Origin of the sequence: Thiohalocapsa halophila, from assembly GCF_016583825.1 — a bacterium.
In the GTDB taxonomy this organism is placed as follows: domain Bacteria; phylum Pseudomonadota; class Gammaproteobacteria; order Chromatiales; family Chromatiaceae; genus Thiohalocapsa; species Thiohalocapsa halophila.
Genome location: NZ_NRRV01000012.1, coordinates 1 through 56,178, shown reverse-complemented (window position 1 = coordinate 56,178; position 56,178 = coordinate 1). Strand labels below are relative to the sequence as shown.

Annotated in this window: 52 protein-coding genes (1 of these 52 only partly in view); 16 read left to right on the top strand and 36 right to left on the bottom strand. The window is 68.9% G+C overall.

The window, feature by feature from the left end:
• The 4 genes from sufD to CKO31_RS07080 all read right to left on the bottom strand — a co-directional run.
• On the bottom strand, window positions 1-748 hold the 5' portion of the coding sequence (sufD, locus tag CKO31_RS07095; protein WP_200235377.1) for a Fe-S cluster assembly protein SufD. The gene continues 605 nt to the left of window position 1, outside the view; only the first 748 of its 1,353 coding nucleotides appear in the window; the start codon lies at window positions 746-748; the stop codon falls past the left edge of the window.
• Window positions 745-1,497, bottom strand: a complete 753-nt coding sequence (gene sufC / locus CKO31_RS07090) for a Fe-S cluster assembly ATPase SufC (RefSeq protein WP_200235375.1) — start codon at window positions 1,495-1,497, stop codon at window positions 745-747. Before sufC ends, sufD begins: the two co-directional genes overlap by 4 nt.
• A gap of 226 nt (window positions 1,498-1,723) precedes the next feature.
• The gene (gene sufB / locus CKO31_RS07085; protein WP_200235373.1) at window positions 1,724-3,232 is read right to left on the bottom strand and encodes a Fe-S cluster assembly protein SufB; all 1,509 of its coding nucleotides are present in this window, start codon (window positions 3,230-3,232) and stop codon (window positions 1,724-1,726) included.
• Window positions 3,233-3,957: 725 nt separating this feature from the next.
• Window positions 3,958-7,524, bottom strand: coding sequence for a PAS domain-containing protein (locus CKO31_RS07080; RefSeq protein WP_200235371.1), 3,567 nt, complete (start codon window positions 7,522-7,524; stop codon window positions 3,958-3,960).
• Window positions 7,525-8,080: 556 nt separating this feature from the next.
• On the opposite strand from CKO31_RS07080, the gene CKO31_RS07075 reads away from it, so the two are divergent.
• Complete coding sequence (locus CKO31_RS07075; RefSeq protein WP_200235369.1) at window positions 8,081-9,181, top strand: ABC transporter ATP-binding protein; 1,101 nt, start codon at window positions 8,081-8,083, stop codon at window positions 9,179-9,181.
• Between the two features lie 147 nt (window positions 9,182-9,328).
• Window positions 9,329-10,480, top strand: a complete 1,152-nt coding sequence (locus CKO31_RS07070) for a RuBisCO large subunit C-terminal-like domain-containing protein (protein WP_200235367.1) — start codon at window positions 9,329-9,331, stop codon at window positions 10,478-10,480.
• Between the two features lie 323 nt (window positions 10,481-10,803).
• On the opposite strand, the gene CKO31_RS07065 is transcribed toward CKO31_RS07070, so the two are convergent.
• The 6 genes from CKO31_RS07065 to CKO31_RS07040 all read right to left on the bottom strand — a co-directional run bounded on the left by CKO31_RS07065 (window position 10,804) and on the right by CKO31_RS07040 (window position 16,922).
• Window positions 10,804-12,099 (bottom strand): MFS transporter, encoded by a 1,296-nt coding sequence (locus tag CKO31_RS07065; RefSeq protein WP_200235365.1) that lies wholly within the window; start codon window positions 12,097-12,099, stop codon window positions 10,804-10,806.
• 55 nt (window positions 12,100-12,154) lie between these two features.
• Window positions 12,155-13,561, bottom strand: coding sequence for a tRNA lysidine(34) synthetase TilS (tilS, locus tag CKO31_RS07060; protein WP_200235363.1), 1,407 nt, complete (start codon window positions 13,559-13,561; stop codon window positions 12,155-12,157).
• Between the two features lie 59 nt (window positions 13,562-13,620).
• The gene (locus CKO31_RS07055; RefSeq protein WP_200235361.1) at window positions 13,621-14,577 is read right to left on the bottom strand and encodes an acetyl-CoA carboxylase carboxyltransferase subunit alpha; all 957 of its coding nucleotides are present in this window, start codon (window positions 14,575-14,577) and stop codon (window positions 13,621-13,623) included.
• Between the two features lie 218 nt (window positions 14,578-14,795).
• Window positions 14,796-14,954, bottom strand: a complete 159-nt coding sequence (locus CKO31_RS07050) for a hypothetical protein (RefSeq protein WP_200235359.1) — start codon at window positions 14,952-14,954, stop codon at window positions 14,796-14,798.
• 73 nt (window positions 14,955-15,027) lie between these two features.
• Window positions 15,028-16,260, bottom strand: a complete 1,233-nt coding sequence (gene dinB / locus CKO31_RS07045; RefSeq protein WP_242475214.1) for a DNA polymerase IV — start codon at window positions 16,258-16,260, stop codon at window positions 15,028-15,030.
• 32 nt (window positions 16,261-16,292) lie between these two features.
• Complete coding sequence (locus CKO31_RS07040) at window positions 16,293-16,922, bottom strand: L,D-transpeptidase (protein WP_242475213.1); 630 nt, start codon at window positions 16,920-16,922, stop codon at window positions 16,293-16,295.
• 127 nt (window positions 16,923-17,049) lie between these two features.
• Here CKO31_RS07040 and CKO31_RS07035 point away from each other — a divergent pair, with 127 nt between their 5' ends.
• Window positions 17,050-17,421, top strand: coding sequence for a nitrous oxide-stimulated promoter family protein (locus tag CKO31_RS07035; RefSeq protein ID WP_242475212.1), 372 nt, complete (start codon window positions 17,050-17,052; stop codon window positions 17,419-17,421).
• Window positions 17,422-17,510: 89 nt separating this feature from the next.
• Here CKO31_RS07035 and CKO31_RS07030 read toward each other — a convergent pair whose 3' ends face one another.
• From CKO31_RS07030 to CKO31_RS07015, 4 genes are all read right to left on the bottom strand, one after another.
• Window positions 17,511-18,086: an NnrU family protein gene (locus tag CKO31_RS07030; RefSeq protein ID WP_200235355.1), complete on the bottom strand. Its 576-nt coding sequence runs from the start codon at window positions 18,084-18,086 to the stop codon at window positions 17,511-17,513.
• 60 nt (window positions 18,087-18,146) lie between these two features.
• Complete coding sequence (locus CKO31_RS07025; protein ID WP_200235465.1) at window positions 18,147-19,259, bottom strand: AI-2E family transporter; 1,113 nt, start codon at window positions 19,257-19,259, stop codon at window positions 18,147-18,149.
• A gap of 180 nt (window positions 19,260-19,439) precedes the next feature.
• On the bottom strand, window positions 19,440-19,874 hold the full coding sequence (locus tag CKO31_RS07020; protein WP_242475211.1) for a hypothetical protein: 435 nt from the start codon (window positions 19,872-19,874) through the stop codon (window positions 19,440-19,442).
• A 12-nt stretch (window positions 19,875-19,886) separates the two neighbouring features.
• Entirely contained in the window at window positions 19,887-20,801 is a 915-nt protein-coding gene (locus tag CKO31_RS07015) for a LysR family transcriptional regulator (protein ID WP_200235353.1), read from the bottom strand.
• 508 nt (window positions 20,802-21,309) lie between these two features.
• Here CKO31_RS07015 and CKO31_RS07010 point away from each other — a divergent pair.
• Window positions 21,310-22,629 carry an OmpP1/FadL family transporter gene (locus CKO31_RS07010; RefSeq protein WP_200235351.1) on the top strand — a complete coding sequence of 440 codons (1,320 nt, stop codon included), beginning with the start codon at window positions 21,310-21,312 and terminating at the stop codon, window positions 22,627-22,629.
• Between the two features lie 112 nt (window positions 22,630-22,741).
• On the opposite strand, the gene dsrE2 is transcribed toward CKO31_RS07010, so the two are convergent.
• From dsrE2 to CKO31_RS06995, 3 genes are all read right to left on the bottom strand, one after another.
• Complete coding sequence (dsrE2, locus tag CKO31_RS07005; RefSeq protein WP_200235349.1) at window positions 22,742-23,221, bottom strand: sulfur carrier protein DsrE2; 480 nt, start codon at window positions 23,219-23,221, stop codon at window positions 22,742-22,744.
• Window positions 23,222-23,361: 140 nt separating this feature from the next.
• Window positions 23,362-23,592, bottom strand: a complete 231-nt coding sequence (locus tag CKO31_RS07000) for a sulfurtransferase TusA family protein (RefSeq protein ID WP_200235347.1) — start codon at window positions 23,590-23,592, stop codon at window positions 23,362-23,364.
• 151 nt (window positions 23,593-23,743) lie between these two features.
• A complete protein-coding gene (locus tag CKO31_RS06995) occupies window positions 23,744-24,070 on the bottom strand; it encodes a rhodanese-like domain-containing protein (protein WP_200235346.1) in 327 nt (108 codons plus the stop codon).
• Between the two features lie 306 nt (window positions 24,071-24,376).
• On the opposite strand from CKO31_RS06995, the gene cysG reads away from it, so the two are divergent.
• Together cysG and CKO31_RS06985 are read left to right on the top strand one after the other, a co-directional pair.
• On the top strand, window positions 24,377-25,810 hold the full coding sequence (cysG, locus tag CKO31_RS06990) for a siroheme synthase CysG (protein ID WP_200235344.1): 1,434 nt from the start codon (window positions 24,377-24,379) through the stop codon (window positions 25,808-25,810).
• Entirely contained in the window at window positions 25,807-26,634 is an 828-nt protein-coding gene (locus tag CKO31_RS06985) for a substrate-binding periplasmic protein (protein ID WP_200235342.1), read from the top strand. Before cysG ends, CKO31_RS06985 begins: the two co-directional genes overlap by 4 nt.
• 103 nt (window positions 26,635-26,737) lie before the next feature.
• Here CKO31_RS06985 and CKO31_RS06980 read toward each other — a convergent pair whose 3' ends face one another.
• Complete coding sequence (locus tag CKO31_RS06980) at window positions 26,738-27,394, bottom strand: rhodanese-like domain-containing protein (protein WP_242475210.1); 657 nt, start codon at window positions 27,392-27,394, stop codon at window positions 26,738-26,740.
• Between the two features lie 88 nt (window positions 27,395-27,482).
• On the opposite strand from CKO31_RS06980, the gene CKO31_RS06975 reads away from it, so the two are divergent.
• Complete coding sequence (locus CKO31_RS06975; RefSeq protein ID WP_200235338.1) at window positions 27,483-28,022, top strand: protein disulfide oxidoreductase; 540 nt, start codon at window positions 27,483-27,485, stop codon at window positions 28,020-28,022.
• 166 nt (window positions 28,023-28,188) lie between these two features.
• On the top strand, window positions 28,189-28,449 hold the full coding sequence (locus tag CKO31_RS06970) for an FmdB family zinc ribbon protein (protein ID WP_200235336.1): 261 nt from the start codon (window positions 28,189-28,191) through the stop codon (window positions 28,447-28,449).
• A 241-nt stretch (window positions 28,450-28,690) separates the two neighbouring features.
• Here the strand turns inward: CKO31_RS06970 and soeC are convergent, their stop codons facing one another.
• The 5 genes from soeC to CKO31_RS06945 form a co-directional block, all read right to left on the bottom strand.
• A complete protein-coding gene (gene soeC, locus CKO31_RS06965) occupies window positions 28,691-29,671 on the bottom strand; it encodes a sulfite dehydrogenase subunit SoeC (RefSeq protein WP_200235334.1) in 981 nt (326 codons plus the stop codon).
• A 127-nt stretch (window positions 29,672-29,798) separates the two neighbouring features.
• The gene (gene soeB, locus CKO31_RS06960) at window positions 29,799-30,521 is read right to left on the bottom strand and encodes a sulfite dehydrogenase subunit SoeB (protein WP_200235332.1); all 723 of its coding nucleotides are present in this window, start codon (window positions 30,519-30,521) and stop codon (window positions 29,799-29,801) included.
• Between the two features lie 161 nt (window positions 30,522-30,682).
• A complete protein-coding gene (locus CKO31_RS06955; protein ID WP_200235330.1) occupies window positions 30,683-31,066 on the bottom strand; it encodes a four helix bundle protein in 384 nt (127 codons plus the stop codon).
• Between the two features lie 53 nt (window positions 31,067-31,119).
• A complete protein-coding gene (soeA, locus tag CKO31_RS06950; protein WP_200235328.1) occupies window positions 31,120-34,026 on the bottom strand; it encodes a sulfite dehydrogenase subunit SoeA in 2,907 nt (968 codons plus the stop codon).
• Between the two features lie 342 nt (window positions 34,027-34,368).
• Window positions 34,369-34,746: a cupin domain-containing protein gene (locus CKO31_RS06945; RefSeq protein ID WP_200235326.1), complete on the bottom strand. Its 378-nt coding sequence runs from the start codon at window positions 34,744-34,746 to the stop codon at window positions 34,369-34,371.
• A 174-nt stretch (window positions 34,747-34,920) separates the two neighbouring features.
• On the opposite strand from CKO31_RS06945, the gene CKO31_RS06940 reads away from it, so the two are divergent.
• A complete protein-coding gene (locus CKO31_RS06940; RefSeq protein ID WP_200235325.1) occupies window positions 34,921-35,274 on the top strand; it encodes an HMA2 domain-containing protein in 354 nt (117 codons plus the stop codon).
• Between the two features lie 410 nt (window positions 35,275-35,684).
• Window positions 35,685-35,948 (top strand): hypothetical protein, encoded by a 264-nt coding sequence (locus CKO31_RS06935; RefSeq protein WP_200235323.1) that lies wholly within the window; start codon window positions 35,685-35,687, stop codon window positions 35,946-35,948.
• Window positions 35,949-36,028: 80 nt separating this feature from the next.
• Here the strand turns inward: CKO31_RS06935 and CKO31_RS06930 are convergent, their stop codons facing one another.
• Both CKO31_RS06930 and CKO31_RS06925 read right to left on the bottom strand, forming a co-directional pair.
• The gene (locus CKO31_RS06930; protein WP_200235321.1) at window positions 36,029-37,252 is read right to left on the bottom strand and encodes a DUF2325 domain-containing protein; all 1,224 of its coding nucleotides are present in this window, start codon (window positions 37,250-37,252) and stop codon (window positions 36,029-36,031) included.
• Window positions 37,253-37,339: 87 nt separating this feature from the next.
• The gene (locus tag CKO31_RS06925; RefSeq protein ID WP_200235319.1) at window positions 37,340-37,714 is read right to left on the bottom strand and encodes a hypothetical protein; all 375 of its coding nucleotides are present in this window, start codon (window positions 37,712-37,714) and stop codon (window positions 37,340-37,342) included.
• Between the two features lie 421 nt (window positions 37,715-38,135).
• Here CKO31_RS06925 and CKO31_RS06920 point away from each other — a divergent pair, with 421 nt between their 5' ends.
• From CKO31_RS06920 to CKO31_RS06910, 3 genes are all read left to right on the top strand, one after another.
• Window positions 38,136-40,580 carry a heavy metal translocating P-type ATPase gene (locus CKO31_RS06920; protein ID WP_200235317.1) on the top strand — a complete coding sequence of 815 codons (2,445 nt, stop codon included), beginning with the start codon at window positions 38,136-38,138 and terminating at the stop codon, window positions 40,578-40,580.
• Window positions 40,564-41,307: a ferrous iron transport protein A gene (locus CKO31_RS06915; protein ID WP_200235315.1), complete on the top strand. Its 744-nt coding sequence runs from the start codon at window positions 40,564-40,566 to the stop codon at window positions 41,305-41,307. Before CKO31_RS06920 ends, CKO31_RS06915 begins: the two co-directional genes overlap by 17 nt.
• Before the next feature lie 281 nt (window positions 41,308-41,588).
• Window positions 41,589-43,175 (top strand): alkaline phosphatase D family protein, encoded by a 1,587-nt coding sequence (locus tag CKO31_RS06910; protein WP_200235313.1) that lies wholly within the window; start codon window positions 41,589-41,591, stop codon window positions 43,173-43,175.
• Window positions 43,176-43,354: 179 nt separating this feature from the next.
• Here the strand turns inward: CKO31_RS06910 and CKO31_RS06905 are convergent, their stop codons facing one another.
• On the bottom strand, window positions 43,355-43,912 hold the full coding sequence (locus tag CKO31_RS06905; protein ID WP_200235311.1) for a flavodoxin: 558 nt from the start codon (window positions 43,910-43,912) through the stop codon (window positions 43,355-43,357).
• Window positions 43,913-44,295: 383 nt separating this feature from the next.
• Here CKO31_RS06905 and CKO31_RS06900 point away from each other — a divergent pair, with 383 nt between their 5' ends.
• Together CKO31_RS06900 and CKO31_RS06895 are read left to right on the top strand one after the other, a co-directional pair.
• Entirely contained in the window at window positions 44,296-44,454 is a 159-nt protein-coding gene (locus CKO31_RS06900) for a hypothetical protein (RefSeq protein WP_200235310.1), read from the top strand.
• 95 nt (window positions 44,455-44,549) lie between these two features.
• Window positions 44,550-44,702 carry a hypothetical protein gene (locus CKO31_RS06895; RefSeq protein WP_200235308.1) on the top strand — a complete coding sequence of 51 codons (153 nt, stop codon included), beginning with the start codon at window positions 44,550-44,552 and terminating at the stop codon, window positions 44,700-44,702.
• A gap of 53 nt (window positions 44,703-44,755) precedes the next feature.
• Here the strand turns inward: CKO31_RS06895 and CKO31_RS06890 are convergent, their stop codons facing one another.
• From CKO31_RS06890 to CKO31_RS06845, 10 genes are all read right to left on the bottom strand, one after another.
• A complete protein-coding gene (locus CKO31_RS06890; protein ID WP_200235306.1) occupies window positions 44,756-45,691 on the bottom strand; it encodes an SDR family oxidoreductase in 936 nt (311 codons plus the stop codon).
• 149 nt (window positions 45,692-45,840) lie between these two features.
• The gene (locus CKO31_RS06885; protein ID WP_200235304.1) at window positions 45,841-48,012 is read right to left on the bottom strand and encodes a TonB-dependent hemoglobin/transferrin/lactoferrin family receptor; all 2,172 of its coding nucleotides are present in this window, start codon (window positions 48,010-48,012) and stop codon (window positions 45,841-45,843) included.
• A gap of 329 nt (window positions 48,013-48,341) precedes the next feature.
• Window positions 48,342-49,829, bottom strand: a complete 1,488-nt coding sequence (gene hutW, locus CKO31_RS06880) for a heme anaerobic degradation radical SAM methyltransferase ChuW/HutW (protein ID WP_200235302.1) — start codon at window positions 49,827-49,829, stop codon at window positions 48,342-48,344.
• Window positions 49,830-50,067: 238 nt separating this feature from the next.
• Window positions 50,068-50,931 (bottom strand): heme ABC transporter ATP-binding protein, encoded by an 864-nt coding sequence (locus CKO31_RS06875; RefSeq protein ID WP_322789105.1) that lies wholly within the window; start codon window positions 50,929-50,931, stop codon window positions 50,068-50,070.
• Window positions 50,928-51,173, bottom strand: a complete 246-nt coding sequence (locus tag CKO31_RS06870) for an iron chelate uptake ABC transporter family permease subunit (RefSeq protein WP_438874002.1) — start codon at window positions 51,171-51,173, stop codon at window positions 50,928-50,930. Before CKO31_RS06870 ends, CKO31_RS06875 begins: the two co-directional genes overlap by 4 nt.
• Before the next feature lie 77 nt (window positions 51,174-51,250).
• Entirely contained in the window at window positions 51,251-52,270 is a 1,020-nt protein-coding gene (locus tag CKO31_RS06865; protein WP_200235300.1) for a FecCD family ABC transporter permease, read from the bottom strand.
• A 177-nt stretch (window positions 52,271-52,447) separates the two neighbouring features.
• Window positions 52,448-53,371 (bottom strand): heme/hemin ABC transporter substrate-binding protein, encoded by a 924-nt coding sequence (locus CKO31_RS06860; RefSeq protein WP_200235298.1) that lies wholly within the window; start codon window positions 53,369-53,371, stop codon window positions 52,448-52,450.
• Window positions 53,368-54,519, bottom strand: coding sequence for a hemin-degrading factor (locus tag CKO31_RS06855; RefSeq protein WP_200235296.1), 1,152 nt, complete (start codon window positions 54,517-54,519; stop codon window positions 53,368-53,370). Before CKO31_RS06855 ends, CKO31_RS06860 begins: the two co-directional genes overlap by 4 nt.
• Window positions 54,509-54,832: a heme-degrading protein HmuQ gene (gene hmuQ / locus CKO31_RS06850; RefSeq protein WP_200235294.1), complete on the bottom strand. Its 324-nt coding sequence runs from the start codon at window positions 54,830-54,832 to the stop codon at window positions 54,509-54,511. Before hmuQ ends, CKO31_RS06855 begins: the two co-directional genes overlap by 11 nt.
• Before the next feature lie 36 nt (window positions 54,833-54,868).
• The gene (locus CKO31_RS06845; RefSeq protein ID WP_200235292.1) at window positions 54,869-55,192 is read right to left on the bottom strand and encodes a ferrous iron transport protein A; all 324 of its coding nucleotides are present in this window, start codon (window positions 55,190-55,192) and stop codon (window positions 54,869-54,871) included.
• A 477-nt stretch (window positions 55,193-55,669) separates the two neighbouring features.
• Between CKO31_RS06845 and CKO31_RS06840 the strand changes: the two genes are divergently transcribed.
• Window positions 55,670-56,178 (top strand): hypothetical protein (locus CKO31_RS06840; RefSeq protein ID WP_200235290.1); only part of this gene is annotated, 509 nt, incomplete at its 3' end.

Below are 56,178 nucleotides of genomic sequence, written 5' to 3'. Positions count from 1 at the left end.
GGCTCTCCAGCTGCACGCGTCTGTGCTTGAGTGCCGCATCCCGGCCGAGGCGGATCTCCAGCAGGGCGTTGTTGCAGTACAAGGCATCGCCCAGGCTCGCGAAGCGCTCGATGAGCGTCACCTGCGCGCCGTCGTCGAGGCTGATCAAGTGCCGCGGCTGGGCCACGCGCGGCTCGTCCATGCCCACGGATAGATGCAGCAGCTCGACGGGCTTCTCCGCCAGCGTCCCGCGCTTGGCGTGCAGTACCATGCCGTCGTCCAGGCCGGCGGTGTTCAGCGATGCAAAGACATGCGCACCCTCGCCGGCGACGGCGTTGATGCTGTCGGCCAGGGCCGTCGGCGCCTCGGCGAGGCTGGCGCGCAGGCCGTTGATCGTGAGCCCGGACGGCAGGTCCGCCAGGTCGGACAGCTGCGGAGCGAAGCGGCCGTTGACCATGACCACGCGGTGGCTGTCCAGGCCCCGCACCAAGAGGTCGTCGATGTCCTCCGGCAGCAGTGCGCTCAGTGGCTCGTCCACCGGCGTGAAGCCCTGCTCCAGCAGGGCGCGCAGGCCGGTGTAGCGCCAGCCCTCGGACTTGCTGGTGGGCGCGCCCTGGGTGTGTACCCGCTCGGTGGCGTCGGCACGGGCGAGTGCAAGCCACTGCGGCTCATCGGCGCGCGCCACGCTCGGCAGCCAGCTGTCGAACGGCCCGGGCTCCGGTGTCTGCGGCGCCGCCGGGGTATCGGACTTGAGTGCCTGCGCGCTCATGCCGCGGCCTCGTCGACGATCCAGCCGTAGCCCTTCTCTTCCAGCTCCAGCGCCAGCTCTTTACCGCCGGAGCGGATGATGCGGCCCTTGGCCAGCACATGGACATAGTCGGGCTCGATGTAGTCCAGCAGGCGCTGATAGTGGGTCACTACGATCATGGAGCGCTCAGGGCCGCGCAGGGCATTCACACCGTTGGCGACCACCCGCAGCGCGTCGATGTCGAGCCCGGAGTCGGTCTCGTCCAGGATTGCGAGCTTGGGCTCCAGCAGGGCCATCTGGAAGATCTCGTTGCGCTTCTTCTCGCCGCCGGAGAAGCCGACGTTCACCGGGCGCTTCAGCAGCGAGTCGTCCAGATGCAGCACCTTCAGCCGCTCCTTCATCAGGCGCATGAAGGAGACCGCGTCCAGCTCTTCCTCGCCGTGGTACTTGCGCTTGGCGTTCAGCGCGGCCTTCAGGAAATAGGTGTTGTTCACCCCCGGCAGCTCCACCGGATACTGGAAGGCCAGGAACAGGCCCAGGCAGGCGCGCTCTTCGGGGTCCAGGTCCAAGAGGTCTTTGCCCTCGAAGCTGACGCTGCCGCCGGTGACCTCGTAGCCTTCCCGCCCGGACAGCACATGGGCGAGCGTGCTCTTGCCGGAGCCGTTCGGGCCCATGATGGCGTGCACCTCGCCGGCGCCCACATCCAGATCGAGCCCCTTGAGGATCTCTTTCTCGTCGACTTCGGCCTTCAGGCCTTTCACAGACAGCATGTTCGACTCCCAATCGGCTGACGGCATCCGTGCATGTGTCATCGGATGCGGCTTACTTGTCGGTTGACGCCGCGGCAGCACCCAGCGGTGGCGCGGCAGTATTTGCGCGTGGCGACTGGCCCCCGCGACGGGGTCGGCGGCGCTGCCGCCGAGCCGCAGCCGGCAGCGGTAATGGGCTCGTCGGGCGCCCCCGGACCTCGGCCGGTGCGGCGCCCGGTCGGCCCGCTCAGCCCACGGCGCCTTCGAGGCTGATGCTCAGCAGCTTCTGAGCCTCCACGGCGAACTCCATGGGCAGCTCGTTGAAGACCTCCTTGCAGAAGCCGTTGACGATCATGGACACGGCATCCTCTTCTGTCAGGCCGCGGGAGCGGCAGTAGAAGAGCTGATCGTCGCTGATCTTCGACGTGGTGGCCTCGTGCTCCATCTGCGCGCTCGGGTTCTTCACCTCGATGTACGGGAAGGTGTTGGCGGCGCACTTGTCACCGATCAGCAGCGAGTCGCACTGGGTGTGGTTGCGCGCCCCTTCGGCCTTGCCGGCGATGCGCACCAGCCCGCGGTAGGACTGGATGCCCTGCTGGGCCGAGATGCCCTTACTGACGATGGTGGAGCGGGTGTTCTTGCCCAGATGGATCATCTTGGTGCCGGTGTCCGCCTGCTGCTTGCCCTTGGTGACGGCCACCGAGTAGAACTCGCCCACGGAGTTGTCGCCGCGCAGGATGCAGCTCGGGTACTTCCAGGTGATGGCGGAGCCGGTCTCTACCTGGGTCCAGCTGATCTTGGAGTTGTCGCCGCGGCAGTCACCGCGCTTGGTGACGAAGTTGTAGATGCCGCCGCGGCCCTCTTCGTCGCCCGGATACCAGTTCTGCACCGTGGAATATTTGATCTCCGCGTTTTCCAGCGCGATCAGCTCCACCACGGCGGCGTGCAACTGGTTCTCGTCGCGCTGCGGCGCGGTGCAGCCCTCCAGGTAGCTGACGTAGCTGCCCTCGTCGGCGACGATGAGCGTGCGCTCGAACTGGCCGGTCTTGGCCTCGTTGATGCGGAAGTAGGTGCTGAGCTCCATCGGGCAGCGGGTGTTCTTGGGCACGTAGACGAAGGTGCCGTCGGTGAACACCGCGGAATTGAGCCCGGTGTAGTAGTTGTCCGTCGGGGGCACGACGGTACCGAGGTACTTCTGCACCAGCTCTGGGTATTCCTGTACGGCTTCAGAGATGGCGCAGAAGATGACGCCCGCCTCCGAGAGCTTCTCGCGGAAGGTGGTGGCCACCGAGACGCTGTCGAAGACCGCGTCCACCGCGACGCCGGCCAGCGCCTTTTGCTCTTCGATGGGGATGCCGAGCTTCTCGTAGGTCTCCAGCAGCGCCGGATCCACCTCATCCAGGCTCTCGAGCTCCTGCTTCTTCGGGGCCGAGAAGTAGGAGATGGACTGGTAGTCGATGGGCGGGTAGTGCACGGCGGCCCACTTGGGCGTCGGCATGTCGAGCCACTTGCGATAGGCCGCCAGGCGCCAGTCGAGCATCCATCGGGGCTCGCCCTTGCGCTGGGAGATAGTCGCGATGACGGACTCGTCCAGGCCCGGCGGCAGGGTGTCCGACTCGATGTCGGTGACGAACCCGTGCTCGTACTCGGACTTGACGAGATGGCCGTACTCCGCCTCGGCCTCTGCGGCCTTCGAGGAAGTCTGCGCTGCCGTGTTGGCCTCGCCGGTGAGGACATCGTCGGGTGTTGCACTCATGGCTCGCTCCGATTTCTGAGTAGAATACTTGGTTATTGTATTGTGCGTTTGCGCTTATTCAAGGCGCTCGTCGCAAGGAATTTGGCGCCCGAGGGCACGGGCTGGGGGAAGCTGGCGGCAGCCGCCATCGGCGCGAGCAAGGTCAATGCGAGGCGGGCGGGTTTCAAGGCCCCGGCAAGCATGGGCCGGCGCCGTGCCGCGCCAGCCCCCGGCGCGCGCCCAGGACAACGCCCGCTGCAATCGCGCCTATGGGCACGCCGACGCGCACGCGGCAAGGCCGCTCGGCCGCACCCGCCAGCGGTAGTCCCTCGGGAGTTGTTGCAAGCGACAATCATTGGCATGCTTTGACATTGGTGACGGCTTGGACTATTGCGGGCTTGCAGCCAATCGCTGGGGCACGCGCCCTGGGGCCGCGCAGGAGGCTCGCTCCCGGCGCCGCCTAGCACACACGCCAGCCGCCGCCGAGCACACACACCAGCCGGCGCCGAGCCCGCACGCCCACCCCTGGCGGCAGCCACGCGCCGCGCCCTTGCGCGCGTCATTATCGCAGCCGCCGGCGCTGGCGCCAGCATAACGCCCCTGGGATTGTGCCCGGCCTCACGCGTCGGAGCCCGCCTCTGCTGTTCCAACACCGCTGGCCCCGCCGCGGCTGGGAGGATATCGGAGTGTCCGGCGACGGGGCCGGCTTGGTCGGGACAACCAACGCCGGCCCGCGGGGGCCGTGCTCAGACCTCGCCGGTCGGACTCGGCGTCGGCGGCGTGCCCGGCTCGATGCGGCAAAGCGGCAGTTGTGCGCGGATGGTGGCAAGCAGCGCGTCCGCGCCCGCCGTTTTGTCGACGTAGGCAGCGGCTCCAGCGCTCAGCATGGCGGCGGCACGGTCGGCCTCTTGATACATCGACAGCCCGATGACGCACAGGTCGGGGTGTTGCGCCTTGAGGCGCCGGGTCGCCTCCAGTCCGTCCATTTGCGGCATGGAGTAATCCATCAGTACCAGACGGGGCCTCAGCTCATCCACCCGCTCCAGCGCCTGGATACCGTCGCAGGCCTCGCCCACGACCCTCAGGCTCGGCTCGTCGGTCAACAACGCCCGCAGGCCCTGACGGACCATGGCGTGATCGTCCACCAGCAGCACCTCGACCTGTGACTCGGTGCGGGCCTCGGCGAGCCCCTGCGCCCGGGCCGCCGCTGACTCGCCTGCACCCAGTGCTGCGCCCGCGCGCTCTGGGCCATCGGGCGGCGCTCGCAGCACCACCCGCGTGCCCGCGCCCGGGCTGCTTTCGATCTCGCAGCGCCCGCCGAGACAGCGCAGGCGCTCGCGCATGGAGAGGATGCCGAAGCCCGTGCCGTCGCTGTCCGCCGCCGTCAGCCGCGCCGTGTCGAAGCCGCTGCCGGCGTCGCGAACCTCGATGCAGAAGCGCCCGTCGCCGTCGCGATGCACGCAGACCTGTGCCCCCCGGCAGCCGGCGTGCTTGACGACATTGAACAGGGCCTCGCGCACGCATTCGAAGAGCACGCTGCGCACGTCTTCCGGCTGGGTCGGGATATCCGCATCCAGGGCCAGGGACACGCGAAGGCCATGATTGTCTTGCATGGTCCGCGCAAGCCACTCCAGGGCCGCGTCCAGCCCCACCTCGTGCAAGATGGGCGGCCCCAGGTCCGCCACCAGGGTGCGGGCGGACTCCAGCGCCTGGCGCAATAGGTCCTTCAGCGCTGCCAGGGCAGCATCCACCTCGCGGTCATTGCCGGCGGATACACCATCCAGCGCCACCTTTTGCAGCCGGCGCGCAAGGCGCTCCACGCCCATGGTCGCGCCCACCAGGAGCTGCTGGAGGTGATCGTGCAGGACCTTGGCCAAGCGCTCTCGCTCGCGCTGCTCGGCCAGGGTCAGTGCCGAGGTGAGCCGACCCAGCTGCTCGGCGTGGTGCGCCAGGGCACGGTTGGACTCGTGCAGCGCGTCTTCGGCGGCCTTGCGGTCGGTGATGTCCAGGGTCGTGCCCACCACACCGGCGAGCTGTCCGTCGGCACCGTAGAAGGGTCGCGCGAAGGTCTCCAGCCAGCGCCAGGCGCCGTCGGCGCGCCGGCCCCGGCATTGGCCGTGGAAGGACTCGCCCAGGCCGAGCTTGGCATAGAAGGTCTCGCAGTAAGCGTCAAGGTCGTCCGGGTGCAGGATGTCGAGCCACTGTCGGCCGAGGCAGGCATCTTCCGGCAAGCCCACGTATTCACGGTAGGTCTTGTTGACCATGGTGCAGTTCAGATCCGGGTCGTTCACCCAGATCAGCACCGGCAGCTCGTCCGCCATGATGCGAAAGCGACGCTCGCTCTCGCGCAGCGCCGCCTCGGCCTCGCGGCGCGCCTCGCTGCGCTTGCGCTCGGTGATGTCTTCAAAGACCACCAGCGCCCCGAGGTCCCCTACCGACAACGGCGCGGCGCTGACGTTGAGCCAACGCCGCTCGTCCCCCGGCCCCACCAGCACCATTTCCTGATCGCGGGTCGCGACACGCTCCCGGCAGGCCCTCACCGACGCATACTCGGCCGCCGGCAGCGGCGTGCCGTCCGGGCGCTGGATGGACCACTCCGGGCCGTCGATGTGCCGACCGGTCTGCTCCGCCACGCCGACGCCCAACATCTGCTCGGAAACCGGATTGGTCTCGACGATGGCGCCATCGCGATCGCAGACGGTGATGCCGAGGGGGAAATGCCGGAACAATGCCTGGTACTTATCCAGCGCCAAGTCCCGCGCCGCCTGCTCCGCCACCCGCCGTGCCTCCACGTCGATGAGCACCCCGAGCTCCCGTGCCGACTCCAGCTCCTCGTCCAGCCAGCGGCGCGCTTGTAGGCGCACGGTCTCGCACCATGCCGCGAAGGACTTGCGCGGGTTGATGCGGCCATCCGCGCCCGTGAGCACGGCTTCGTGCGGGCTGCCACCCCAAGTCGCCTCCCGCAGCAGCTCACCGCGGAAAAAGATCAGCTTGAGGCCCGTATCGACGGCCAAGGGCTGCATCAACAGGCCGGCGGCGGTGGCGGCGAGGTCTTCGGTGTCCGGCAGCTCCCGGCTCAGGCAGTCCGTGGCGAACACCTGCATGCCGGGGCTGCCCACGCGCTCGGCGAGGGTCGCGGCGATTTGCCCGCAGCGCTCGGGTGCCGGCGTCGCTCCGCCGGTGACGATGCGCTCGGCCGCCACCAAGGCGACACCGTCGGCAGCCACCGCGCCCAGTACATCGGGCAGCCGGGGCCCGCGAATCAGCTCCGCGAGCCCGGCGCCGGCGCGCATGCCGGTGACCACCCGCTCCCGGCAGGCTTTGAGGCGGGCGCGGCGGCGGGCGGCCGCCCGCGCCTCCACCAGGGCGATCTGCGTGGCAAGGTCCTGCGCCAGCCATCCCACCAGCTCGCGCAGCTTGCCGGGGAGCACGCGCGGGCTGTGGTGATGGCAGGCCACCAGCCCCCAGAGCCGATCCTCGACCATCAGGGAGCCTGTGAGCGTGGCTTGCACGCCCATGTTGTGCAGGTACTCCAGGTGCACCGGCGAGACGGCACGCAGGGTGCTGAGGGAGAGATCCAGCGGCTGGCCGTCCGCGGCATCGGGCGCCGTCAGCAGCGCGGCCGCAGGTGCCTCGACGTCGCTGATGACGCGCGTGGGACTGCGTTGATAGAGGGCGCGCGCCTGCGCGGGGATGTCCGATGCCGGATAGTGCAGGCTGAGATAGGGCTCGCAGTCGCCCGTGCGCGACTCGGCGACCACCTCGCCGTGCCAATCCACCGGGTCGAAGCGGTAGATCATGGCCCGATCATAGCCGGTGAGGGTGCGAAACAAGTCCGCGGCGGCGGCGAGCTTGCGCTCGAGGTCCGCCTCGGCGCGAGCTCGCTGCATGCGTGCCAGCGCCTGCGTGGCCCGGGCCTCCGTCTCCGCCGCCGACCACGCCGGCGGGTCCGGCTCGAGATCCAGTACCAGCCGCCCGCCGCTGCGGTGCAGGGCGCACCAGAACGCGGGCCCGCCGGCGGGGCCGGGCCGCCAGGGGAAAGCAACGGGCTGAGCGGAATGCAGCCCGGCGTCCACCGCCGTGCGCACGGCCGCCGCGAGCCCGCCGCCGACGGCCGCATCCAGCGGCCTACCCAGCAGGGCCCGCGGCGCTCGGCCAAGCACCTCACCGGTGTTGGCGGATGCCCGCTCCACCACCAGGGCTGCACCCGTCAGCGCCAGCAGGGCGCCGTGCGACTGGGCGGCCTCCGGAAATTCGACGGGCTCGCAATCACAAAGACTGAGGTCGGGCTCAGGGGTGGCTGCTGGTGTCACGGCTGGCATTGGCTCTTGTGTTTGGCGGGCTCGACCCGGCGCGCGGTCGGCCTGCGGGAATTGCCTGCAAGGGCGCATGATCCGCACTCTGTCCCAGTTGCCGGACGCACCGGCTGCGAGGGCGTTGCACGATTACAACAGCACGCCCGACCCACGCCCAGCTTCGAACGACGACTGAGCGTAAATCCCTGAGCAGGTGTCGGCAGCGCAGACCAGACCCGTTGCCGGACTTGCCGGACGGACCTCAAGTTGGGCTCAGCCCCAGTCCTCACCCCGACGCTTTGGGGCAGCTACTGGGCGGCAGCCATTGGGCGGCAGCCACTGGCATGTAAAGCAATCCCGACACGTCGAGGCCCGAAGCCCGGGCGGGCGGCTCCCGGGCGGCTGGGCGGCTGGGGCCTGTGATCGCTCGCGCGGATGGTCGATAATGTTGGGCTTACCTTGGCCTCGCCCGCCCCGAGGGCAGGCAGCCAAGATCCCATCGAGACTGCGCCGAGCCCGCGATCCGGAGCCCGCCGCGGCCCGTGCACACGCCTGTCTTCCCCGCGCGAGCCCTATGCCACCCGCCCAGGACGCCGCCGTCAACGTCGCCCCGGATACCAGTGCCGCCGCGAGCCAGCTCTCGGTGCTGGACGTGAGCGTCGCCTACGGCGACACCACCGTGGTTCAGGACGTCTCCTTCGTGCTGGCGGCCGGCAACATCGGCTGCCTGCTCGGCCCCTCCGGCTGCGGCAAGACGACGCTGCTGCGCGCCATCGCCGGTTTCGAGCCCCTGAGCCACGGCGAGATCCGCCTCCATGGCGAGCAGGTGTCCCGACCCGGCTTCACGCTAGCCCCGGAGCAGCGCCGCATCGGCATGGTCTTTCAGGACTTCGCTCTGTTTCCGCATCTGAGCGTCAGCGGCAACATCGCCTTCGGCCTGCGCGGCCAGCCCGCCGCCGCGCGGCGCCGGCGGGTGGGCGAGCTGCTGGAGCTGGTGGGCCTCACCGGCGCCGCCCGCCAATATCCGCACGAGCTCTCCGGCGGCATGCAGCAGCGGGTGGCCCTGGCGCGGGCCATGGCGCCGCGCCCGCAAATGCTGTTGCTGGACGAGCCCTTCTCCAGCATGGATGCGGACCTGCGCGAGCAGATCGCGCGCGAGGTGCGCGATGTCCTCAAGCGTGAAGGCGTCACCGCCATCCTGGTGACGCACGACCAGCTGGAAGCCTTTGCGATGGCAGACCTGATCGGCGTCATCGGCGGCGGCCGGGTACACCAATGGGGCTCCGGCTTCGGCCTCTACCACGAGCCCGCGGACCGGTTCGTTGCGGACTTCATCGGTCAGGGCGTGCTGCTGCCGGCCACGGTGCACGACGAGATCCGGGTCAAGACCGAGCTTGGGCGCGTCGCCGGGGAGCACCCGCACGGCCTCGCGCCGGGAGCCTCGGCGGAGGTGCTGATCCGCCCGGACGACATGATCTACGACGAATCCAGCCCCAGACGGGCCGTCATCGTCGAGCGCGCCTTCCGCGGCGCCGAGTTCATGTACACGCTCAGGCTCGCCAGCGGCACCGAGGTGCTCTGCCTCGTACCCAGCCACTACCGCCATGCCGTGGGCGAGGAGATCGGTGTGCGCCTGCAGGCGGATCACCTGGTGGTGTTTCCGGTGTGCGAATGAGGGCGGAGTACGGAGGGCGGAGTGCGGAGTGCGGAGTGCGGAGGGCGGAGTGCGGGGTGCGGGGTGCGGGGTGCGAGGTACTCGTTACTCGCTACTCGTTACTCGTTACTCGTTACTCGTTACTCGCTACTAGGTACGAGACCTGATATGTCCATTGATGATCCCGTGGCGCTCGCGCTGAGCGGTGCGCGCTTTGCCGGGCGCTATCGCATTCGCGCCGACGATGAGGCCGCGGCGCTTGCCCGTGCCCGCGAGATCTGCCTGGAGCAGACCGTGGAGTTTCCGGACGCGCTGATCCCCAACGCGGCGATCCGCGAGCAGATCGTCGGCGCCCCGGATGCGCCAGTGGCCGCCGACGGCGCCTGGGATGTGACCATCCGCTATCCAGTGGAGGCCGCCGGCGGCGAGCTGACCCAGCTCGTCAACGTGCTCTTCGGCAACGTCGCCCTGCAGCCGGGCGTGCGGCTGATGGACATCGACCTACCCGAATCCCTGGCGGCCCAGTTCGCAGGCCCTCGCTTCGGCATCGCCGGGCTGCGCCGGCTGCTGGGCGTGGCGGATCGCCCTTTGCTCTGCACCGCGCTCAAGCCCATGGGGCTGTCGTCCCGGGCTCTGGCACAGCTCGCCTACGAGCTGGCCTGCGGCGGCATCGACCTGATCAAGGACGACCACGGCCTCGCCGATCAGCCCTTCTCGCCCTTCGATGAGCGCGTACCCCGCTGCGCCGAGGCAGTAGCCCGCGCCAACCGCGAGACCGGCCGCCGTTGCCTCTACCTGCCGAACGTCACGGCATCGGCGACGGCGGTGCAGGCACGCGCCCGCGCCGCCCGCGAGTCCGGCGCCGGCGGGCTTTTGTTCTGCCCCGGACTCACCGGCCTCGACCCCATGCGCGCGCTCGCCGCCGATGCGGACCTGGGCCTGCCCATCCTGAGCCATCCGGCCTTCGTCGGCGGCCTTGCGCTCGGCCCGGACGCGGGTCTCGCCCCGCGGGTGCTCTACGGCCAGCTGAACCGCCTCGCCGGCGCCGATGCGGCCATCTTCCCGCATCTGGGCGGGCGCTTTGCCTTCTCAGCGGACGACTGTCAGGCCATTGCCGCCGGCTGCACCGACGCCATGGACGGTTTCTCGGCCATCTTCCCCGTCCCCGCCGGCGGCATGAAGCTCGCCCGGGTGCGCGAGCTGTGCGATTTCTACGGCCGCGACTGCATGCTGCTCATCGGCGGCGACCTGCACGCCCTGGAGCCCGACGAGGACCTGGTGCAGCGCTGCCGGCGCTTCGTGGCGCTGGCCGCCGGCTGACACCCGCAACGGCACTTGCCGACCCGTGGGAGCGGCATCCTTGCCGCGAGATCAGCGCGACACGGCACCGGCGGTCGTCGCGGCCGGAGGCCGCTCCCACGGTTGGCTGGTCGTTTCGCGGCTCGGATAAACCTAGATCGGGTCTTTGAGCCACGAAGAGCACGAAGGGGCTCAGCAGGATACGCAAGCTCGCGTCTTCACCCGCCGGGTGAGCGAGATGCCTGCGAGGCTTACCTTCAAGCGCCTGTCTTTCTTGGTGTTCTGCTTCGTGACCTTCGTCTGCCTCGTGGTTGGCTGCTCTCTTTAGGTTGAATGCCGCGCTCTCAATCCGCGGCCTTGGGCCCGGCGCGCAGCAGCGGCAGCACCAGCAACGAGCCCAGCACCATGGCCGCAGCGGCGAGGTAGAGCACGGCATCAAAGCCGAAGCGGCTCGCCAGCACGCCGGCGCCGAAGGCGGCCGCCACGCTGGCGAGCGCCGTGGTGGAATTCAAAATGCCCACGGCCTCCCCTTCGTTCATGGTAGAGAGCTGTGCCGCCCAGGCCGTGCCGGCAACGATGAGCGGCGACCAGGCCACCGGCAGCAGCACGAAGGCGAGCGGCCCCAGCACGGCCACGCCGGCGGGCTGCCAGATCGCCAGCGCCGCCATGGTGCCAACGGAGGCAAGGCTCATGAGACTGCCGATGAGCACCACGGCGCCGTCGCCGATGCGCTGGCCGAGCACGCCGGAGGGCGCATAGGCGAACACACCGATGCCGGCACCGATGGCGTAGTAGACGGACGAGGCGCCGGCGCCGACGCCGTAGACCTGCTGCATGAGCAGCGGATAGAGATTGTAGATGAGCCAGGTGCCGAGCATCACCAGCAGCCAGCACAGCATGAACAGCGCATAGGGGCTGCGCAAGTCCGCCAGGAAGCGCCCGAGCAGCGCGCCGCTGGCCGGGCCAATGTGACCGTGCGGCAGGATCTGCCGCGGCGGCGCGTGGTGGCGCGAGGCAGCACCTTCGGCCTGGTGCTGCGCAGGGGACTGCGCAGCGGGCTTCGCGGGCCCCTGCTGCTGCGCGGCCCGGCGCCCCCGAGGCGTGCCCAGCAGGCCGAACAGCAGCCCCGGCAGCATCAGCGCCGCCGACGCCAGCATGCCCAGGGTCGGCGCCTGCTGGAGCAGCGCCGCGAGCCCCAGACCCGCCGCCTGGCCGATGCCGTAGCAGGTCTGCATCCAGCCGATGCGCCGGTCCCATTCCGCCTTGGGCCGGAACTCCACGATGAACATGGACGCCACCGTGTTGGTGGCGGCGACGCCGAGCCCCTGCATCAGGGCCAGCACGAACCACTCCAGCACCGTCTGCGCCAGTGGGAAGAGGCCGAGACCGACCGCCAGCAGCAGATACCCGGCGGCGTAGATCAGCCGATGCCGCCCGCTGCCGTCCGCAAGCGCGCCGAACATGGGCGCCGCCAGCTGGCCGATGTAGAGCGCGGCGACGACGAGTCCCGCCTCCGCCGGCCCGGCAGCGCCGCCGACGATGAGCGGCAGCAAAATGGGCGCGGTGCCGAGCACCACCACGCCCTGAAAGGCATAACCCCCGTACCAGGGGGACATGGACGCAAAGGGTTCCCGTGCCATCGTCGACCGCTCCCGACTGCCTATTCCAATATCGGGCGAAACCCTGCCACAGGGATCACCGGCTGTCGATGTGTGTGTTCTCCAAATGCGTCACGAGCCACCCCTGCGCCGCCCAGGGATGCCCTTGCCACCGCAGCCACGCGAGTCCGCCGCCGCAGAGCCGCACGCCGCCGACCCCGGCCAGGCGGTCGTCCAGCACCAACAGCGGCACATAGGGCCTGAGCCAGGCCGGGATGCCGGCCTCCTGGAAAACGGCCTTGAGGTCTGCCGAGGGGCGCGCCAGCCGCGCGCAGCGCAGTCCGGCTGCCGCGAACTGGACACTGATCCGAGCGTTGGCAACGGTCGGCTCCCGGGTGCGGCCCAAGGCGGGGTCCAGACCCCAGCTCAGCGCGCCCAGCGGCCCCGGCAGCGCCAGCGCGCAGGCCCCGGGGGCTGGCAGCAGCGGCCCGGCGGGCGGCGGCGGCAGCGGTGCGAGCGCGTGCAGTGCATCCCGGTGGCGGCGCACTTCACAGCCGGGCCAGGCGACCAGGGGCTGGCGGTCCGCCGCGGCGGGCAGCAGCTCCGCGGTAATACGCCGCAGGCGCTGCGTATCCGGCAGCGGGAAGCCCCGCCGGCCGAGCCACCGCCGCAGCACCAGGCGCTGCTTGGGACCCGCCAGCCGACGCAAACCGGCAACCGACAGCGCGACGGGCAACCCCTCCGCGCCCGCGGTCCCGGCGCCTAGCCCCGCCAGCAGCTCGTCGGCCAGCTCATCCAGCAGCCCCGCCGCCTCCGCACAGTGGGCGGCGGAGCGCGACAGCGTCTTGTCGAGCAGCGGCCAGCGCTGGCGGAGCTCAGGGACGACCAGATGGCGCAGCCGGTTGCGGTCCAGCATGGGGTCCCTATTGCTCGGGTCTTCCACCCACCGCAGACCCTCGGCTTGGGCATAGGCCGCGAGTGCCGCCCGCGGCAGGTCCAGCAGCGGGCGCAGCAGTGTGCCGGCCCCCAGCGGCGCCTGGGGCGGCATGGCCGCGAGGCCGTGGACGCCGGCGCCGCGCAGCAGGGCCAGCAGCAGGGTCTCGGCCTGGTCGTCGCGATGCTGGGCGGTGGCCAGCATCGCGCCCGGCCGCAGCAGGGCGCGGAAGGCGCCGTAGCGGGCCTCGCGGGCGGCGGCCTCGGGGCCCGAGCCCGAGCCCGAGCCCGAGCCGGGCTGGGGCGCGACGCGGCGGATCTCCAGCGCGACGCCGAGCCCCCCGCAGACCTGCGCACAGTGCCGAGCCCAGTCGTCGGCCGCCGGCTGTAAGCCATGGTGGATATGCACTGCGCGCAAGTCCAGCCGCAGCTCGCGGCGCAGCCCGGCGGCGGCATGCAAGAGCACATGGGAGTCGAGCCCGCCGCTGTAGGCGATCCACAGCCGCCGGCCCGCGGCGGGTGCGAGGGCCGCGGCGAGGCGATCCGGCGTCAGCTCATCGGCGGCCGGCATGGCGCGCTGGCCGTAGCATTGGCAGGGGCGGGTCCGCGGTGCGCCGCGCGCGGACGGTGTCAGTCCTTGAGCCGGCCGTAGCTGCGCAGGCGATCATAGCGGGCCGCCAGCAGCTGATCCATGGACATGGCGTCCAGCTCGCCCAGGGCCTCGATGAGAGTGTCCCGCAGCGAGCCGGCCATGGCGTCCACATCGCGGTGGGCGCCGCCCAGGGGCTCCGGCACCACGGCATCCACCAAGCCCAGGTCATAGAGGCGCGAGGAGGTGATGGCCATGGCCTCGGCGGCGAGCTGGGCCTTGTCGGCGCTCTTCCAGAGGATGGACGCACAGCCCTCCGGGGAGATGACCGAGTAGGTGCTGAACTGGAGCATGATGAGCCGGTCGCCGACGCCGATGGCCAGCGCCCCGCCGGAGCCGCCCTCGCCGGTGACGGTGCAGACGACAGGCACCCGCAGTGCGGACATGACCTGGAGGTTGCGGGCGATGGCCTCGCTCTGACCGCGCTCTTCGGCACCGACGCCGGGGTAGGCCCCGGGGGTGTCGATGAAGGTGAACACGGGCAGGCCGAAGCGCTCGGCCAGCTGCATCAGCCGCAGGGCTTTGCGGTAGCCCTCGGGGCGGGGCATGCCGAAGTTGCGTTGGATTTTTTCTTTGGTGTCCCGGCCCTTTTGATGGCCGATGACCACCACGGAGCGGCCGTCCAGGCGCGCAAGACCGCCGACGACGGCGTGGTCGTCGGCGAATGCACGGTCGCCGTGCAGCTCCTGGAAGTCCTCGAAAATGCGCCCGGCATAATCGAGAAAGTAGGGCCGCAGCGGATGGCGGGACAGTTGCGAGATCTGCCACGGCGTGAGGCCCGAGAAGATTTGCTCGGTCAGGGCGCGGCTTTTGACCTGGAGATGCTCGATCTCCTCGGCGATGTTGATCTCGTTGTCGTCGCCGACGTGCCTGAGCTCCTCGATCTTGGCCTCGAGCTCGGCGACCGGCTGTTCGAAGGGCAGAAAGTTCAGATCCATAACCGCCCAATTCTATCGCGAGTGGAACCCCCGTGGACAGTGCGGTTGCGGCTCGGCCGCCGCTGACCCCGGATGTCCGCGCATGGGCTGGCGGCCCCGGCCTAGGCGCTGGGGCCTGAGCCGGGCGGGACCCCGGGCGCGAGGCTGGGGTGGGAGCTGGGCCCGGGCCCGGGCCTGGGCCTGGGTTTGGGTCTGAGTCTGAGGTCGGCGACCGGGCGTCAGCGTTCCTGCTCGTCGTCCGCATCCGCATCGACGATGCGCACCTGCGGGCGCGTGCTGGACTTGACGCCCTTGGCAGAGCCGTCTCGGGTCAGGGCGATGGCGATGGCGATCATCAGCACGAAGGCGAGGATGAGAACGATGTTCGTCAGCAGCATGAGGGGCTCCGGGGCCGATGTATGGCGGGCGTGATTCTAGCAATCCCGACCGCAGCATGCGCCTTGCTGCGACTCAGCCCGGGTCGGCATCGCGCGGCGCGCTCGTGCTGCCGCCGGCGTCAGCATCGGCCCCGCCCGCGGCTGCGCATCCGGCAAGCCCGAAGCTCAGGGCGCCGTCTCCGAAGCGGGTGTTGACGGCATCCAGGGTGTCGGCAAGCCGGCCGTCGCGCTCCTGTGCATCGGCCGCCTCGAACAGGTCCCGCTGGCGCGGCGGCGAGCAAGACGCGGGCGGCGACAGCGCCGCCAAGCCGACGCCGATGAGCCGCACCGGCGCCTGCGGCAAACCGCTGTGCTCGAACAGGTGCCAGGCCTCCGCGAGCAGCACACGCGCACTGTCCGTGGGCGCCGCCAGCCGGCGCTGGCGGCTGTGGGTGACGAAGCCCGCGTAACGCACCTTGAGCGTCACCACGCCCCCGGCGACGCCGCCGGCGCGGGCGGTCTGCGCCACCTCGCCGGCGAGCGCGCGCAGTCGTGTATGCAGCAGCGCCGCATCGATTTGGTCCGCGGCGAAGGTGGTCTCCTTGCTGACGGACTTGCGCGGCGTCTGCGGCGCCACGGCGCTGGCCGCGATGCCATGCGCCTGGGCATGCAGATCGGCGGCGAGGCGCGTCCCCAGGTGGCGCTGCAGCTCGGTGAGCGAGCGCCGGCGCAGATCCGCGACACTCTGGATACCAAGCCGCTGCAGCCGCGGCAGGGTGCGAGGCCCCACGCCGCGCAGCACCGCCACGGGCTGCGGATCCAGGAAGGTCTGCACCTCGGGCGGTGCCACCACGGTGAGACCGTCGGGCTTGTGGTACTCCGAGGCGAGCTTGGCGATGAGCCGGTTGGGACCGATGCCCACCGAGGCCGTGAGGCCACAGGCCTCGCGGATGCGCCGCTTGGCGCGGGCACCGATGGCCGCCGGCGGACCGATAAGGCGCTCCAGGCCGGAGACGTCGATGAAGGCCTCGTCGATGGACACGGGCTCCACCAGCGGCGAGATGGCGTCCAGCTCGCGGCGGATGCACCGGGCGATGGCCGCATAGTGGGCCATGCGGGGTCGCAGATAGACCGCGTGCGGGCAACGGCGATAGGCCTCGGCGATGGGCATGGCCGAGCGGATGCCGAAGCGCCGCGCCTCGTAGGAGCAGGTGGCCACCACGCCGCGCCCGCCCGGGCGTGCACCCACCACCACCGGCAGCCCCCGCAGGCTGGGGTCATCGCGCTGCTCCACGGCGGCATAGAAGGCGTCCATGTCGAGATGCATGATCCAGCGCTCCATGAACGCCCCCGGCGCGCTTACTCCACCACGGTGACGGGATCGCCGACCTTCATGCGGGCGTAGACGAACTTCGCGTCGTCATGGCGCAGGCGCACACAGCCATGGGAGGCGTTCTCGTTCGGCACATAGCCCTCATGCACCCAATAGGGGCCCTTGAACTGCAACGCATAAGGCATGGGCGTCGGCCAGTCGAAGGAGTTGGTATAGCTGCCCGAGCGCTTGTCGATGTCCTTGGCGGTGACCTGGTACTCGCCCCGCGGCGTCGGGTGCTCCTCGACACCGGCGGAGATCTTGCCGGACCAGGTGAGCTGCTTGTCCTCGTAGTATTCGAAGCGGCGCTCGCCGAGCAGAATCTTGAGCGCGCGGCTGTCCGCCGCCGGCAGGCTCGCGGGGTCCGGCGGCGGCGGATTCACCTCCTGGGAGACGGGCGGCAGCCGGGCCTCGCGCCGCGCCGCCGCCGAGACATTGCCGACCGGCGCGCCAGCCTGATCAACGGCGGTGTCGGCAGGGGCACGCGCGCTCGGGGTGCGCGCGGTCTCGGCGGCGATGTCCTCAGGCAGCGGCGGATAGGGCTGGCTGGCGCATGCCGTGAGCAGCAGCAGGGGGAACAGCAGGGGGACGAGCCACATCAGCGGGAGTCTGAGCATCGACGGTGTTTCCTGTTGCTGAGCGACGGCGCCCCGAGCGCCGGCGGACGACTGTCAACCAAGACCGATGTCAATCTTTATTGACAATTGTCAAACCAGGCTGCCTGCCAATGCCCATAATGGCGCCATGCAGATGCGAACCCGACACCCACGTGCCGCTGGTCTGCGCCCCGCCAACCATGGGCGACGCATCGAGCGCGAGCGGCGCACCATCGCAGCGATGATCGCCATCTATTGCCGCGACCATCACGCTGGCGGGCAAGCAGCGCAAGACTGCCCGGATTGCGCCGAGCTGCTGCGCTACGCCAACCAGCGCCTCGACGTCTGCGTCTTCGGCGAGTCCAAGATGCCGTGCAACGACTGCAGCGTGCATTGCTACAGCGAAAGCCGACGCGGTCGCATCGTCAAAGTGATGCGCTACGCCGGCCCGCGCATGCCGCTGCGCCACCCGCTGCTCGGTCTCATGCACTTCGTGGACAAATGGCGGGCGCGCCTTTGAGCCCACGGCTGCGGGCGACCCCTTAGCGCCGACCGGACCCCGCCTGTCCGCACAGCGTCCAACAACGGCGACCGGCGCCTGGCCGCGCGTCAGGCAATGGGCGAGACACCCATGAGCCAGCGGTGCAGGAACAGGATGAAGGCCACGTAGAGGCCGAGCCCGCCGACCACGGCGATGGCGTCGTTCCATTTCCCCACCGGTGCGCGCGGCACCGACGGCTCCTCGCGGCGCTTCAGCGAGATCCGATCCGCCACGGCCCAGACGAGAAAGCCGCCGAAGAGCAGCAGATCCGCCAGCGTGCCATTCGCCAGCAGGTGCGCCGTCGCCCAGATTTTCACGCCCAGCAGCATCGGATGCTTCACGGCGCGCTGGATGCGGCCCGGCAGGTAGGCCGCCAGCACCAGCGTGAAGGCCGGCAGCATCAGCAGCAGCGAGACGTGGCGCATCCACACCGGCGGCGGGTAGAGCAGCACCGGGTCCGCGGCGCGCGCAGCACCATAGCCCAGCACGATGAGCACCAAGCCGATGACGGCAACCGCCCCATAACCGAGCTTCCAAGGGACCTCGCCGAATCTGGCCACGGCCTGGGCTCGCCAGTCCGGGCGCACGATGGACACGGAATGGATACCGAGAAAGAGCACCAGGCCGAGAATCAACTGCAACATGACAAATCCTTCATTTCGTCCGCGGGATGCTGTGCCGCCATAGTCGGTGGGGGCGCCGCCTCAGCCACCGGCAGCCACATCACCGCCGTTGACCAGCGTCGGCTCGGCGCTCGTCCCCGACTGAGCCTCCGCTGGCCGCGGCCAAGCGCTCAGAATGGCCTGCACCACGGTGGCGAGCGGGATGGCGAAGAAGACGCCCCAGAAGCCCCAGATGCCGCCGAACACCAGAATCGCAACGATGATGGCCACGGGGTGCAGGTTCACCACCTCCGAGAACAGCAGCGGCACCAGCACATTGCCGTCCAACATCTGGATGATGAAATAGGCCACCGACAGCCACAGGAACTGCGCCCCCCAGCCCCACTGGAACCAGGCGATGAGCAGCACGGGCACGGTCACCACCGTGGCGCCGATATACGGGATGATCACGGACAGCCCCACGAGCAGCGCGAGCAGCATCGCGTAGTTGAGGCCGAAGGCGGAGAAGGTGATGAAGCTCACCGCCCAGACGATCAGGATTTCCCAGAACTTGCCGCGCACATAGTTGGACAGCTGGCGGTCCACATCCCGCCAGACGCTGCCGGCAACGGCGCGATGGCGCGGCAGATAGCGCTGGAACCAGCCGAGAATCAGGTGCTTGTCCTTGAGCAAAAAGAACACCAACAGCGGTGTCAGAAACAGGTACACCAGCAAGGTAATGACACCCACCAGCGAGGACACGGAGACCGATACCAGGGTCTGGCCATAGCCCACCACCTGTCGGCGCATGGCGTCCATGGCGGCATCGATCTGAGCGGCACTCACCAGCTCGGGATAACGCTCCGGCAGGGCCATGAGCAGGTGCTGCCCCCGGGCCAGCATCTGCGGGAGCTGCTGCACCAGATCCGAGACCTGGCGATACACCAGCGGCACCACGCCCACCAGCACCAAGACGACGAAGAGCAAAAACAGCAGGAACACCACAATCACCGCCAGCAGTCGCGGCCAACCGTGCCGCGCCAGTAACAGCACGAAGCCTTCCAGCAAGTAAGCGATGACGATGCTCGCGAGCACCGGCAGCAGCATGTCGCCGAGCAGCAGCACCACCGCGACGATGCCGGCGACCGATACCGCCAGCACCATCACTTGCGGATCCGAAAAGTGGCGACGGAACCAGTCGCTCAGCACCTGCATGGGGTTGGCGGCTTTGCGCGACGCGTGCTCTCGGCGGGACACAGAAAACGGCTGATGGGGCACTGGCAACCGGCGGACTGCAATGCAGGACTAGCGACGGCGGGTGGACGCCGTCGCCCAGGGAGATACCCGTTCAGTGGCCATCCTGGCCAGAATCGGCACCGCGCTCGACAACGCGGTTTACGAGCGCTCAGCGCCCGTCTCGGTCGTCTTGCCACCCCCCTTGAGGGCTTCGTAGCGCGCCGCGAACAGCGCCTCCAGCTCGTCGACGACGGCAGCGGCCTCGCGCCCTTGCAGTACATGGGCGGCCATCAGCTGCGAGGTCTCTTGCAGCATTGTACCGCTATCCAGCATCGGATAGCTGCGCCGCAGGCGCTTGATGGCGGCGATGACCGTCTCTTGCGCAGGGCGCGGCTCCGGCACCGGCTCCGCGACGGCGACGCGCTCAGCGGCCGACGGCCCTGCGTCATTGCGCTGCGCCAGGAACTCGGCGAAGGCCAGCAGCGTCTCCTGCGAGTCCGACTCCAGGGTGCGGTAGATGCGCAGCAGCCGGCGCTCTTGGGCGGCGACCGGCTGCCCCTGCAGCTGCGTCTGCATCAGGGCCGGGGGCAGCATGAGACTCGGGCGTCAGACGGCATCATAGGATTGATGGTTCTTGCAGTAGGCGCGCGCAAACTCCAGCAGCTCTTCCATGACGCGGAGCTTGAACTTCTGCTTTTGATGGACGAAGGAGAACGGCCGCACCAGCGGCGGATCCAGTGCCAGGGTCACCAGGGTACCCAGCTGAAGCTCCTTTTGCACCGTCGCCTTGGAGACCACGGAGACGCCCATACCCGCCTCGACCGCGCCCTTGACGGCCTCGGGGCTGCCGAGCTCCATGGAGACCTTGAGCCCGGCGGCGCAGTCCGGCAGACCGTCGAGATAGCCGTTGATGACGTCCCGGGTGCCCGAGCCCTCTTCGCGACAGATAAAGGGGTAGTCCAACAAGGCGCTGAAGTGAATTTGCTGCTGTCTTGCCAGCGGATGCCCGGGGGGCACGATGGCCACAAGCTGGTCCTGCTTGCAGGTCTCCACCACCAGGTTTTTGTTCCCGACCGGGGATTCCACCACGCCGAGGTCGATGGCGTTGCTCTCGACCATGGAGACGATGCCGTCGCTGTTCGAGACCTTCAGATGAATGGCGACCTCCGGGTAGCGGGTATTGAAGTCCCCCAGCAGGGTCGGGAGCATGTAGTCGGCGATGGTGGTGCTGGCACCAATGGTCAGCGCGCCGCTGATCTCCCCGGTGAGCTCGCGCACGCCGTTTTCCATCTCGCCGTAGAGCTCGAAGATGCGGTCGGCGTACTCGAACACGCGATTACCGGCATCGGTCAGGCTGATGCGGTTGTGGGTGCGATCGAACAGCCGGGTGTTGAAGTGCTCTTCCAGCTGGCGGACCTGGAAGGTCACCGCGGGCTGCGTCATGTGCAAGGATTCAGCGGCCTTGGTGAAGCTCAACAGCTTGGCCACGGTGTGAAAAACCTGCAACCTGCGGTCGGCCATCGCGGTACCTCGATAGCGAAGAAGCACAATCCCGGGGGAACGGAGCAGCGGCGCCGATGCGTGCCTGCGGTGCCGCCCGGCACAGCAGCCGGTCAGCACAGCAGCAGGACCACCGCGGGCGAGCCCGTGCGACGCGCCCCTCGCGCGCTAGCGCTGGTGGCCCGCCCGTGGCCCATGAGGCACGCACCTGCCCGCCGTATGCGAATCCGCCACCGGCGAGCCCCGGCGCTGGCTATAAGCCACCTTTATAGCACAGCAGCAGGGTCCCCCGCGGATTTACCCAAACTTTTCAAGTGTTTTCCAACGGACGTCCTGCCGGCGGCGGTGTGGCTTGCGTGCAGCAAGCCACCGCGGCCGGCCGCTCAGCGCCGTGGCATGTGTCAATTCACAACACCACTAGAAAAAAGCAACAAACTGGCGTATCTTTACCACCCAAGCTGAGGATCGACCCGCGCCAGCGCACCCGCACTCGCGCAGAAATAACGATCAGCCAACGGGGGACATCAAGATGCGACGAGCCAACTTCGAGCTTCCCACCCTCGCCGCCGCAGTGCTCGGACTCTGCGCGAGCAGCAACGCCGTCGCCGGGGGGTTTGCGGTGCCCGAGCTCTCAACGGCCGGCATCGGCACCACCAACGCCTTGGTGGCCAATCCGGACGAGCGTGGCGCCATCGTCTACAACCCGGCGGCGATGGCCTTTCATGACCAAAGCAGCATCAATACCGGCCTGCTGCTGCTAGCGCCGGACTCGCACGTGGACATCCCGGGTGGTGGCGGGGATGCCACGAACGCCGACTGGTTTGTCGCGCCGATGATACAGGCCGCGATTCGCATCAACGAAGACTGGTCCGCCGGGCTCGGCGTGACCGCGCCCTTCGGTCTGGAGACGCGGTGGGCCCCCAACACCTTCCCGGCACTCACCGGCAGGGCAGCCTTGCCGTCCCCGCCCTTTGCTCCTGGCAGCAGCGTGCCGCTGAGCCCGCAGCCGACCCAGAGCAAGCTCGAGATCGTCAACTTCACGCCGACCGCCACCTACCGTGTCACCCCGGAGCTCGCCCTCTCTGCGGGCGCAGACATCTACTGGGCAAAGGCCGCGCAGCTGGACTCGACCATCACCGAGCTCGAAGGCGAGGGCACCGGCTGGGGCTTCAACCTGAGCGCGATGTACGTCAAAGACCGCTTCAGCGCCGGCATCAACTTCCACTCGGCGCCGACGGTGAGCCTCGACGGGACCTTTTCGGTGCTGGATCCGAACCTAGTCTTGCTGGGCGCGGCGCCGCCGAGCCAAACCGCGGAGCTGGACGTCGATCTGCCCTGGCGCCTACAGGTCGGCGTGCGCTACGAGATCATCCAGGATCAGCTCGCCGTGGAGCTCGACTGGACGCGCAACGGGTGGAGCGAGTTCCAAGAGATCAAGGTGGTCGGCGACCGCACCGGCACGACCCTCATCGAAGACCAAAACCAGTGGGATGACTCCAATGCCTTCAGGCTGGGTCTGACCTACAACCTGGTGGAGCAGACCCAGCTGCGGCTCGGCTACTCCTTCGACGAGACGCCGCAGGGCGACGAATTCTTCAGTGCTCGGGTGCCGGACAACGACCGCCACCTGTTCGGGCTTGGTGTTGCCCACAAGCTGAACGATCGCATCCAGCTGGAGCTTGGATACATGTACGTGATGCTCGAAGACCGCGACTTCCGCAGCACGCGGCCCTACGACCCGGTGAACGCGCCGGGCGACATCAACGGTACCACCGCGCTGAACGGCGACTACTCGTCCGAGGTTCATCTGATCGGCCTCGAGCTGAGCACCAGCTTCGACGCCTTCTAAGCCGCCCTGCGCGGGCGCGGGGCTTGCCCCAGCACTTTCCCCCAAGGCGCGGCAGCGAGTCGCGCATCCTTAAGGCCGCTCCAGATCAGAGCGGCCTTCTTTTTTTGCACAGTCAGATGTAGAGGCAGATATCGCTTTCGCCGGCAAACTCGAAAAAGGCCGCCGCACCGGCATACTCGATGCCGTCGATAAATTCCGCCTGGTCCATGTCGAACAGGTCCACGGTCATTTGACAGGCGATGAGCTTGACGTCGGCCTCTTGGCAGAGCTCGCGCAGCTCATCGACGCTGGCGACGCCCTTGGACTTCATCTTCTGCTTCATCATGGCCGTCATCATGCCCTGCATGCCGGGCAAGGCGAGACCGAGTACCGGGAACCATTTGTCCATGCCCATGGGCATGGGCATGCCCGGGTTGCCGAGCGGCGTCACCTCCAGGGCCAGCTTCTTCTTCAGCAGCTGCAAACCGTAGAAGGTGAAGAAGATCTGCGTCTCGTACCCCAGGGCCGCGGCCGTGGATGCGAGGATGAAGGGGGGATAGGCCCAGTCGAGTGAGCCCTTGGTGGCGATGATGGCCAGCTTCTTCTCGTCCATCGTGTCCTCCAGGCGGACCCCGCGTGGAGCCCGGTGTGATCGTTGGCTTGCGGGCGCTCAGCACGCCGAGCGCCCGGTCTGGAGCGGCAGTGCCCGGGCCGCCGGGACACCCGCCGCATGTCGCCCGTGGCTAGCGCCGCTCAGGCTTTCTTGATCATGAAGTGGAACTTGCCGCCGTCCTCTTTGGATTCCATCAGCTCGTTGCCGGTCTGCTTGCTGAACGCATCGAAATCCTTGACGGACCCGGGATCGGTGGCGATCACGTGCAGAACCTGGCCCGCATCCATGCCGCCCAAGGTTTTCTTCGCGCGCAGGATGGGCAGCGGGCAGTTGAGGCCGCTGGCATCCAGTTCTTGATCGAATTCCGACATGTTGGTTTACCTCCGCAGGCTGGTCGGGTGAAGGTTGCAGAAGATAAGCATTTCAGCAACCGCAAAGATTCTGATTATTAGGCAAAAACCATGGCCGGCGCAACTGTTCTCGGGGACGCCTCGCGCTCCCCGAGCTGGCGCCGAGCCTTGGTCAGCTATCCTCCAGGCGGCCGATGGCGTAGCCGTGACGCGCCCAAGCGATGATGCCGCCGCGCAGGTTGAGCGCGTTATCGTAGCCTTGCTGGGCCAGAAACTGGCATGCATGGTAAGAGCGTGCGCCGCTGCGGCAGTAAATGACGACATCCTTGTCCTGCGGCAGCTCGCTCGCGCGCATCGGCAACAGGTGCATGGGGATATGCTTAGCCTTGGGTATCGCACCCTGAGCGATCTCCGCCGGCGTGCGGATATCCACCAGCAGCACGTCCTCACCCTCGGCGAGGCGCGCCTGGAGGGTTTCTGAATCGATCTCGTTGACCACGAAAGCACCTACCCTTTGCCCAAGTATTTCAGTATATTAATGAATCTTCAAAGACTCGGCAATCGGCATCTGGCGCACCCGGCGGGCCGCCCGCTGCCAACCCTTGGGGATGGGTCTGACCGGGCGCTGTTTCCAGGGGCGGAACGGCTGCGCCGGCGTCCCGACCGGCGGCGTCACCGCGCCGACGTCCCCGGGGCTGCGTCTCCCGCGGCGGCATCCCAAGCCCCGCCGCTCGAGCACTGAGACCCGATATCGCCCGCCCCTCTTTCCGAGCAATACAGGCGGCAGCGCCGCACCCAGACGACCATGGACCTACTCCCGATCTTCCTCGACATCAATAACGAGCCCTGCCTGGTGGTGGGGGGCGGCCCCATCGCACTGCGCAAGCTTCAGAACCTGCGTCGCGCCGGCGCCCGGGTGCGCCTCGTCTCTCCGGAGCTGGTGCCGGAGCTGGCCGCAAGCGTGGAGGAGGACGCGGCCATCACCTGGTACCAGCGCCGCTTCGACGATGAGGACCTGCTGGACATTCGCTTGGCCATCGCCGCCACGGACGACCGCGCCGTCAACCGCCGCATCGCCGCGCTGGCCAAGGCCGCCCGGGTGCCGGTGAACGTCGCCGACCAGCCCGAGGACTGCAGCTTCATCATGCCGTCGGTCATCGACCGCTCGCCGGTGGTGGTGGCGGTGTCCACGGGCACGGCGTCACCGGTGCTCGCGCGCATGATCCGGGCGCGGCTGGAGTCCCTGGTGCCGGCGGGCTACGGGCGGCTTGCGGAGCTCTGTGCCCGTTACCGCGACCGCGTCAAGGAGCGCTTCGAGCGCCAGCGCGACCGCCGCCGCTTCTGGGACCGGGTGCTGCAAGGCGGCGTCGCCGAGCGCGTCTTCTCCGGCCACCTCAAGGAGGCCGATGCCCACATGGAGCGCGAGCTCGCCGCCGGCGGCAATCCCACCGATATGGGCGAGGTCTACTTGGTGGGCGCAGGCCCCGGTGACCCGGACCTGCTCACCTTCCGGGCGCTGCGGCTCATGCAGCAGGCCGATGTGGTCGTCTATGATCGCCTGGTGGGGAAGCCCATCATCGACATGGTGCGCCGCGATGCCGAGCACGTCTACGTCGGCAAGCAGCGCAACCAGCACACCATGCGGCAAGAGGAGATCAACAAGCTGCTCGCGCAGCTCGCCAAGGAGGGTAAGCGCGTGCTCAGGCTCAAAGGCGGCGACCCCTTCATCTTCGGCCGCGGCGGCGAGGAGATCGACACCCTGGCCGCCGAGGGCGTGCCCTTCCAGGTGGTCCCCGGCATCACCGCCGCCAACGGCTGCGCCTGCTACGCCGGCATCCCCCTGACCCACCGTGCCTATGCCCAGTCGGTGACCTTCGTCACCGGTCACCTCAAGGACGGCACCATCAATCTGAACTGGCGCCAGCTCGCCGAGCCGCACCAGACCATCGTCTTCTACATGGGCCTGGTGGGCCTGCCGGTCATCGTGGACAAGCTCATCGAGCACGGCGTGGCGCCGGACATGCCCATCGCATTGGTGCAGCAGGGCACCACGCACATGCAAAAGGTCTATCCCGCCACCCTCAAGACCATCCTGGCCCGCGTCGAGGAGGACCCGCCGGAGCCGCCGACGCTGATCATCGTCGGCGATGTGGTCAACCTGCGCGACAAGCTCGATTGGTTCACCACCATCCCGGACCGCGAGCAGGGCGCCACGACGCCCCTGCTGCCGGGCGATTGAGCCGCGCCGTCGGCCGACCCGAGGCCATCAGGCCCAACCGGGCGCGCCGCCGCTGGCTGGGTGGGCTCGCGGGGCTGGCACTCGGTGCACCCTTTGCCGCGGCACAGACGGGTGCCGCCGCGCCGGAGCGCCCGACGCTGCGGCTGGGGGTCGCCGCCAGCGGCCCGCCGCTGGCCTTCTTCCACCGCGGCGTGCTGCGGGGTCTCAGCATCGACCTCGCCCGAGCGCTGGCGGATGACCTCGACCGCGACCTCCAGATACAGGAAATGCCGGAGGCGCGGCTGGTGGACGCGCTGCGCGGCGGGCGCATCGACCTGATGCTCTCCACCCTGCCCGAGGCGGACCTGACGGCCTTGGGCCTCGCCGCCAGCAGCCCGCTGTTCGAAACGGGACAGATGGCCCTGATCCGCGGCGCCGACGTCGCCCGCTTCGCCCGGCCCGTGGACATCATCACCACGGCGGCCCGCGTCGGCTACCAGCAGGGCACCGCCGGCGCGCGCTTCGTGCAGTCGCGCATGCCGCGTGCCGAGCGCGTGCCCTTTGCGGACGTAGCCGACGGCATCGCGGCCCTGCGCGGTGGTGAGGTGGATCTGTTCATCCACGCGGCGCCGACGGTCTGGGCCGTCGCCGCGGACAGCGCCGAAGAGCAGCTCATCGGCATCTACCAGCCCCTGACCGACGAGCGCGCGGCCTGGGTGGTACGCGCCGAAGAGCGCCTGCTCCTCTCCGGCATCGACATGGTCCTGCGCCGCTGGCGTGAGTCCGGCAGACTCACCCAGCTGGTGAACCGCTGGATGCGCACGCGGGTGCAGGTGGCGCCGTAGGATGGGTAGCGCGAAGCGAAGCCCATCCTCCCCGGGCGCAGCTTCATTCGGGGCTCAGCGCACCAGGTTGAGCTTTGGGGTCACCGGCGTCCGTTGCCCGGCGTCACGAATCCGCCGGCCGCACCGTCGTCAGCCCCAAGGACTCCCATGCCTGCATGCCGCCCCGATACCATTTGATGCGATGCGCCGGATAGCCGAAGCCCAGCAGAGCCTTGATATTGGTGGGGGACTGCCCGCACCAGGCGCCGTTGCAGAAGAACACCAGGGTCTTCACGGCGTCGAAGCTCCAGATGCCGTCGGCGCTCGCCGCACCAAACTCCAGCGTCAGCAGCTCGGTAATCTGCTCGGGCGACGCAAACGCGGGATCGAGCCGCTTGTAGGGGATGTTCACGGCGCCCGGAATGGTGCCGCGCGCGACCCATTCGGCGGTACGCGAGTCGATGAGCAGCACGCTCGGGTCACCGTCGGCGATGCGCTGCATGTAGTCCAGCATCTCCAGCTCGCCGATGGTCTCCACACCGGGTGCGATCTGCATGGGCTGCACGCAGTAGGGCGGACAGGGTCGGCCGGTCTTGTCGTAGGGCGGCACGATGCGATGGCTCGGGTCCTGGTAGCGCAGCACCGTCACCGTCCCGCCGCCGTGGGGCATCTCGATGTAGGGCAGATCCTCGGCGATCTTGACGCTGAGATTTTGCAGGTCGAACACATCTTCGTCGGTGTCCGCGGCAAAGGACGCCGACGCCGCCAGCGCCAGGACCAAGGCCGACAGCGGCGCGAAGCCCAGGCCCTTGTGCCGCGCGCCCCTGCCCGCCCTCCCCTTCTGTCGTCCGTGAGCGAGGATCCAACCGATGTCCGAATCCGAAGCCCCCGCCAGCCCCGCTGCCGACAAGCCGAAGCGACGCCGCTGGCGTGGACTGCTGGTGAATCTGCTGGTGGTGTTGGTCATCTTTTTCGGGGTCCAGTGGTATAAGTCGCGACCGCTCGCCTCCGGCAGCGCGCCGCCGCTGTCGGCGCAGACGGTGCGCGGGGCCGAGGTCAGCCTCGCCGATCTGCGGGGCGAGCCGGTGCTGGTGCATTTCTGGGCCACCTGGTGCCCCACCTGCAAGCTTGAGGAAGGGAGCGTCGATGCCCTGAGCCGCGACTATCAGGTCGTCACCGTCGCCATGCAATCCGGTGGCGAGCGCGAGATCGCCGGTTATCTCCGCGAGCGCGACTTGGGCTTCGACGCCGTCGCCGACCCCTATGGCGAGATCGCAAGCGCCTGGGGCGTGCGCGGCGTGCCGGCGAGCTTCGTGCTGGACGGCAACGGCGACATCCGCTTCGGCGCCGTGGGCTACACGCCCGGCATCGGGCTGCGCGGGCACCTGTGGGCGGCGGGCCGGGAGTGAGGCGCACGGGCGAGGAGCACGGGCGAGGAGCACGGGCGGCAAGCACTGGCGCCCGCGGAAACCGCAGGGCGCACGTCTGCGGTGTGCTTGCTCCAACCGGATTGCAGCAACGGCGCCTGTGGATATAATGAGCGCATATTAGAAAGCATCGATATAGGAGCCTTCCATGCCCACCTACGATTACCGCTGTGAAGCCAACGGCCGCGTCGTCGAAGTCAGCCATCGCATGAGCGAGAAGCTGGCCACCTGGGGCGAGCTCTGCGAGCGCGCCAGCCTCGACTGCGGCGACACCCCCGCCGACACGCCGGTGCAGCGCCTCGCCACCGGCGGCAACCTCATCGGCAGCAACAACCTCGGTAGCGGCTTCGACCCGGCACCCGCCTGCGGCGCCGGCGGCTGCGGCACAGGCATGTGCGGACTCGACTGACCCGAGCATCCAGGTCCGGGCCCGTCCTGAGCCACAGCTCACGCACAAGCTCACTCACACCGGGGGGGGGCCGCAACGCGGCCCTCTCGCTGTCGGCGTCACCACCCACAACCCGACAGGTCCTGCATTCCCGCCAGCAGCATCCTCCACACCAACCGCCGGCAAGACACTCACGATGACTCCGGCTGCGCAGAGCCGCGCTCCGGGAGCGCAGCGCGTGAGCAACCGGAATCGGCCAAGGCTACGAGATGCTCTGGTAGTACAGATTCTGCGGATGGTTGGCCTCGGCGAAGAAGTACCAACGCTCGGCCACCAAGCCCAGGTACTGGATCACGAAGGCCGCGATAGGCAGCGTCGGCGACTCCAAAACATAGGAAACGCCGATCAGCAACAGCGGCACCGGGAACACCAGGACCAGGAAGACCAGGCGCACCAGCTTCAGGAATTCGGGGCTCTGGTGATGGAAGAACTCCCGCGTGTTGAAGGAGCTCGCCGTGAAGCCCTGGGACTTCTGTACGATCTTGCGGTGGCGCACGCCGATGGCGGTCTGCAACGTGCTCTTGTGCTTCAGGGTTGCGTTGCGGATCAGCGATGCGATGCGCGTGCCGAGCCCGAGTACGGTGAAGATCACCGCCCAGGTGCCATAGAAGCCCACTAGGTGATTGCCCAAATAGGCCGAATAGGCCGCCGCCAGCATGAAGCCGGAGGCCATACCCAGCAGGGTGAAATTCGCGATGGTGTAGGGCGAGTGCCACTCCTCTAGGAACTTCACGCTGGCATAGATCATGCCGGTGCAGACGAACAACGCGAAGGTCACGATGACACCGACGAATCCAAGCACCATGGTGACATCGATGGGCAGCGCGCCGTCGCCGGCGACGAGCCACGGCTGGGTCCAACCGAGATAATGGAAGAGGCCATAGAAGAAGACCACGCCCATCATCATGGGCAGCACGATCACCTCCCGCGATAGCCAGGACGTGCGCCACATGGAGGCAGCGCGCCAAGCCCGCTCCGGGCGCCCCAAGTGGAGGAAGGACGCACCGAGACCGGCGATCAGCAGGCCCAGTGCCAGCGCGCTGCCGATGGCGTAGAAGTTGGCGTCCTGCGGCTCGATGAGCTTGATGCTGGCGTACAGCTGCCCCGTGAACAGGGCGAGGAAAAGCCCCTGACCAGCGCCGATGAGCGTGGTCAGGAAGATAACGGAGAAGGCGGGATGCATAGGGTTGGTTCCAGTGTCGTCGCCCGGGCGACCTGCGCCCGTTCATTGTCCTAATTTCTTTGTGGTTTCTGGCGTGAGCTTACGCCGGTCGGCCATGAGCCGGGCGTCTGGCGCCCGGCCCGAGCGGTTACCAAGTGACGTCGTCGAGGGTCTCTTCGCCCGTGTAGACGGTGAGGTCTTCCTTGGTCAGCGGGTTGTCGGCGCGCTGCAGCTCGTCCTCGCTGATGTGCATGCGCGTCTTCTGCCGCGGTAGGTAGTGGTTGGCCGGCTTGGTGCCCCATTCGGGCATCAACGCATAGCCACCGCGCTCACGAATGGCTACCGAGACCTCCGAATCCGGGTCGTGCACATCGCCGAAGAGCCGCGCACTAGTGGGACAGGCCAGCACGCAGGCGGGCTGGCGCTCCTTCTCCGGCAGTGACTGATCGGTGATGCGGTCGATGCAGAGCGTGCACTTTTTCATCACCTGCTGCTGCTCGTCGAGCTCGCGCACGCCATAGGGGCAGGCCCAGGAGCAGTACTTGCAGCCGATGCACTTGTCGTAGTCCACCAGCACGACGCCGTTGTCCTCGCGCTTGTAACTGGCGCCGGTGGGACAGACGGGCACGCAGGGCGGCTCTTCGCAATGCAGGCAGGACTTCGGGAAGTGCACCGTCTCCGTCGCCGGATAGCTGCCGACCTCGAAGGTCTGCACCCGGTTGAAGAAGGTCCCGGTGGGGTCCGCGCCATAGGGATTCTCATCCACCATGGGCCCGGCCCACCCGGAGGCGTTCCACTGCTTGCAGGAAGTCACGCAGGCATGGCAGCCGACGCAGACGTTGAGGTCGATTACTAGGGCGAGTTGGGTCATTGGTCTTTCGGCTTCAAAAACTGCTGATCGACTGGAAAGAGTACGGATTACGGCGTAGGTAGTAGGGAGTACGAAGTACGGGGTACGAAGTACGGTTGCCGCCTCACATATCCGCTGAGCACATTGTTCATCCGGGCACGACCTGGGAGCTGCAAGGGTGCTCAGGTTGGAGGCGCGGGTTGCTGTTGGTCCACGGTCGCATACATTCGACCGATCAAACGGCTGATCTCGACGCACTCCTGGATGAGTCGGGAGAAGGTCGCCGCATCGACATAACTGAGATCCAACGCAACGTACAGCTGACTTCGGACCTCTGCGGCCGATCCGCGCGCAATCGACAGGAAGCGCTTGAACTCGGTCCGGCTGTAGCGTTCATGGCCCTCCGCGATGTTCGACATGATCGACACAGCAGCTCGACGGACCTGATCCCGCAACGCGAAGTCACGTTGAAACGGCCCGACTGCGGTGATCCGATAAATCTCGGCAGTCAGAGCACGCGCCCTTTGCCACGCAATCCACTCCTCAAAGCGCCGCACCCCGGCCATCAGCTCCGCCTTCCGAGGGTTGCGACCCCGTACTCCGGACTTCGTACTCCGTACTATTTCCGCCCAAACACCCCCGCCACATAAGACTGCCAGCGCGAGCGCGGGCGTACCTCCTGACCGGGCAGACTCTTCATGGGCGCGAACTGGGGCTCGGTGATTTGGTCCTCTTGCGGGCCTTCGGCCTTATAGATGCGAACCCGCAAGTCGAACCAGGCTGCCTGGCCGGTGATCGGGTCGGAGTTCGAGAAGTGATTGCCGGCGCCGCCGTCCGGCAGCTCCTCGCCGATCAGGTGGTTCAACAGGAAGCCCTTCTTGGATTCGTCCGCCTTGGGGTCCAGCGCCCAGGCACCGGCCGCCTTACCGATAGCGTTCCAGGTCCAGACGGTGCCGGGCTCGACGGCCTCGGAGTAGCGGCACATGCACTTCACCCGCCCGAGATGGGACTCCACCCAGATCCAATCGCCGTCCTCGATGCCCTGGGCGATGGCGAGCTTGGGGTTCACGAACAGATAGTTGTGACTGTGGATCTGCCGCAGCCACGCGTTCTGGCTGTCCCAGCTGTGATACATGGCCATCGGCCGCTGGGTGAGCGCCGCCAGCGGGAAGCGCGTCTTGTCCAGCATCTGGCCTTCCAGGGGCTCGTAGTGGAAGGGCAGCGGGTCGAAGAAGGTCTCGATGCGCTCGCGCAGGTGGTCCGGCGGCTGACGCCCGGGCCACTTGCCTTGGGCGGCCGCGCGGAAGCGTTGCAGCACCTCGGAGTAGATATGCAGCGTGATGGGCTCCGCCCAGCGCGTCAGCGCATGCGCCCTTGCCCAGTGCAGGTAACCCTTGTTCCAGTTGCGCATGTACTGATAGCTGCGCGGTAGCTCGTGGTGGAAGAAGCAGTTGTTGGCTGCGTACTGCTCCCACTGGCGCGGATTGGGCTCGCCCTTGAGGTATTTCTCGCCGAACTTGCCGCGCCAGCCGGCGAGAAAGCCGATCCCGGAGCCGGGCGAGGTCTCGTAGTTGACGACGAAGTCCGGGTAGTTGCGGTACTTCGGCGTGCCGTCCTGCTTGGTGAAGGCCGGCAGCTTGAGGCGCCCGGCCAGCTCGATGAGCACGTCCTGGAAGGGCCGGCATTCGCCCTTGGGCGGTAGCACCGGCAGACGCACGGCGTCCACCGGGCCGTCGAACTCCGAGATGGGCCGATCCAGCATCGAGAGCACATCGTGGCGCTCCAGATAGGTGGTGTCCGGCAGCACCAGGTCGGCGAAGGCGACGGTCTCGGACGCATAGGTATCGCACACCACCAAAAACGGGATCTTGTACTCACCGTTCTCGTCGGTGTCGGTGAGCATGTGCCGCGCCGCGGTGGTGTTCATCGACGAGTTCCAGGCCATGTTGGCCATGAACAGCAGCAGGGTGTCGATGGGATAGGGATCACCGCGCCAGGCGTTGGTGATGACGTTGTGCATCAGCCCATGGGCCGCCAGCGGGTACTCCCAGCTGAAGGCCTTGTCGATGCGCACCGGCTTGCCGTCGTCGTCGACGAACAGGTCCTCGGGCCGCGCCGGCCAGCCGAGCGGCAGGCCTTCCAGCGGCGCATCCGGTTGGACGGCGTCCGGATGATTCGGCGGCTTCGGACACGGCGGGATGGGCTTGGGGAAGGGGGCACGGTGGCGGAAGCCGCCTGGGCGGTCGATGGTGCCGAGCACCGTCATCAGGATGCTTAGGGACCGGATAGTCTGGAAGCCGTTGGAATGGGCCGCGAGCCCGCGCATGGAGTGGAAGGCCACCGGGTTGCCGGTGACGGTCTCGTGCTCCTTGTCCCAACAGTCGGTCCAGCGAATCGGCAGCTCGATTTTATGATCGCGGGCCGTCACACCCATCTCGTGGGCGAGGCGGCGGATGGTGTCCGCCGGGATGCCGGTGATGGTCTCGGCCCACTCGGGCGTGTAGGGCTCGACGCGCTCCTTCAACAGCTGGAAGGACGGCTTCACCGGGGTCCCATCCGGCAGCTCGTAGCTGCCCATCAGGCGCGGGTCGCCGCCCTCGGTGTGGGTGAGCACCGGCCCGTTCTTGTTGCGATCCCACCAGAGCTTGTTCTGCGGGTCGGTGCAGCCCTCGGTGACCTCCGCGTCCGGGTCGCGGTAGAACATGCCGTGGTCGTCGCGGCTCGGGTCGTCGATGACCAGCTCAGGCGCATTCGTGTACTGCACCAGGAACTCGCGGTCGAACAGGCCGAGCTTCAGGATCTCGTGGATGAGCGCCAGGAAGAGCGCACCATCGGTGCCGGGCTTGATGGGCACCCATTCGTCGGCGATGGCCGAGTAGCCGGTGCGGATGGGATTGATGGACACGAAGCGCCCGCCGCGGCGCTTGAACTTGCTGATCTGGATCTTGAGCGGATTGGAGTGGTGATCTTCGGCGGTGCCGATCATCACAAACAGCTTGGCCCGCTCCAGGTCCGGGCCGCCGAACTCCCAGAAGGAGCCGCCGATGGTGTAGATCATGCCCGTGGCCATGTTCACGGAGCAGAAGCCGCCGTGGGCGGCGTAGTTCGGCGTGCCGAACTGCTTGGCGAACATGCCGGTCAGGGCCTGCATCTGGTCGCGGCCGGTGAAGAGCGCGAATTTCTTCGGGTCTTCGGCCCGCAGCCGGCCCAGGCGCTCGGTGAGCATGTCCACGGCCTCTTCCCACGAGATCTCCTCGAATTCCGACTCGCCGCGCTTGGCGCCGGCCTTGCGCTTGAGCGGCTTGGTGAGCCGCGCCGGCGACACCTGCTTCATGATGCCGGAGCTGCCCTTGGCGCAGATCACGCCTTCGTTGAGCGGATGGTTGGGATTGCCCTCGATGTAGCGGACCTGGCCTTCGCGCAGGTGCACCCGGATGCCGCAGCGGCACGCACACATGTAACAAGTGGTCTCTTTGACCTCCGTGTGGCCGTTGGCTTGGTCTGTGTGTACGGCTGGGTCTTTCATAGGGACATCCGGGCTGCGGGGTGACTGGGGGCGTTTCTGGGCGGCGCTGCCGTGCTCCGAGTCGTTTCGGAGCCTGCCTCGGCGGCAGCGCGGAGCCGGCGGCAGCGGACGACTCGCTCCTTGAGATTTGGCTGCCGCAAGGTGTTAACGGGCTGCGGACATCCGCTCCGCAGGTGCGACACCAAGAGCAGGTACCGCACTCAATATATAGAATCGGAACATTCTAATGTTTTGCGCGCAAGCTTACGAAGGCTAAGCTTGCATTCAAGGATGTGAATCACAGGGTTTTACCCCGCAGCGCTCCGCACTTGCCAGGAGAGCAGCGGCGGCAAAGACCGGGTGTCAGAGCAGATCAGGGTCGGCCTGAATAGCGCTGCCGCGCTGGGCGAGGCGCAGTGGCGCACCGAAGAAGGCGAGCACGGTGAGGTCCTCTTCGATGTCGAAGAAGGCGTGATCACAGGCGGTGTGCACGTACATGATCGAGCCCTTCTGCACCAGCTGGTCTTCCGCACCGACCCGCAGCCGCGCCCGCCCCTCCAGCACCAGATAGAGCTCGTCTTCCTCGTGGGCGCTCTGCATCTGCGTGGAGCCCGCCGGCAGGTGGTAGATGGAACAGCTCAGCGACGGCGTGCGCAGAACCTCCTGAAAGCGTGGACTGCCGGGCTCGATCTTGGCGAGGAGTGTGGGCAGTTCAAAGAGGAGCCACTGATGATCGGTCATGACGGGTTCTCCAACTGATGAGCCAGTGCTGGCGTCTCCCCGGCCCGCTGCCGAGGGTTGAGCTGGCCGAAGCGCTTGCGCTGACGCGCTACTTGCGTCCGGCGTCGTTTGCCCTATAATGCGAATTGTTCGTATTCGCCATGCGCTTTGTAACAAGCTTAGAGATCGCAGTCCATGAGCCAGTATATCCATCACGTCCCCGGCCGCATCCGTATCCGTTCCAGGGCCTTCCAGTGCTATGGCGAGCGCGCCGATGCCGCGCAAGACCGGCTGCTCGCCATGGACGGCGTCCGCAGCGTCGAGATCAAGCCGCGCGCGGCCAGCCTGATCATCCAGTACGACCCGGAGCACGTGTCCCGCGCCGCCCTATTCGCCACGCTCGAAGAGCTCGGCTGCATGGCACCGGTGCGCCGCGACAACGCCCACGTACGCCAGATGGGCGAGACGTTCGGCAAGGCCCTGGTCGGCGCCGCCATGCAGAAGGCCGTCGAGCAATCCGCGCGGACCCTGGTGGGCGCACTGGTCTGACCGCGGGCTGATCTGCCGACAGGGCATCGGCTCTACCACGCCAAGCAGCCACCGCGAGCGCAGCATCAGGCTGCGCCCGGGGCTGGATGGCGTCAGCGCGGCGCGCCGGCGTGGCTGCCCCCGGCTGCGCGGCGACCTCCCCCAATCTCTCGTCTCCTTGGGCTTCGCCACGAGTGACGCTCTCCCCCCAGACAAGCCCCCGGCAGCCACGCAGCAGTCCGTCTTCGCGCACAAGGCCGCCGAGCCTGGGCAGGGGACTCCCAGCGCCGCCAGCACCCACGGCCCAACGCCGACGCGCAAGCCGCAGCCAAAAGACCCGCTCCAAATGTATTGCGAATTGTTGCTATTCGCAATAGTATCTCGAGCACGGCCATCGCACCGTCACAGTCACTGCAAGCGTGGAGAGACCAATGCTCCTGCCCCGGTATGACGAGGCCTACCACCCAGGCCAGCAGGGAGGGGAACAGCAAGCCGCCGACGCCCGAGAGGCCGACCATGAGCCGCGCGATGCCGGCCGCGGCCCCCGCGGCTGGGTGCGGGGGCTCGCCCGGGCACTGTTGCGCACGGCGCCCCAGCAACCGAGCCCGCGGCAGCGGCGCTGGGCATTGCTGCGCGAAGCCGCCGCCCAGACGCCGCGCCCCGCAAGGCGCAGACACCGCCGCCGAGTCTTCTAGCGTGGCGCGCGCCGACCCGGGCGTCGGCGACGCCACGGCACACAGCCGCAGCGGGCGGACTGCCTCAGGCGTAGCCTGCGTCAGGCTTGGATTAGGCGCGCAGAGGCCTCTGACTGACCCGGCACGCGGGCGGCGGCGGTGAGCTGAGACAGCGCCAGCGCGAAGGCGCCGACGCCCGAGCGTTTCAACATCACGCAGGGTGTTCCGTAGCGCTTGCAGAAACGCTTGGTGCGCAGGGACGCATCATGGCTCACGCAGTCCAAGGGGCAAATCACGGCGTCGGCGCTGGCGAGCAGCGACTCGAGCCGGGAGCGATTGTCCTCGAGGCCGCCGTCGTGACGCACCAGCTCACCGTTGCAGCGCTCCACCAACGCGCGCAGCGACGCCTCCCGCTCCGCAAGCTCGGCCGCCGTCTCCGAGCCTCGCTGCTCAGACCCCGCGAGCAGGCGCTCCAGCCCCGTCACCTGCGCCGCGTGCTCCCGCGCCCGCTGCCGCAGCATCGCGATCTCCTGGTCCTGCGCATCCACGCGCGCGCGCAAGGCCTTGAGCTCGGCCCCGGATTCCAGGGCCGCAAGCCGCCCACGGGCCGCTTCCAGCGCCGTTTCGACCCCGGCCAAGTCGGCCAGCTGCTGCCCGGCCTGCGCCAGCCGCGCATCCTTCTCGGCCAGCGCGCGCTCGGCGCGGGCCGCTGCCGCCGCACTCTCCCGGCGCACCCGGGCCAGGGTCTCGCGGGTCTCGGCCAGGGCCTTCAGGTCGGCATTCAGCCCGGCGCCGATCTGGTGCGAGAGCATGTGCACGTCCTCATAGGCGCGGGTGCGCAGCTCCGGCGGGGCATGCGGATGGGACATGACGGCCCAAAAGGCCCCTTGGACCTCGCCGTTGGCTAAGGCCTCGCGCCACAGATGCTCCAAGTCTGCCGGCGCTCGGGCGCGCGCAAAGCGCTTCACAACCGCGGTGTAGCGCCGTTCCAGGGTGCGCTGCACGGCCTGGGACAAGGCATTGCGGCTCTCGGCGGCGGCGACGAAGCTCACATGCACCTCGAAGTCGCTCAGCTCGTGCGTGGGCATGCAGCCGGACTTCTTTCCCAGCCGGCGCAGCTCGTCCACGTGCAGGCAGGTGCCGATGACGGGGCAGTGATACTTGTGCGGCAAGTCCCACAGCCGCGGCCGGCCGCCGCCGGCTTTGCGGCTCGACGCTGGCTCGGCCGGCGCCTGCTGGAGCGACGTCGGTACGTGCAGGGTTGCCGCCGCTTGCGGGTCGGACCCATGCAGAGGCAGTGCCCCGTTTCTCGCCGTTTCGCACATGGCTTGGTCTCCTGCTCGATGTCGCTGTTGCGGCCGGGCGGCGCCGAGCGGGCGCCGCCGCGGCGATTCCGACGGGCTCGGGTCGGCTCAGGTGCCGGCGGCCGCCGGGCACTGTGCGGCGAGCAGGTACCAATGCCGGTTCAAGCGGCAGAAGGCCGTGCGCTGCTCGGGCTGATCGCGCAGCGCCGGATGCAGGGCCAGCGCGCCGCTGTAATCGGCGATGCGGCGCGCGAGCTGCGGCGAGCGCCGGGCCACATAGCCCCGCACCATGTCGGCGATGCGCGCCTTGAGCGCGTCCACGGGCAGCGCCTCCGGCGCCGCCGGCACCGACTCCCGCGCCGCCTCCCCGGGCAGGCGCGAGGCAGTGGGAGCGGCATCCCTGCCGCGATAATCCCCGCCGCGGGATCGAACAACACCGGGCATCGGCGTGTGGCTCAGGACAGCGGCGTCAAGATCAGACATCTCGGGTCTCCTTCTGCGCGCGGGCGCAGGCTCGGTTGGCACGGCGCGACCCCGTTGGCTGACCTGCACTGCGCCCCGGGGGATGAGGTCGCAGTGCGTCGGCGATTCGGCTGGGGGAGTCGGTAAGCGAACTTGTGTTGGACGTTTCGGCTCGCGGCTCGACCTCGGCAGCGATGCGCGGCGGACTTGATCCGCAGTAGATCGCGAATGCGAACGCTTCGCATATAGGTTAGGCATCCGACGCAGGCCTGTCAACAAGGCCGGCGAAGGGAGTGCTCCGCGCATCCAGCGTGCACAGCGGCTCGCGGTCTCAGACGGCGCATGAGCTACGACAGCGTTGATATGCGATTGCGTAGCGTTCGCATCGACACGGACGTATACTTTGAGAGTCTTGGTGGCCGCGTGACGCACACCGCGAGCCATGAGCACACCGCGCGCCATGAGCACGCCGCGCGCCAAAACCGTGCTTCCAACCAACCGGCCCGCCTGCATCGAGCCCGCCGCCGCGGGCGGCGAGCGACGGGTCACCCGCCGCACAGAGTCTTTCGTGTCCAGACGCCGCTGCCACCCCGTCGCCAAGCCCGTCTTCCGGATTGTCAACGAGCAGCCGAAGCGCCTGCGCCTGCGCGGGCGGGTGCTCGCCCATCCCTGCCTGGACCTCGCCTATCTGCGCGCGCTGCTCGCGGCCCTCTCCGGCGTGGACGCCCTGCGCATCAACAAGGGCGCGCACAGCGTCGTCGTCGACTACGACGGGCGGGCCGCGACGCGCACGCGCCTGCTGCAGGCACTGACCAATCTCCCCGCGGACGCCTTCCGCCCGGATGCAGTCCGCGAGCAGCCGCCGGACCCCTTCCGCGCCATCGCCACATCCGTGCTCGCCCTGGCGACACCGCTGCTGCCGCTGCCGCTGCGCCTGGCGGTGAGCTGGACCCTGGCGGCGCCCACCATCGCCAAGGGCGCCACGACGCTGATCGAGGACGGGGTGCGGGTGGACGTGCTGGACGGCTCGGCCAAGCTGCTCTCGCTGTTGCGCGGCGACTTCTTCACGGCCAACGCCATCGGCGCCCTGCTGGATTGGGGCGAGTACGTGGAGGCCACCTCGGAGCAGCGCTCCAACGCGCTGTTGCAGCGCCTGCTCACCCCGCAGACCGACACCGTCTGGGTGCACCGCGACGGCGTCGAGACCAAGGTGCCCATCGCCGAGGTGCAGCTCGGCGACACCGTAGCCTGCGGCCCGGGCGAGCTGATCCCGGTGGACGGTCGGGTGAGCGACGGCGAGGCGGCAGTGGACCAGGCCAGCCTCACCGGCGAGTCGCTGCCGGTGCCGGTGACCGTCGGCAGCCCGGTGCTCTCGGGCTCCGTCATCCACGAGGGGCATATCCGTATCCAGGCCGAGCAGGTGGGTGCGGAGACCTCCATGGCGCGCATCAACCGCTTTCTGGAAACCGCCCTGCGCAGCCGCTCCACGGGCGAGACCCGCAGCGCCAAGCTCGCGGACAAGCTGGTGCCCCTGACCTTCGCCACCGGTCTGGGGGTGTTCGCGCTGACGCGCGACCTCGCCCGGGCGGCCTCCGTGCTGACGGTGGACTATTCCTGCGCCATCAAGCTCTCCAACCCGGTGGCGGTGCGCAGCAGCCTCTACGCCGCGAGCCGCGCCGGCGTGCTGTTCAAGGGCGCGCAGGCGCTGGAGGACCTGGATCGGGTGGACACCCTGGTGCTCGACAAGACCGGCACACTGACCACCGGCGACATGCAGGTGGCGGACCTCATCCCCTTCGGCGACCTCCCCGAAGACGCCCTGCTGGCCCTCGCCGCCGGCGCCGAGGAACATTACGACCATCCGGTGGCGCGGGCCGTGGTGGCCGAGGCCGCCGCCCGCGCGCTGGCGCTGCCCCCCATCAGCCAGGTGGACTTCATCGTCGCCCACGGCGTGTCGGCCTATGTGGACGACGCCCGCGTGCTGGTGGGCAGCCGCCATTTCCTGGAAGACGACGAAGGCGTCGACTGCACCGCCGCGGACGCCGTCAGCAGCAGCCTCTACGGCGCCGGCAAGTCCGTGCTTTTCGTCGCCCGCGCCGGCCGGCTCGTGGGCCTCATCGCCCTCCGGGACCGCATCCGCCCGGAGGCGCCCGCCGCGCTGGCGGCACTCAAGGCCCTCGGCGTCGCCCGCACCGTGGTGCTCACCGGCGACCACCGCGATGCCGGGCGCGCCCTCGCCCGCGCGCTGCCGATGATCGACGCGGTGCACTGGGAGCTGAAGCCGGAAGACAAGGCCGGCGCCATTGACGAGATCAAGGCCGCCGGCGGCTGTGTGGCCTTCCTCGGCGACGGTGTCAACGACGCCCCGGCGCTGGTGAGCGCCGATGTCGGCATCAGCATGCCCAACGGCGCGGACCTCGCCCGCGAGGCGGCGCAGGTGGTGCTCATGCGCCCGGAGCTGGACGGGCTGGTGACCGCCTTCGCCACCGCCAGGCGCACCCAGGCGGTGCTCAAGCGCAGCGCCGTCGCCGCCTTCGGCATCAACACCGCCACCATGGGCCTCGCGGTGGGCGGCCTGCTGCCGCCGGTGGCGGCGGCCACCATCCACAACGGCAGCACCGTGGGCATCCTCGGCTATGCCGCACTGGGCGGGGGCCGGCGGCCGCGGCCTGCGCTTGGACCTTCGTCGACCTCCGCCACGACGCCGGCGTTGGCGGCATCGGCTCCGGGCGACGCCGCCGGCGAGCGCTCCGCTGCCGCCGGCAGCGCGCAAGCGAGCGTGCTGCACTTCGAGCCCGCGACGGCCGCGGCCGCCCGCGAGCCGGACGACCATCAGCCCCGGCCCAACGCGGCCGCCACGGAGGTGCGCGATGCGGATTTCGCTTGATCGGGCACCGGTGGGCCGATCGCTGCGGCTCGCGGCGGTGATGCATCCGGCGCTGGAGCAGCGCCTGAGTCGCATGGGGCTCTACCCCGGCTGTGTGCTGCGCCGGGAGGACGAGGAAGTCGCGCTGCAGCCGGTGCGGGTGCTCGGCCCCATGGGCGAGGCGACGCTGTCGGCGGGCATGGCCGCGAAGGTGGTGGTACACCACGACGACGGCCACAAGACCCCGATCATCGAAATGCTGCCGGGCGAGGCGGGGCACATCGAAGGGCTCACCAGCGGCACCGGCCTGGAGCAGGCACTGGCGACCCTGGGCGTGCGCGAGGATGATCGCATCCAGCTCCTGCGCAAGATCCCGCCCATGCGCTACACCGCCCGCCTCGGCGAGCGCCAGCGCCTGTACTTCACCGAAAGCGTGGCGGCCAAGCTCTGGGGCGAGCTCGACGGCCGGAAAATTCAGTTCGCCAACGCCCGCCGCGAGCATCCCTTCGTGGTCACCGCCATCCTCGGCGGCGACGCCGCCCGCGAGCAGGTGGAAGCCCTCGGCATCCACACCGGCAGCACCCTGGTGCTGGAGCACATCGCGGCGGCCAATGCCGTCCAGGGCAGCCGCGATGACGCCGGCACGCGCATCGTCATCACCAGCGAGGACGGGCTGCGGCTGTACCTCGGCCAGGACCAGGCCGCCCGCGTCATCGTCGACGACCAGACGCAGGAGAGCGCGGCCTAGCTAATCCAATCATGGGGACGGTAACCTTAATTCCAGGCAACATCATCCGAGCCGCCCCCGCGGTGACGCCCCGACTCTCCCGCCTGCGCAGGACGTGACCAACCCTGGACACCAACCCGGCGGTCGCCTCCGGCAGTGTCAGTGGCCCCGGGGCCAGCCTGAGCTCGCCCGACACAGCTGCGGCGCTTGCGGCAGGGCCCACCAGGGTGTCGCCGACATGAAGCGGACATACCGGTTCGGTATCTTGGAGCAATCTGACCGCCGCGCTTCGGAGACCCAAGATGCGCCATCGCCAAGCCTGGAGCCGACGCGACCTGCTGCGAGCATGCGCAAGCCTCCCCTTTGCCGGCGTCCCCCTTGCGGGCGCCTCCCTGAGCCTCGCCCCTGCACCCCTAACCGCCGCGCCCAGCTTCCCGCGGGACCCCTTCAGCCTCGGCGTGGCCTCGGGCTATCCGCAGCCCAACGGCATGGTGCTCTGGACCCGGCTCGCGCCGGAGCCCCTGGCCCCCGCCGGGGGCATGCCGTCCGCGCGCGTGCCGGTGCGCTGGGAGCTGGCGCAAGATCAAGGCTTTCGGCGCATCGCCGCCGCCGGCACCGCCTATGCGACGCCGCAGTGGGCGCATTCGGTGCACGTCGAGCCCTATGGGCTCGAGCCTGATCAGGAGTACTGGTACCGCTTCCACGCCGGCGGCGCCACCAGCCCGGTGGGGCGCACGCGCACCGCACCGGCCAAGGGTGCGCCGGCGGATCGGCTGCGCATCGGCGTGGGCTCCTGCCAGCACTACGCCCAGGGCTTCTACAGCGCCTACCGGCACGTGGCGGCGGACGCCCTGGATCTCTTCCTGCACCTGGGCGATTACATCTACGAGTCGGCCTGGGGCAGGAATCCGGTGCGCTCCCAGGGTGCGACGGAGCCGGTGACGCTCGGCGACTATCGCCGCCACTACGCGCTGTATAAATCGGACCCGGATTTGCAGGCGGCGCACGCCAGCTGCCCCTGGCTTGTGGTCTGGGACGACCACGAGGTGGACAACGACTATGCGGACAGCATCTCCCAGGACGACGACACGCCGGCCTGGTTCCTCGCCCGCCGCGCCGCCGCCTACCGGGCCTACTACGAGCACATGCCGCTGCCGCGGGGCATGGTCCCCTTCGGCCCGGACATGCGCATCCACACGCGTCTGGATTATGGCCGGCTCGCCCGCATCCACATGCTGGATGATCGCCAATACCGCAGCCCCCAGCCCTGCCCGAAGCCGGGCCGCGCCGGCTCCAACCTCATCACCGGCGACTGTGCCGAGCGGCTCAACCCCGAGGCCACGCTCCTCGGCGCCCGTCAGGAGCGTTGGCTCGCGGCCGGCTTGGACGGCTCGGACGCCCACTGGAACCTACTCGGCCAGCAGACCCTGATGGCCCATGCCGACGGTCGCGAGGGCGGCGGCGAGCGATACTTCTCCGATGGCTGGGACGGCTATCCGGCCGCCCGGCAGCGCCTAATGGACCTATTCGCCCAAGGCGTCTGCGCCAACCCCGTGGTGCTCGGCGGCGACGTGCACTCCTTCTGGGTCACGGACCTCAAGCAGGACTTCGCGGACGAGACCGCGCCGGCCGTCGCCAGCGAATTCGTCGGCACCTCCATCACCTCCCAGCCGCCGCCGGAAGACCGCATCCAGGCCACGCTGCGCGAGAACTCGCACATCCACTACGCCACCGGCGAGCACCGCGGCTACCTGCGGCTTACGGTGACCCCGCAGCGGCTGACCGTAGACCTGCGCGGCGTCGCCAGCGTGCGCGAGCGCGACGCGGCCTGCGAGACCGTCGCGAGCTTCATCGTCGAGGACGGCGTGCCCGGGCCGATGAGGGGCTGACGGCGTCAGAAGCCATCACATCCGCCGCTCGAGAAGCCGCTGGCAAAGGCGCCAATCGTGCGCCTGCCTGCCGTCTGCCTGTCTGCCTGCGACAAGGCCACACGCGCGACCGGCGCCGCCACCGGCTTGGCAGCGGACTCCGCAATGCCCGGGCGCGGATACGACGATGCTTCACGCGGTCAAACCATGTGCCCGGGGGTCTTCGGGGCACCGGCAGAGCCGCCGGCAAGCAAGTCGGCCCGCACGGACTCGATCCAGGCCGCGAGCCGCCGAGGCGTCTGCTCGGCCTGGGTGGCTTGGTCCAGCACCAGACCGCAGAAGGCGCCGTCGCCGAGATCGGCGCGGGAGTAGTCATAGGCATAGCCCGATGTCGGCCAAAAGCCCACGATTTGGGCGCCGCGCGCGCGAAGGTCTTCGTACAACAACCCCAGCGCATCCGCGAAGGCATCCGGATAACCGGCTTGGTCGCCGAGGCCCACCAGGGCCACCACTTTGCCGTTGAAATCCACGGTGTCGAGCTCCGGTACGAAGGCCTCCAGCGGCGCGGGGAGCCCGCCGCAGTTCGTAGTGGACGTGGCGAAGACCAGGGCGTCGTAGCCGTTCATCCGGGCCGCGTCGACATCGTCGAGGTTGTGCACCTCCGCCGCCCCTTCCGGCAAATAGTGGGCTTGAAGCTCGCGTGCCAGCTCCGCAGTGCTGCCGGTCTCCGACGCGAAAAAGATACCGATCGGGGGCATGGGCGCGCTCCTCTGGCTTGGTGTCTGCAGGCGTTTCGGCGGCTGCCCGTGCGGTGGTGGCGGGCCAGGCCTGGGCACATCCGACGGTATGCCCAATGCCAGTAGCCGGCTCGCTTTCAGCACGGCCAAAGTCGTCGCAGTCGCCGGCGAGATTCGGGCCGTCAAGTCGCACCAGGATACGCAGATTCGCCCCGACAGGCTGCCGCGCCTGTGCCGAAAGCGATGGACTCGTGCGCCAGGTCAAGGCTGACTCTCGGTGCGTGCAGCCGCAGCCGGCGCTTCGGGCAGGTGTTCGCCTCGGGGCCAAAGCGGGGCTTGACAGACCACGGTGAGCTCCGTAATCTAAACGAGAATCATTCGCGTTCTTTCAGCTGCCGCACGCCTTGAAGCAGCGCATCCGAGCACTGGTCCGCCGTGACCTGCACCACCGCTCGCCAAGGCTCGCGCAGCAGGTGGCGCGCTGCAGCGAGGGCCTGGCCTTGCGCCCATCCCTGCGCGACACGGCCGAGGAGCTTAATGCCCTCTGTCGCAGCGCCGCGTGATACGCCCGCGGCCACCACTTGGCCCGAGTTGGCTCGACCTCCGCGGTGACAACCTGATCCTCCGCCTGGACACGACGCTGCTGGATTGCGCCTAGGTGGTCCAGCGCGGCCATGAACCGGCGGCGCTGCGGGAGCTGCGCTTGTACGACGACGACGGCCGCGCCATCGCCGTGCTCGGCTCGCTGCCAACGCCAGCCGGCGGCGAGCACCCGGTCTGGGCCGCGCTGATCAATGCGCTCTTGCAGTGAGCCAGGTCGAGCGTTTCGGCATCGCCGCCTTCGCCCCAGCCTTCTTGCGGGTCTCAGCCGCCGGCGCGCAGACCTCTATCGCGGGGGGCTGTTCCCGCCGCTGCGCCGGCGATGGCGTGCAGCCCCTCCCGATAGCTCGGGTAGCGCAGCATGACCCCGAGCTCCTGCTTGATGCGATCATTGCGGATGCGGCGGCTCTCCGCGTAGAAATGCCTTGCGAAGTCGCTGAGTGCGGCGGTGTCGAAGGGCTCCGCCGGCGGCGGCTGCATGCCGAGGAGATGGGCGGCATAGACCAACACCTCATCCGCCGGGGCGGGCTCGTCGTCGCAGACGTTGTACAGATGCGGGCCGTTGCGGTCGCCACTGCAATCCCGCTCCATGGCCGCCGCCAGCACCGCGACGAGATCGTCCACGTGAATGCGGTTGAAGATTTGTCCGGGCTTGACGATGCGCCGCGCCCGCCCGGCCAAGAGCGCATCGATGGGGCTGCGGCCCTGCGGCCCGTAAATCCCGGGCAGTCGCAGCACGCTCACGGGCCGCGCGAGCTGTCCACCGAGCGCCAGCCAGTCGCGCTCGGCGGCGAGGCGCCGGCGGTTGTCGTCGGTAGCCGGGCGCGGCGGCCGGGCTTCATCGATCCAGGCGCCGCCGCAGTCGCCATAAATGCCGGTGCTGGACAACAGCCCGAGCCAGGTGAGTGTTGCGCTCAAGGCCGCGATGTTCTTGCTGTGCAGCCGCAGCACGGGGTCTGACTCGGCGTCCGGTGGCACGGCGCACAGCAGGTGCGTGGTACCGGCCAGCGCCTCGGCCGCGTCGCTCAGGGGGCTGCGGCCGTCGAACAGAAAGGTGGCAATGCCTTCGCGGCGCAGCGCGATCGCCTTGGAGGCATCGCGGCAGGTCCCGGCCACGCGCCAGCCCTTGGCTTGGGCCGCGCGGGCCAGACGCAGCCCGGTGTAGCCCAGGCCGAAGCAGAAGAGTCGCGGTTGGGTCATGGTGTCGGCTCGGGGCTTCAGGCGGCTCGGGTTCTGCCGGCGGCTACGGGCCGGGCCGGCGCCTGCCGCCGCAGTGGCACTGCCGGGTTGTTCGGGAGTAGATCACCGCAGATCGCCTCGATCCAGTTGCCGGTCTCGGAAACGCTGGACTAAAACGCATAGCGCAGGCTCGCCTTGATGTTGCGCCCCGGCGCCTTGAGCGCCGATTGGAACGGGGTGTAGTCGGCATCGAACAGGTTGTCCACACCGAGATCGATGCTGAGACCGGCGAGCTGCCCCGCGGGGCTCCAGGTCAGCCAGATATCCTGCACGTCGAAGCGCTCCGAGGGCTCGATGCCGGCCGGCACCCGGTCCTGGGCACTGACGAAGCGCCCGCGCCAGCCGAGCTCGACACCCCAGGCCGGGAAGCGCAGCCCGAGCCGGGTGATCCACTCGTCCGGGGAGACGCTCGCGAGCGGCTCGTCGGTGTTCTCGTCGTCGCCGCGGGTCTGTGCATAGGCCAGGCCCGCGAACCAGCGCGGGGCCTCGTAGACGGCACCGATCTCGAAGCCGTCGAGGCGGGCGTCGCTGACGTTGTCCGAGGTGCTGACGCCGCCGGGACCGGGGTTGCCCGGCACGGGCCGGAAGGCGACCTGAACGCGCCGCTCGATGAAGTCCGTCACGTCGTTGCGGAAGACGCTGGCGCGCAGCCGCCCGACATCCCCCGGCGTCAGCAGATCCTGCCGGAACAGCCGCAGGCCGAGCTCTTTATTGCGCGCATGCTCGGGCTTCAGATCCGGGTTCGGCACAAACAGGTTCTGACAGCCGGGCCCGCAGGTGAAGTGCACGCCGGAGACAAAGAGCTCGCTGACGCTCGGCGCGCGAAAGGCCTCGTTGTAGCTCGCCTGGAAGGACAGCCAGTCGGTGACCTTGAGGTTGGCGCCGATCTTGGGAGACCAGGCGCTGTCGTCGTTGTCCTCCAGGCCGGGTGCAGCGGCGGAGCTGGTGAAGCTGTCCCAGCGCAGACCGGGGATCAGGGTCAGCCGCTCGCCGAGCAGGATCTCGTTTTGGATATAGACGCCGGTGACCTCCGTCTTGCCGTCCGGGAAGCTCTCGCGCGGGGCGCCGTCGCGTGTGGACTCGGTTTCGTCTTCGTAGTATTCGACGCCATAGGTCAGGATCTGAAACAGGTCGTCGCCGAATGCGAAGCGGCTGGTGTTGCGCAGGTCGAAGCCGGTTGTGGTGAGCTCGGTGGCGTCGCGGCGGTCGTCGCGCTTGCGCTGCTCGGTGATGTCCGTGCGGTTGCGGTACAGCACCAGGGACGGCGCCAGGAGGTTATTGTCCGGGTCCTCGTAGTCGTAGCGCAGCAGGAAATTGTCCTGGCGGGTGGTGCGGTCCACCAGGTTGGCGCCGTCGGCGGCGGCCGGCGTCTGCGGGTTCGACGGCACCTCGCCGTCCTCGTTGAAGCCGAGGTAGCTGAAGCTCAGGCGGTTGGCGGCGTCGATGTTCCAGGTGCCCTTGGCCAGGCCGGACAGGCGCTCGAAGCCGGAGTTGGCCAGATCCTCGCCGTCGCCCTGGCGGATGTCGCCGGCCTCGCGGTAGGTCAGGTCCACCAGCCAGTCGAAGCGCTCGTCGATGCGCCCATAGGCCGCGGCGGCGCCCATCCATTGGCCGTTCACGTCCTGGTAGCCGGTCTTGACCCGGCCGCCGAAGTCCTGCCCGGGTGCCAGCAGATCGGCGGCATCCACGGTCTCCAGCGCAATCACGCCGCCGATGGCGCCGCTGCCCCACAGCGCCGAGGCCGGGCCGCGGATCACCTCCACCCGGCGCAGCAGGTCCGGCTCCACGAACAGCCGCGCATTGTGACCCCGACTGAAGTTCTGTCTCGCCCCATCGAGCAGGAACAGGATGCGGTCATCGCCGATCCCGCGGATGCTGACGGTCTGACCGACAGCGCGCGGGCCGCCGCCCACATCCACGTTCGGCAGGTCGCGCAGCACCTCGCCCACCGCCTGCGGCTGGCGCTGTCGCAGCTGCTCGCGGGTCACCACGCTGACAGACTCCGGCACCACGTCGATGTCCTGCTCGGTCTTGGTGGCGGTGACCGTGATGGCGTCGAGCTTGACGGCATCCGGTGCGGCTGTGGCGCTCTGGGCCACGGCGCTTTGCCCCAGGCAGAGCAACATGGCGGCGGACAGCAGACGCCGTGGGATGCGCGCCGCGGCATGCGTCAGCGCGCCGCGGTCCGCAGCGATCCGGCGATTGTGGCCATCCGGGATGTGGGACCACTGCGCCGACCCGGGTGCAGTGGAGCATGGGGGTGTTGGCTGCCGGCTGAGCATGTGGAGTCTCCTGTGGAGTGTCGTTGTCCACACTGCTCGCTGACACGCCGGATCCGGGTCTTGCCGGAGGGCGCCTTGGCTGGCCGTGCCTGGAAAAACAGGGGGTCTGAGCAGCACGTCCATGCGCAGGCCGCGCGACACACAGTCCATTGCCTGCGCGACAGCAAATGGCCCGATGACCGAACCTTAGGGCGCGGCCTGCGCCGCGGAAGAACGCCCATGGTGCCGCTGATCTGCGCACGGCATCCGCGGCCCTGGTCAGTGCGCCGAAGCACCGTCGTCGCGCGCCGAAGTGGCGGGGGCAGGCATGCTCGGCGCGTCGGCGCATCTCAGGCTTGCCGGTGTGTCAGGGCCTGGCTCAGCCACTGCAGCAGATTCAGCGTGAGCTGCACCTGCCAGAAGCACCCGGCCAAGGTCAGCTCCACCCAGTCGCCGTCGCGCGTCAGCAGACCCGCCTGCTGCCATTGCACAAGCAGCGGCTCGGCGAGCGCCTGCCAGTCCAGGCCGGTGTCCGCCTGCAATTGCGCGGCCACCGCCGCGGTGTTCAGGCGACCGCGCTCGAGCCCGCCCTTGATCGAATCGAAGAGTCGCCGGTGCAGGGACTGACGCATCAGCCCGGCGACCACCGGCTCGCCCGCGTCAATGCGCGCCTGGTAGGTCTCCACCGCGGCGATGTTGCGATAGCTGAAGCCCGCGTCCGGGCCGTTCATGGAGCCCCCGGCACCGGCACCGAAAGCGAGGCAGTCGGCACCGGCCTTCACCGACAGGTTGTAGAGGTTGCGCTCGCGGGTGGTGCTGCGCCAATGGGTGCAGGACAGCGCCTCCCAGCGGGCGTCGCGCAGGCGCTCGCTGCCCATGCGGTAGAAGTCGCCGAGATGCGCCGGGGGCGCGGGCACCAGCCGCCCCGCTTGCGCCGCGCGGGTGAGCGGGGTGTCGCGCACCTGCTTCAGCGCATACAGGTCGATGCCGTCCAGGCCCAGCGCGATGGCCTGGTGCAGATCGGCCTCCCAGACCGACGCGCTCTGTCCGGGCAGGCCGAAGATCAGATCGATGACGACGGCGCCACGGTCAGCGCGCAGCAGCCCGTCGAGCGCGGCGACCACCTCCCGCCGATTGCTGCGCCGCCCCATGCGCCGGCGCACTGTCTCGTCGAAGCTCTGTACGCCCAGAGACAGGCGGTTGGCGCCGGCATCGAAGGCGGCGCGGGCCTTGTCTTGGCCGAATCCGTGGATGCGCCCTTCGACGGTGATCTCGCAGTCCGGCGCCAGGGGCAGGTGCACGCGCGCCGCCTCGATGACGCGCGCGAGGTCGCCGGCGGCCAACAGCGTCGGCGTGCCGCCGCCGAAGTACAGGGCACGGATCGGCCCCTGTGCCTGCATCGGCAGGTCACGGCCGCGGCGCAGCTGCTCGATGACCCGCTCGACATAGCCCGGGCCGTCCGCCGGGTGCCAGGCGTTCTGATAGAAGCCGCAATAGAGGCAATGATTGAAGCAGAACGGGATGTGCACGTAGGCGACCGACGGGCCGCCGCGGGGTGTCTCGCAGAGCCGTTGCCAGATGCCGGCGACCGCGTCTTCGGGCACCGGCTCCAGCCCCACGAAGGGGTGGACCGCCTGGCGGCCGCGAAAGGCCACCGCCAGCGGGTCGGCCCCCGGCTCGGCAAAAAAGGCCGAGAGCGGGCGCTCGGCGGACGCCGGCCCATGCGGGTGATGCCCGCCCGTGGCCGACTGTCGGCGATGCCCGCCGCCGCTGCCGGCACTGCCGGCGAGGCGCGGGCTCAGCGTGCCGCCGGAGGCGGCGCTCGTGCTGTGGGACATGGCTCGATGGCGATCCGCGGGTGGAGAGCTTGCGTCAGCTGGATATAGCTTAATATTAATGCGAATGCTTCGCAATACTATTAAGAGCACCCACACGCTTCGATTCCATGACCTTTGCAAAGCTCGCGCAGAACCGGCTCATAACTGCCTCAGAATGCGCGCAGAATGGGCACACCACACAGGCGCCGCACTGCGCCCTGCCGGCCCCGGGCGCGGCTTGGCCGTCGCTTGTGGCCGTCTACGCCGCCCGGGGCACGATCAGCGGACAGTCCAGCTCCGGGTGCGGCAGCACGCGCACCGGCAGGCCGAAGGCGTCCTGGACCGCGTCGGGCTGGAGCACGTCGCGCGGCGTGCCCGCCAGGAGCAGCCGGCCCTGTTTCAGCACGGCAATGCGGTCGGCGTACTGCGCCGCGAGGTTCAGGTCGTGCAGGACGACGAGCACGCCCAGGCGGCGCCTCCCCGACCGGTGGACCCAACGGCGGGCGAGCGCCAGCACGCTGTGCTGATGCGCCAGGTCCAGACTCGCCGTCGGCTCGTCCAACAGCAGCCATTGCGGCTCATCATCCGGCAGCGGCTCCCACAGTTGGGCCAGCACCCGGGCCAGGTGCACACGCTGGCGCTCGCCGCCGGAGAGGGTGGTGTAACGGCGCTGTACCAGATGGTCGGCCTCGGCGGCGGCGAGGGCCTCGGCGGCGATGGTCAGGTCGGCGCTGCCCGTCCCGCGCTGGGCACCGCCATGGGGGATGCGGCCCATCAGGACGACTTCCAGCGCTGTGAACGGAAAACTCAGGGGACTCGCCTGCGGCAGCACGGCGCGGCGGCGGGCCGCGTCCAGTGGGCGCCAGCGCTCGAGGGCGCGGCCGTTCAGCAGCACCTGCCCCCGGTCAGGCGCCAGCTCCCCGGCCAGGCACTTGAGCAGGGTCGACTTGCCGGCACCGTTGGCGCCGAGCAGCACCAGCAGCTCGCCGGCGGTCAGTGTCAAAGCGACATCTTCCAACAGCGGCCGACCCTGGCGCTGCACGCCGATGCCCAGCGCGGACAGGGTCGCTGCTGACGAGCCCACTCCGCCCGGGGCCGAGTCGTTGCAGGCGCGCGCGCTCACAGCGCTGTGCGCCGCCAACGCAGTAACAGGGCCAGGAAGAAGGGGCCGCCCAGCAGCGCCGTCAAGATGCCGATGGGCAGCTCCGCCGGCGTGACCAGGGTGCGCGCCAGCAGGTCCGCCAGCAGCAGCAGCGCCCCGCCGAGGAGTGCCGAGCCCGGCAGCAGAAAGCCATGGTCCGGCCCCAGCGCCAGGCGCAGCAGGTGCGGGACCACGAGGCCGACGAAGCCGATGATGCCGCTCACGGCCACCGCCGCACCCACCGCAAGGGCGGCCAGCGCGACGATGATCCTAGAAACGGCAGTTGACCGCTTTGTCGCAGCTACAAGTGTTTGCGCAATTTGAGAATTCGTACCGACTTCAAGGTCACCTCCCGGGTGCGGGCCGCTACGACCCCCATGGCACGCCCCGCGCGGCGCCCAGCTGCGTTACAACTCGTTGGAATAGGTCGGCTATTCCGCCTCGTTGTGCCTTGCTGGACGCCCCGCGGGACGCACCCTGGGGGCCGTTCAACTACCGTTTCTAGGATGATGCGCTGCATCTGCTGCACGGCGATGCCGAGATGCCCTGCCTCCGCCTCGCCGAGCAGCAGCGCGTTCAACGTGCGCGCCAACAGCGGCAGCGCCAGCAGCGGGACGGCGATGAACAGCGCCGCGGTGCCGACGGCGGGCCAGCTGGCGCCGCCCAGGCTACCCATGCTCCAAAAGGTGAGGGTGCGCAGCTGCTGGTCGTCCGCCAGGTAGGTGAGCAGGCCCGTGCCGGCGCCGCACAGGGCGTTGATGGCGATGCCGGCGAGCAGCAGCGTGGTCACCGAGGTGCGCCCGTCGCTGCTGGCCAGCCGGTACACCAGCAAGGTGGTCGTCAGCCCACCGGCGAAGGCGGCGATGGGCAGGCTGAAGGGACCGAGGGCGTCGGTGACCACGGCGAGCCCGGTGCCGCCGAGCACGATGACCGACACCGCCGCCAGCGCGGCTCCGGCGGAGACGCCGATCAGGCCCGGGTCCGCCAGCGGGTTGCGAAAGAGCCCCTGCATGGCCGCCCCGGCCACGGCCAGCCCGGCGCCGACCAGGAGTCCAAGCAGGGTGCGTGGCAGCCGGATGGAGAGGATCACGGCCTCGTGCTGCGGCGGGACCTCACCGGCGGGCAGCCCGGCGAAGCCGGCCAGCACCCGCAGCACGTCGCCCAGCGGAATGTTGACAGGGCCGATGGCGATGGACAGCAGTGCGACGGCGCAGACCAGCGACACCAGCAGCAGGAGACTCAGGCGCTGGCGCTGATGCCGGCGCAGGAGCTGGCGCAGGCTATGGCCGCCTGCGGGGAGAGGAATGGCCGTGCTGTGCATAAGCTGGATCTTTGCCGTCGCAACGCATTGGAGGGGATGGGATTGATGAACGGCCGTGCCGGGCAAGGATGGATCACCCTGGCAAACAACTTGCTTCTCGGCCGCGGTGGATGCCCTTCGCTGAGCCCCTCAAGCGCCGCCACGTCCTGGTTGTGCTTGCGCCCTTCCCGAGCGGGATCAGGGCGCTGCGGGGGCGAGTCCGGCGGCCTGAGTGTCTGTCGGGACCTCGTCGTCTTCGAGTGTGCCCAGGTGGCGCGCCAGCGTTGCCGCCGCCTCCCCCAGGCGCGGCCCGAAGGCGAGCAGCAGCGGGCCGTCCATGCTCACCACCCGACCGGCGTCGCCGGCCGGCGTCGCGGCCAGCGCGGCACGGGTCAACAGCCCGTCCTTGCCGCCCAGGCCCTCCAGGTTGCGCTCGGTGACCAGAATCACTTCGGGCGCCGCGGCCAGGGCCGCCTCGGCGCTTAGCGGCTTGTACCCCTCGAAGGCGTCGTGCAGGACGTTCTCGCCGCCGGCGAGCCGGATCACGGTGTCGGCGGCGGTGCTGCGACCGGCGGCGAGGTCGTTGCCGCCGCCGACATGGAGCAGAAACAGCACCCGCGGCCTGCGCGCCGCCTCGGCGGTGGCCGCCTCCACGGCCCCCAGGCGGCGGTCGATGCGGGCGCGCAGCCGCTCGGCCGCGGCCTCGGCGTCCCGCAGCTCGGCGACGGCGTCGATCTTCCGGTGCAGGCCCGCCACCGTGGGGGTGTCCGGGATGCTGCGGATGGGCACGCCGGCGCGCGTCACCTGCTCCAGGACCTCGGGTGGGCCGGCGTCATCGGTGGCCAACACCACCTCCGGCGACAGACTGAGCAAGCCTTCGGCCGACAGGGCGCGCTTGTAGCCCACCTTGGGCAGCGCCTCGGCGGCGGCCGGATACAGGCTGGTGGTATCCACGCCCACCAGTCGGTCGGCGGCGCCGAGGGCGTAGACGATCTCGGTCAGGGCCCCGTCCACGGAGATGATCCGCTGCGGCGGCGCGGCCGGGGTATCCTCCGCGGTGAGGGTCGCCGCCAGCAGCGCGAGGCCGGCGGCCGATGCGGCGGCGAGGCGTGCCCGGCTCATGCCTGCCCCCTGATGAAAGCCTCGGCCCCGGTTGCAACACTCAGCAGCTCCCGCCACTGGGGTGATTCGCTCGCTTGGCCTTTGCGCTTGCCGAAGCATTGGACCAACAGCTCGCCGGCCTCGTCGTAGCACTCCAGGCTGGTGATGACACCCTGCTGCGTCGGCTTGCGTACCAGCCAGGCATCGGTCACCGCCGGCTGCCATAGGTGCAGGTTGAAGCCGGGATCCAGGACGTTGAGCCACTGCCCGACCGTCTCCAGGCGCTCCACCGGTCCGGTGTGGATCTGCAGGCATCCGGGGTTGCCGACGAAGACCATGATCTCCAGACCGCTGTCTCGCGCCAGCGCCAGTACGGCGCGGCAGCTGTCGGTATCGGTACGCTGGGCGAGCTCCGCGCCCGCCAGCCGCAGCGCCTGCCGCCGCTCTACCCTGTACTTGCGCAGCAGGCCGAAGAAGTCATGCGTGTTGGACATGCCGCGCCAGCCCGCGCGCAGACCCTCGATATCGATCTCCGCAGCCGGCCGGGGCGGTACCGGCGGCTCGGGCGGGAGGATGGTCATGGGCGCGGGCTCAGCAGCCCGCTGCTTGTCCGCGAGCGCCGACCAGGCAGCGCCGTCGGTGCCCTCGACGCGATAGATCTTGTGCACGGCAACCCCATGCGCATCGAAGAATTGCAGGCTCTCGCGCAGGCCCGAGCGCGTCTCCTCGCGCACAGCAAAGCCGAACGCCCAGTGCCGCAGGAAGAGCCGCAGATCCACGTCCGCGCCCACCACCTGGCCCATGCGGTGCTCAGGGTAGATGTCCACGGCCTCCACGGGGCCGGTCTTTTCGATCACCACGCCGTGATTGCGCGTCAGCGCCATGACCGGGCCCACGTCCCGTAACCCCTGAACGATGCCGCCCCAGTCGGGGTCGAGCTGCCGGCTCGCGGGATTGGCCGCCACCAGCTCCGCCTCGGTGACGCCCAGACGGGCGGCACCGTCGCGCGCCCGCAGCATCTGGTGCGTCTCCCGCAGCGCCTGCCAACGCTGCCACAGGGCCTTGGTGTCGGCCTCGCTGACGGCGTCGGCGGCGCGGGCCTGACCGGCCGGGGCCGCACCGATGGCAGCGGCTGTCTCGCCGGCCTTGATCCGGGTATCAGTCTGCATGGGCGGTCTCCTCCAGCACGACATCGAAGCCCTCGAAAACCGGCGCCCCGGCATAAGTGCCCTGCGGCGCCTTGGCTTGCGCATGCGCCTTGTGGAAGGCCTCGGACTGGCGCCAGGCGTCGAAATGCTCCCGGGACGCCCACCGGGTATGGGAGGCGTAAAGGCGGCATGCCCCGTCCTCCGGCCCGCGCAACAGTCGGAAGCTGAGAAAGCCCGGCACTTGGTCGAGCTGCGACTCGCGGTCGCGCCACATCTGCTCGAAATCGGCTTCGAAGCCTTGGTTCATACGGAAGCGGTTCATGGCGATGAACATACGCAGCAGACTCCTGATGTCAGTGGGATGGCGAAATCAGCGGGAGCCCCACCGGCGGGCGGTGCACGCTTGCGCAGCGTCGGCATCCACCGCGGCATGCTCCGCGGCCGTTGTGGCTGCGGCATCACTGCGCCGGACGCGTATGCGCCGCGCCAAGCGCTCCGGCAGATGAACACGTCGGGTGCCGACCGCGACGATGAGATCGCCATAGTCGCCTCGCTGCTCGACCAGCAGCGTCTGGTCGATGCCGATGCCCAGCAGGTCCAGGCGGTGCTGCGCCCAAGGACTGGTGACGGCCTCGATGCAGGCGCTGTCTCCAACAGCGGAGGCCGTCAACAACTGGTTGCGGGGTGTGGTCATGGGCACCTCTACGCCGAGCGAGTATACTGAACAATAACGCTGGCACGAATGCGACTCACTTGCAATTGATAAAATCCCGCTCTGTTCTCGGGTCTTGTCTGAATCGTCGGCCGCCGCCCCAGCCGCAGGGCAGGTTGTGATCCGCACCCACCCTCCACCTAGATTGCCAATGCGAGTAATTCGTATTCTGTTTAGCGTTACTTTTACGCTGCCAGCCTAGGCGACAGCAAGACGGTGACTCCCCGACCGCATCCGCCCTGTGCTGCTCCTGTTGCTCCCCGGGTTGCTGCCCGGGTTGCTCTCCCGCCTGCTGCACAGCGTGCTCCAGATGCCCAGCCTGCCCTCACCCAATCTGCCCTAACCAAGCCGTGCCCGATGCACACTCTGAAGCCTACCCGCCCGCTGACACACCTCCGGCACTGCGCCGTCCGCTGCCGCGCGCTCGCCTGCGGCTTGGCAGTGGCGAGCGTTGCGCTGGTGCCGACAATGCCGGCGGCGGCGAGCACTGCGGGCAAAGATGAGCCGTCCGACGCCATCGAGATCGAGCTGAACAAGCTCGAGCCCGCCGCGGACGCCTGCCGCCCGTATCTGGTGTTCCATAACCGGGGGACGACGGCGCTCGACGCCCTGACCCTGGAGCTGGTGCTGTTCGACGCCGACGGCTTCATCCTGCGGCACTTCACGCTCGATGCCGCGCCGCTCGCCGCGGGCAAGACCAGCGTCAAGCTGTTCGAGATCCCGGGCGTCGCCTGCAACGCCATCGGCCGCATCCTGCTCAACCAGGTCACCGCCTGCGCCGGTGCCGACGGCGCGCTGGACGATTGCCAGCAGCGCATCCGCGCCGCCTCGCGGCTGCCGGCAGCAATTCTAAATTTGCCGCCCTGGCGCAGCGGCGCGGCCAGTAGGCGGCGGCGTCGCGGGCTCCAGGGCCTCGTGCATGAAGTCGAGGAGCTGCTCCCAGGAGTCGAACGGCCAGTACAGCGTCA

Coding starts and splice junctions, on each gene's coding strand:
- sufC (WP_200235375.1), bottom strand. CDS start 1,497: ATGCTGTCTGTGAAAGGCCTGAAGGCCGAAGTCGACGAGAAAGAGATC.
- sufB (WP_200235373.1), bottom strand. CDS start 3,232: ATGAGTGCAACACCCGACGATGTCCTCACCGGCGAGGCCAACACGGCA.
- CKO31_RS07075 (WP_200235369.1), top strand. CDS start 8,081: ATGCCACCCGCCCAGGACGCCGCCGTCAACGTCGCCCCGGATACCAGT.
- CKO31_RS07070 (WP_200235367.1), top strand. CDS start 9,329: ATGTCCATTGATGATCCCGTGGCGCTCGCGCTGAGCGGTGCGCGCTTT.
- CKO31_RS07065 (WP_200235365.1), bottom strand. CDS start 12,099: ATGGCACGGGAACCCTTTGCGTCCATGTCCCCCTGGTACGGGGGTTAT.
- tilS (WP_200235363.1), bottom strand. CDS start 13,561: ATGCCGGCCGCCGATGAGCTGACGCCGGATCGCCTCGCCGCGGCCCTC.
- CKO31_RS07055 (WP_200235361.1), bottom strand. CDS start 14,577: ATGGATCTGAACTTTCTGCCCTTCGAACAGCCGGTCGCCGAGCTCGAG.
- CKO31_RS07050 (WP_200235359.1), bottom strand. CDS start 14,954: ATGCTGCTGACGAACATCGTTCTCATCCTCGCCTTCGTGCTGATGATC.
- dinB (WP_242475214.1), bottom strand. CDS start 16,260: ATGCATCTCGACATGGACGCCTTCTATGCCGCCGTGGAGCAGCGCGAT.
- CKO31_RS07040 (WP_242475213.1), bottom strand. CDS start 16,922: ATGCTCAGACTCCCGCTGATGTGGCTCGTCCCCCTGCTGTTCCCCCTG.
- CKO31_RS07035 (WP_242475212.1), top strand. CDS start 17,050: ATGCAGATGCGAACCCGACACCCACGTGCCGCTGGTCTGCGCCCCGCC.
- CKO31_RS07030 (WP_200235355.1), bottom strand. CDS start 18,086: ATGTTGCAGTTGATTCTCGGCCTGGTGCTCTTTCTCGGTATCCATTCC.
- CKO31_RS07025 (WP_200235465.1), bottom strand. CDS start 19,259: ATGCAGGTGCTGAGCGACTGGTTCCGTCGCCACTTTTCGGATCCGCAA.
- CKO31_RS07020 (WP_242475211.1), bottom strand. CDS start 19,874: ATGCTGCCCCCGGCCCTGATGCAGACGCAGCTGCAGGGGCAGCCGGTC.
- CKO31_RS07015 (WP_200235353.1), bottom strand. CDS start 20,801: ATGGCCGACCGCAGGTTGCAGGTTTTTCACACCGTGGCCAAGCTGTTG.
- CKO31_RS07010 (WP_200235351.1), top strand. CDS start 21,310: ATGCGACGAGCCAACTTCGAGCTTCCCACCCTCGCCGCCGCAGTGCTC.
- dsrE2 (WP_200235349.1), bottom strand. CDS start 23,221: ATGGACGAGAAGAAGCTGGCCATCATCGCCACCAAGGGCTCACTCGAC.
- CKO31_RS07000 (WP_200235347.1), bottom strand. CDS start 23,592: ATGTCGGAATTCGATCAAGAACTGGATGCCAGCGGCCTCAACTGCCCG.
- cysG (WP_200235344.1), top strand. CDS start 24,377: ATGGACCTACTCCCGATCTTCCTCGACATCAATAACGAGCCCTGCCTG.
- CKO31_RS06975 (WP_200235338.1), top strand. CDS start 27,483: ATGTCCGAATCCGAAGCCCCCGCCAGCCCCGCTGCCGACAAGCCGAAG.
- CKO31_RS06970 (WP_200235336.1), top strand. CDS start 28,189: ATGCCCACCTACGATTACCGCTGTGAAGCCAACGGCCGCGTCGTCGAA.
- soeC (WP_200235334.1), bottom strand. CDS start 29,671: ATGCATCCCGCCTTCTCCGTTATCTTCCTGACCACGCTCATCGGCGCT.
- soeB (WP_200235332.1), bottom strand. CDS start 30,521: ATGACCCAACTCGCCCTAGTAATCGACCTCAACGTCTGCGTCGGCTGC.
- CKO31_RS06955 (WP_200235330.1), bottom strand. CDS start 31,066: ATGGCCGGGGTGCGGCGCTTTGAGGAGTGGATTGCGTGGCAAAGGGCG.
- soeA (WP_200235328.1), bottom strand. CDS start 34,026: ATGAAAGACCCAGCCGTACACACAGACCAAGCCAACGGCCACACGGAG.
- CKO31_RS06945 (WP_200235326.1), bottom strand. CDS start 34,746: ATGACCGATCATCAGTGGCTCCTCTTTGAACTGCCCACACTCCTCGCC.
- CKO31_RS06940 (WP_200235325.1), top strand. CDS start 34,921: ATGAGCCAGTATATCCATCACGTCCCCGGCCGCATCCGTATCCGTTCC.
- CKO31_RS06935 (WP_200235323.1), top strand. CDS start 35,685: ATGCTCCTGCCCCGGTATGACGAGGCCTACCACCCAGGCCAGCAGGGA.
- CKO31_RS06930 (WP_200235321.1), bottom strand. CDS start 37,252: ATGTGCGAAACGGCGAGAAACGGGGCACTGCCTCTGCATGGGTCCGAC.
- CKO31_RS06925 (WP_200235319.1), bottom strand. CDS start 37,714: ATGTCTGATCTTGACGCCGCTGTCCTGAGCCACACGCCGATGCCCGGT.
- CKO31_RS06920 (WP_200235317.1), top strand. CDS start 38,136: ATGAGCACACCGCGCGCCATGAGCACGCCGCGCGCCAAAACCGTGCTT.
- CKO31_RS06915 (WP_200235315.1), top strand. CDS start 40,564: ATGCGGATTTCGCTTGATCGGGCACCGGTGGGCCGATCGCTGCGGCTC.
- CKO31_RS06910 (WP_200235313.1), top strand. CDS start 41,589: ATGCGCCATCGCCAAGCCTGGAGCCGACGCGACCTGCTGCGAGCATGC.
- CKO31_RS06905 (WP_200235311.1), bottom strand. CDS start 43,912: ATGCCCCCGATCGGTATCTTTTTCGCGTCGGAGACCGGCAGCACTGCG.
- CKO31_RS06890 (WP_200235306.1), bottom strand. CDS start 45,691: ATGACCCAACCGCGACTCTTCTGCTTCGGCCTGGGCTACACCGGGCTG.
- CKO31_RS06885 (WP_200235304.1), bottom strand. CDS start 48,012: ATGCTCAGCCGGCAGCCAACACCCCCATGCTCCACTGCACCCGGGTCG.
- hutW (WP_200235302.1), bottom strand. CDS start 49,829: ATGTCCCACAGCACGAGCGCCGCCTCCGGCGGCACGCTGAGCCCGCGC.
- CKO31_RS06865 (WP_200235300.1), bottom strand. CDS start 52,270: ATGCACAGCACGGCCATTCCTCTCCCCGCAGGCGGCCATAGCCTGCGC.
- CKO31_RS06860 (WP_200235298.1), bottom strand. CDS start 53,371: ATGAGCCGGGCACGCCTCGCCGCCGCATCGGCCGCCGGCCTCGCGCTG.
- CKO31_RS06855 (WP_200235296.1), bottom strand. CDS start 54,519: ATGCAGACTGATACCCGGATCAAGGCCGGCGAGACAGCCGCTGCCATC.
- hmuQ (WP_200235294.1), bottom strand. CDS start 54,832: ATGTTCATCGCCATGAACCGCTTCCGTATGAACCAAGGCTTCGAAGCC.
- CKO31_RS06845 (WP_200235292.1), bottom strand. CDS start 55,192: ATGACCACACCCCGCAACCAGTTGTTGACGGCCTCCGCTGTTGGAGAC.